Source organism: Mesorhizobium sp. B2-3-13 (assembly GCF_006442195.1).
Classification (GTDB): Bacteria; Pseudomonadota; Alphaproteobacteria; order Rhizobiales; family Rhizobiaceae; genus Mesorhizobium; species Mesorhizobium salmacidum.
The window spans coordinates 1-55,332 of sequence record NZ_VFVQ01000006.1; the positions used below are offsets into that span (position 1 = coordinate 1).

Consider the following 55,332-nt stretch of genomic DNA (forward strand, 5'->3'; position numbering starts at 1 on the left):
AGAGAACCTTGCAGACCATCGACAATCCGTTCGGCACGAGATTGTCACCCATGTCTTAGGTACGAACTGTTACCCATCTCACCGGGCCGTACAGAATGGATTTTGGTAGCGGGAGAGGGACTTGAACCCCCGACCCCAGGATTATGATTCCCGTGCTCTAACCAACTGAGCTACCCCGCCAGGGCGGCGACAAGCCCGAAATCCGCCTTAAATCGAAAGGCATTTCGAGGCGTTCGCCAAGGTCGCGCGGATATAAGGTTGGGAGGGCGAGCCTGTCAAGCTTCGATGCATTCGATATCGGCGCATATTCTCCATGGAGAAAAGCTTTGCCGCGCGAACACCTGCTTGTAGCCGCCGGGGTTGAGTTCGACGGGGCACGTCGCTATGTCTCGGCCACGAGTTTTTAGAGTTTGAAACAGATGAAGCCGCGCATTGCAGTCCTCGGTTGCGGATACTGGGGCTCCAACCACATCCGCACCCTCAAGGCGCTCGGCGCGTTGCACGCGGTTTCCGACACCAATCGTGCCCGCGCCGAAGGTTTCGCCAGCGAACAGGACTGCCTGGCGATCGCGCCGGACCAGCTGTTCGTCCGCGATGACATCGACGCCATCATCATGGCCTTGCCGCCGCAGTTCCATGCCGATCTTGCCGTGCGCGCCGTCGAGAACGGCAAGGACGTGCTGGTGGAAAAGCCGATCGCGCTGACGGTGCCGGATGCCGAGCGCGCGGTGCGGGCGGCCAAGGACAATGGCCGCGTCTACATGGTTGGCCATGTCCTGCGCTTCCATCCTGCCTTCGAGACGCTCAAAGGCCTGATCGACAAGGGCGAGCTCGGCGAGGTCCGCTACATCCATTCGCACCGGCTGGGGCTCGGCAAGTTCCATACCGAGAACGATGCGCTATGGGACCTCGCGCCGCACGATCTGTCGATGATCCTGGCCATCACCGGCACCGAGCCGATCGAGGTGCGCGGCGAGGGGGCGGCACTCCTCGACAATCTCAGCGATTTCGCGCATCTGCATATGCGCTTTCCCAACGGCCTGCGCAGCCATCTTTTCACGTCGCGGCTCAACCCCTATCGCGAGCGGCGGCTGACCGTGGTCGGCACCAAGGCGATGGCGGTGTTCGACGACGTCGAGCCATGGGAGCGCAAGCTCGCTGTCTACCGCCACGCGGTGTGGCAGGACAGCGGCCAGTGGGCGTTCACCACCAACGAGCCGTCCTATGTCGCGGTTGCCCAGGGCATGCCGCTGACGCGCGAACTGGAGCATTTCATCCAGTGCATCGGGACGCGCGCCGAACCACGCACCAGCGGCGAGGAGGCGATCAGGGTGCTGCGCATCCTGACGGCCGGCACCGTCACTCACACCAAATCCACATCCTGAGGGAGGGCCGCGTCGTACCTCTGGTGCGACGGGCAGGGAGAGCTACTCGGCGGGAATTTGCGCCGGCTTTTCGGCGAGCCGGCTCAGCATCGCTTCGGCTTCGGCGCCGCGCTCTGAGCGCACGATGAAGCCGCCGCCGAAGACGCGGGCCTCATTGCCGTCGTCGGAATAGAGCACGCAGGCCTGTCCGGGCGCGATGCCCGATTCGCCATCGGCCAGCTCGACCGAGGTCACGCCTGCCTCGTGGCGCAGCATGGCCGGCCGTGGCGGCCTGGTCGAGCGCACCTTGGCGAACAGCTCGATGCCGCCGGCAGGCACATCGGCGAGCGCGGCGTCTCCCAACCAGTTCATGTTGCGCAGATAGATCTTGTGCGTCTCCAGCGCTTCGCGCGGGCCGACCACGACACGGGCGCGCTCAGCGTCCAGATGGACGACATAGAGCGGCTCGCCGGACGCGATGCCGATGCCACGGCGCTGGCCGATCGTGTAGCGCAGAATGCCCTCGTGGCGGCCGAGCACGCGGCCGTCGATATGGACAATGTCGCCCGGGTTGGCGGCAGCCGGCTTCAGCTTGGCTATGATGTCGGAATATTTGCCCTGCGGCACGAAGCAGATGTCCTGGCTGTCCTGTTTGGCGGCGACCGTCAGCCCCATCTCCTCGGCGATGGCGCGAACCTGCGGCTTCGACAGGCCGCCGAGCGGAAAGCGCAGATAATCGATCTGCGCCTGCGTGGTGGCGAACAGGAAATAGCTCTGGTCGCGGTCGGCGTCGACCGGCCGGTAGAGGGCGCGGTGGGCGCCATTGGCCCCGGAGCGGATGTAATGGCCGGTGGCCAGCGCGTCGGCGCCGAGATCCTTGGCCGTGGCCAGAAGATCGGCGAATTTGACCGTCTGGTTGCAGGAAACGCAAGGAATGGGTGTTTCGCCGGCGACATAGCTCTCGGCGAAGGGATCGATGACCGCCTTGCGGAACCGCTCCTCATAGTCGAGCACATAATGCGGAATACCCAGCGTCTCGGAGACGCGGCGGGCATCGTCGATGTCCTGGCCGGCGCAGCATGATCCGGCCCGATGCGTTGCCGCGCCATGATCATAGAGCTGCAAGGTGACGCCGACGACATCATAGCCCTCGCGCTTCAACAGGCCGGCGACCACGGATGAATCGACGCCGCCCGACATGGCGACGACAATGCGGGTCTCTTCGGGACGTCTGGGAAGGTCGAGACTGTTCATGGTGCTTTCATTCTGCGGCAGCTCAAATGCCAATGTCGAGAATATAGGTCAAGCTTTCATGCGGCGCCAGCTTGCAGGACGACCGCGGCGTATGGCGAACGCTGTGAGTGGGTACATTCCTTCCGGCTAAAACAGGGTTTCCAGCCGGATATTTCAAATGCCCGCTAAAAGACTAACGCGGCGTTCACGATCCTTACCTAGTCATTAGGGTCTGCTTAGGCAATTTTTAAAGCTGTGGCGGTAACGTGGCGGGGATTGGGTCTTGAGTTTTTTGTAGAGAGTACGATGACCGATCTGGTTAGACCTAGAGTCAAATACGTTATCGGGCCTGACGGCAGCCCTCTTACGATTGCCGATCTGCCGCCGACGAACACGCGTCGCTGGGTTATCCGGCGCAAGGCGGAAGTGGTTGCAGCGGTGCGCGGCGGACTTTTGAGCCTTGAAGAGGCATGCCAGCGCTACAAGCTGACCACGGAGGAATTCCTGTCCTGGCAAGCGTCGATCGACGAATACGGCCTTGCCGGGCTGCGCACCACGCGCATCCAGCAATACCGGCACTAGGCCGGTCTCAGCACGATAGAAGGGCGCGGCATGCCGCGCCCTTTTGCTTTCGGCGTCGCCGCTCAGACCGTCAGCGCTACCTTGCCGATCGGCTTGGTGGCGAGAAAGGCGTGGGCGGCTCCCGCCCGGCCGAGCGGAAAAGTCCTGGCCACGTGGACCGCAAGCTTTTGCGCGTCGATCAATCCGGCGAGCTCAAGCAGGCCCTCGCGGTCGGGCACGACCGACATGCGCTCGACCCTGATATCGCGCGAACTGGCGTCGGGGCGGGTGGCGTCACTGACGTCGAGCAATGACACCAGCACGCCGCCGGGCTTCAGCACCTTCAGCGAGCGATCGGCATGGTCGCCGCCCACCGGCTCCAGCACCAGGTCGATATCCCTGATCTGGCTGGTGAAATCACCCTTGGTGTAGTCGATCACCTCATCGGCGCCGAGCTTGTGTACGAAGTCGAGCTTGCCCGGGCTGGCCGTGGCGACGACGTAAGCACCACGCGCCTTGGCGATCTGCACGGCCAGATGGCCAACGCCGCCAGCTCCGGCGTGCACCAGCACGCGCTGGCCTGATTTCAGTCCGCCATGGCGGACAAGACCTTGCCAGGCGGTGAGACCGGCCAGCGGCAATGCGCCGGCCTGGATGTGGTCCGCCCGCGTCGGCTTCAGCGCGATCTCATCGGCCGGCACGGCCGCCAGTTCGGCGTAGGCCGCGGCCTGCTTGGGGAAGCGCGGCATGCCGAACACTTCGTCGCCGACCTTGAAGCTGGTGACGCCGGCGCCCAGTGCCTCGACCGTCCCCGAAATATCCCAGCCAAGGATGAAGGGTGGCTCGCCGAGCAGCGGATAGCTGCCCGCGCGCACCGCGCCATCGACCGGATTGATGCCGGCCGCCTTGACGCGGACCAGCACCTCGCCGGCCTTCGGTGTGGGATCGGGCAATTCGGCGGTGACAAGAACGTCGGGCCCGCCAACGGAATTCTGGGTTACGGCACGCATGAAATCTCTCCTGCTTGATTAGCGCCACTATCATTTGGAGAGTAAGGGCCTATTGTCCAGTATGTACCTTTTTGATATATAGGCACCTCATGGATACTGATTGCGACTCCCCCCTCGGCTACGACGCGTTCCGGCGGACATGTCCGTCGCATACCGTTTTGGAGATGCTGGCCAGCAAATGGGTCTACCTGGTGGTCTGCGCGCTGCGCAACGGCCGGCAGCGCAATGGCGTGCTTGCCCGCAAGCTCGAAGGCATCACGCCCAAGATGCTGACCCAGACCTTGCGTGTGCTGGAGCGTGATGGCCTGGTGCGGCGAGAGGTCTATCCGGTCATTCCGCCGCGCGTCGAATATGAACTGACCGAGCTCGGCCTCAACCTGGCGGGACTGCTTACCCAGATCAGATCATGGGCGGAGCAGCATGCGCCCGATATCAAGGATGCCCGCGCAAGGGCGATCGCCGGAAACGAGGTGGACTGGGCTGCCTAGGTCTTGCGTGCCACCTGCGCTTTCGTGGCGGCCGCCGGCGCCGGAATTCAGGCTGTCGCCCGACAGGATGTGCGCTTGTGCGCGCGCCAAACAGCGCCGATGTCGGCTGGTTCAGCCGATCATGGCGCTGCGGCCACCGGTTTCGGCTTCGCGAATCTTGGTATCGCGCGATTCCAGCATCTCAGCCTTGGAAAGCTCCGCTTCAGCTTCGCCGAGTAATGATTCGGCGGCGCTTCGCTGCTGGGCGAGGTCGCCTTGCGAGTTCCTGAGATTGTCGCGGCGCAGGCGCGCGGCCTTGGCGAAGGTCGGATAGGCGAAATGATTGATATCTGTGATGCCGGCTTTCTTTTCCTCGGCGGTGATCTGAAGCTCCAGTTCGACGGCCATGCGCTCGAACTCGGCGATCATCATGTCGAGTTGCAGCATCTGGCGACGCTTCTCATTCACTTGAAACTGTTTCAGCCGAACGAGGTTTTCACGTGACTTCATGATTCGGTACTCCCGGAAACGCACACCCGCACATATCGTCCAAACCACTTGAAAAGGCCCAAGCGCTGCCCGTATCCACCGGCTTTCCCCGCACTATAGGAAACAAAACCCTAAAGTTTTTTGCCGACGGTAACCATTCGTTTACGGGCATTGTTAATCATACGTGTCAGGGCTTAAGGCCGGGTAAAAATTCCGGCCGCCGAAGCGAAGCCGCGTCGATGAGTCCCTGGAGTCACTTAGTCCAGGTTATTAATGTGTCGCATTAGGAATTTTGGTCTGTGATTCGTTATTAGATTCAAGAGGGTGTAGAAAGGGGTTAAAAAATCTGATACCGTATTGGACGGGAAATTAGGTTTTGTTAACCATTCGATGGCAGCCTCTATACCAGGCAACCACTGCTCCGGGGCAGGACGGGTCGTGAAATGGTCCGGCGGCAGAAAAGGGGAATGAAATGCGTGTTCTGCTGATAGAAGATGACAGTGCAACCGCACAAAGCATCGAGTTGATGCTGAAATCGGAAAGTTTCAACGTCTATACGACAGACCTCGGCGAAGAGGGTGTCGATCTGGGCAAGCTCTACGACTACGACATCATCCTTCTCGACCTCAACCTGCCAGACATGTCTGGCTACGAGGTCTTGAGAACGCTTCGCCTTTCCAAGGTAAAGACGCCCATCCTGATCCTCTCCGGCATGGCCGGCATCGAGGACAAGGTACGGGGCCTCGGTTTCGGCGCTGACGACTACATGACCAAGCCGTTCCACAAGGACGAGCTGGTGGCGCGCATTCACGCCATCGTGCGCCGCTCCAAGGGGCACGCCCAGTCGGTCATCACCACGGGCGATCTGGTCGTCAACCTCGACGCCAAGACCGTCGAGGTCGGTGGCCAGCGCGTGCACCTCACCGGCAAGGAATACCAGATGCTGGAGCTGCTCTCGCTGCGCAAGGGCACTACCCTCACCAAGGAAATGTTCCTCAACCACCTCTATGGCGGCATGGACGAGCCGGAACTGAAGATCATCGACGTCTTCATCTGCAAGCTGCGCAAGAAGCTCGACGCCGCGTCCGGTGGCCAGAACTACATCGAGACCGTCTGGGGCCGCGGCTATGTGCTGCGCGAACCGGAAGACATCCGCGTCAGCGCCTGAGCGCGACCGGCAGAGCGTTTCTTAAAAAACCTGGCCATGTGAACTGACCCCCGAAAGTTGGACGCAACCTTCGGGGGTTTTTGCATTGTGGACTGATAATTATTTGTTTTTGCACCGCGAGGCGGCGGACCGCCACGCGGTTTGCCTGGCGTAGCTTCCGATCAGGCCGCGATCTTCAAAGCACGAAAGCGTTCGAGCAGTTGCGGGCGATTAAAGGGCTTCAACAGATAGCCCTGGGCGCCGGCGCGCTTGGCCCGCATGATCGACGCGATATCGAGCTCGACCAGTGAGATCAGGATCTGCGGCTTGATCGGGCTTTCCATCGCGCGCAGGCGCCGGATGAGGTCGATCGCCTGCACGTCCGGCAGGGCGCCATCGATGACTATGATGTCGGGCATGTCGGCGGCGCACATCTCCAGTGCGTCAAGCCCGCTGGCTGCCTCGATGACCATCATGTCGGAACCGCCCAGGATGCGTTTTGCAACCTTCCTGATGACGCTTGAATCGTCGACGAACATGCAGCGTTTCATTTCCGGGTCCTCTTTGCCCTTGGACAATCCGGTCGTGCGGGGCATCTGCGGCGTAGCCTAGACCGATCTGGTAAAGAAGCTGAAAAGCCGTTAGGTAAAATTTTTGCAAAGATGCGTTAGCTAATTTTTCCTTGCGGATGCTTCGACGTTGCCGGCGTGTCAAAGATCATCGCGCCCGATTGCCGTATCAATAAAATATTTCACATTGAAAAACTTTGTTCGGTCGCGCTGCCGCGCCGATTTCAGACCACCGAAAGGACTATTTCTTCAGCCGTTGCATGGATCGAAATCGTCATGTTGGCCTCGCGGGCCAGCAGCAGCGTGTAATAGGGCTGCACCGAATGAGCGTCGATCGGCTCCTCCGGCTTGTGACCGGAATGCAGTTCGAGGAATTTCGGCGGCACACGCAGCATCGGCCCGCTTGCCGAAAGCGAAAAACGCGGCTCGGTTTCGAGATTTTCGAGCGTCACCACCAGCTTGCCGCCGCGCGGAATGGCGGCATTGGCGACCAGGAGCAGGTTGAGCAGCAGCTTGACCTTGTTCTTGGGCAGCAGCGCGCGGATTCCGTTCCAGACCAATTCGGGCTTTTCGTTCTTGAGGAAGGCAATGGCGACGGCCTCGGCATCTCCGGTATCGATCATCATGCCCGCCGAACCGGCGGCGCCGAAGGCGATCCGGGCGAACTGCAAGCGAGCCGAGGCGTTCTTTGCACTCTGGCGGATGAGCCGCATGGCGTCTTCGTCGGCGCCGCCCTCGTCGAGCAGTTCAAGCCCGTTATTGATCGCGCCGACCGGCGAGATGATGTCGTGGCAGACGCGGCTGCACAAAAGCGCCGCCAGATCGGGAGCGGAAAGGGTGAACAGTTCGGCCATCGGCGAAATCCCTGCAAAATCTTCCAGTTCGTGGCCGAGCGATCGATCTTCGCGCCTGCCCACACGAATCACGCTTCAACCCAAGGCTTTCTGAATACACAGCGCCCGCGCATGCAGCAACAAATCCAAATTGTCGTCATGGCATATGGCGCATTCACGCAGGCTGCGTGTCCCCTTGAGCGGCCAAACAGCCTTCGAACCGCCATCTTCATGTGGGAGTTTAATGGTTGAAAAAGGATTACGGCATAGTTTGCCCCTAACAGTCATCCTTAACGGCCGCCTAAAGAGCCGTACGGATGCGAGGCGTCGGCGAAAGTGCTTCATGACGGAGATTGGAAGCATGTTTTCCCGATTGTATGACCGGAGTTTTCTCCGTGCCCTCTCAATGGCGTTCACGCTCATGGGCGTTCTCGTCTTCACGACATCGCCCTTGCGGGCCCAGGAGTACACCGCTCAGGAGATTGTCGATTCCGGCCACAAGTTCTTCGGCGCGACGTCGGGCGGGTTGGCCACGGTCGTGGAGAAGATTTTCGCCTCCTACGGTTTGCCTAACGGCTATCTGCTCGGCGAGGAGGGATCCGGTGCGCTGATCGGCGGCCTGACCTATGGCGAAGGCACGCTCTACACCAAGAATGCCGGCGATCACAAAGTGTTCTGGCAAGGCCCGTCGCTGGGCTGGGATTTCGGCGGCGAGGGGTCACGCGTGATGATGCTAGTCTACAATCTCGACGATGTCGGCAATCTCTACAATCGCTATGGCGGCGTCGCCGGTTCGGCCTATGTGGTGGCGGGTGTCGGCTTCAACGTGCTGAAGAACAACAATGTGCTGCTGGTGCCGATCCGTACCGGCGTCGGCGCCCGGCTCGGCGTCAATCTCGGCTACTTGAAACTGACCGAGCGGGCGACCTGGAACCCGTTCTGATCTGTCCGATGATGAAGACGTGGACCGTTCGACCGGATTCCCGAGCCACGACCCGAATGAGCCGCGGCAAGCCCTTGCCGCGGTGCCGGATTTCCGCCATGCCAAGATGGCACAGTCCAGCCTTCCAAGTTGTCGTCGATAACGGGTAGTCCTTTGGTTCAGTCGGTCCTGTTCTTTGCCCTTGGCTTTCTCTGTGCCGGCTTTCTGGCGCTGATGGTGGCTCCGGCCGTCTGGCGGCGTGCCGTCGCCCTGACCCGCAGGCGCATCGAAGCCTCCATCCCGCTGACGCGAGCTGAAATCCAAGCCGACAAGGACCGGATCCGGGCCGAGTACGCCATGTCGACGCGCCGACTTGAAATCAACGTCAAGACGTTGCGCGAGAAAGTGGCCGAACAACTCGTCGAGATCAACCGCGGCCACGAGGCGCTGAAGGGGCTGGCGGTCGAGCGCACGGACAAGAACCATGCGCTCGCCGAACTCGGCGCCAAGAGCGAAGCGTTGCGGCAGCGCGAAGAAGAACTGCATCAGCTTTCGGAGCGGCTCAAGGAAACCGAACGAAAACTGGAAAGGCGGGCGCTCGATATCGAGAAGCTGGAGCACATGTATGACGATGCCAGTTTTGCCTCCAGCAGCCGCCAGATCGAGCTCGTGGCCCGCGAATCCGAATTGCAGAAGCTCGCCAGCGACATCTCGCTGCTGCGCGGCCAGCGCAAGGAAGCGGACCGGCGCAGCCAGGAGATCGCGGCCGAAAGCAAGGCCGCACGCGACGGCCTGAAGGCCGAGAGGAGAAGGGCCGCCGAACTCGACAAGAAGGTCGAGCGGCTGCTCGCAACGCTCGCCGACCGTGAGGACAAGCTTGATCGGCGCGAAAAGGAGTTGGCGCGGTTGCGGGAAAAAGCGAAAGCCGAGGACGGCGCATCGGCCTTGCGGCTGGTCGGCAAGCCCGATGAAGCGGGTCGGCACGACGAGGCCGGCAAGCGCGACGACGTGGACCGGGCGATTGCCAGGCTCGACGGCGACCGCGAGCGGCTGGAGGCCAGGCTTATGGCGCTGGCGCGTGAGAACAAGCGCCTGAAGGCGGACCTCGGCGCCGCGGCATCGTTGGGCTTGACGAATGGCAATGGCGCCGCGCTGCGTGAGCAGATGAACGAACTGGCTGCGGAGGTCGTCCATCTGACTGCCAAGCTCGAGGGCCCTGATTCGCAGATCGCCAAGGCGCTGGCGGCACCGCAGGAAAACCGCTCCGCCGGCCATGACCGCAGCCTCGCCGACCGCGTGCGCGCCTTGCAGAAAGCAGAAGCCGACTGACGCGGTGCGGGCTAGCCGCCTTCATCGCACTCAAATCATCGTCAGTGCGAGAAATGATGCAGGGCAATGGCCGAGGCGGCAGCGACGTTCAAGCTGTCGAAGCCTTTCGACATGGTGATCCGTACCGTTTGCAAGCGGGAAAGCAGGCTTTCGGGCAGGCCTTCACCCTCGGTGCCGAGGTAGAGCGCCAGCCGCTCGCCGCGCGGTGCCTCCCGAATGTCGATCCGGCCGCGCGGTGACAGTGCGAACTGGTCATAGCCCCGCCGATCGAGACCCGCCGTGAATTCCGCCGTGTCGGTGAAGGACGCGAAAGGGATCTTGAGCGCGGCGCCGACCGAAACCCGGATCGCCTTGCGGTACAGCGGGTCGCAGCATGTCGTGTCCATCAGCACCGCGTCGGCGCCGAAAGCGGCGGCATTGCGGAAGATCGAACCCATATTGTCATGGTTGGCGATGCCGACAAGCACGACGACCAGAGCTTGGGCGGGCAAGGCATCCAGCAATGAGGCGGCCGGGTGCGGTGCTTCCTTGCGGCCGATGGCCAGGATGCCGCGATGCATATGGAATCCGGCAATCGCGTCCATCACCGCACCGGCGACGACGTAGACCGGCAGGTCCGCTTGTGCCTTGCGCAGCATGTCCTCCAGGCCGCCAAGCCTGTTTTCCAGGATCAGGATGGATTCGGCGCTGAAGCGGCGCGACGACAAAAGCAGGTCGAGCACCACCTTGCCTTCGGCGACGAAACGGCCTTGCCGGCCCGCCAGATCGCGCTCGCGGATATCGAGATAGGCAGCGACACGCGGGTCGCGTGGATCGTCAATGCGTATTGGGTCCATGTCCCGCTCAACAATCATGTCCCGCTCAACAATAAAGAGCGTGGCTCGTGTGCCGGGAAAGACACACGAGCCACGCTCCGGAGATCGTCAGCGAGGTAAGCGGCCGCGGCAGCGTGCGGTCAAGTCCCGGCGCGGCGCAACCTCTGCGCCATCTGGGACAGATCTTCCTTGCCGCTGCCGAAAATGCCATCCAGCATGGTGAGCAGTTCGCGCACCGCATCGGATTTGCAGGAATAGTAGATCATCTGACGATCGCGCCGGGTGTCCACGATGTCGAGCGCCCGCAACTTGGCCAGGTGCTGCGAGAGAGCGGATTGGCTGAGCATCACCTTTTCGGCGATGGCGCCGACCGACATTTCACCGTCGATCAGATAGCTCATGATCAACAGCCGTTTTTCGTTGCCCATCAGCATCAGAAATTCGGCAGCCGATTCGGCGTTGGCGATTAGCTTTGTCGAGACCATTGATGCCCCATGCTGTTTGCTCATCGAGGCGCCATGGGGGCAATGGTGCCTGAATCCATAAATTCACTTGTGAAGGTGCCGACGAGTCAGCACCACATCCAAGCCTAGAACATTTCTTTCAAATCTCAAGCGTTGCTTTTGATCAAATGCAATTTAGTCGCGTCTTATACCTCCGATGCGGCCCTGCCGGCCCTGGCCATGGCAACCAGAACGGGACGCAGTTCCGACACCGTTATCAAAGGTTGTGGAAAAAATACCCGGCAAGTATTGTCCCCCGACACCAGATCGATGCCTTCGGCGTCCAAACCGGCAATGGTCCAGCCGCCGCCGGGTGCCTTGGCGAAATGACGGGCATAGACGGCGATAGCGTCGAGATGGTCCGCATTCATGTGCTCGACGGCCGATTGTTCGCTTCCGGCGAGTTCCTCGATGATGGGCCCAATGGTGAGAAGGTCGAGCCGTTCGAGCTGATAGGCCTTGCCGAAGCCGCCGTTGAGGCTGGCGTGTTGCGGCTCAAGGCGAAAGATCGAAAAGTCGCCGAGCCCGACATAGAGGCTCGCCTTGGGATTGCGGTTGAGATAGCGGCGCTCGGCACGGGCATGCGCCTGCGAGCCGCGCTCCAGCCGCGATGCCTGGCAGGCCAGCGTCAGCCGCGGATGCGCCAGCGGATCGCCTTTGCCGGGCTCGCCGAGCAGCAGGGAACAGCGCGGATCGGCAAGCAGCGCTGACGTGTGCGCCGCGAGCATCGACACCAGGACAAGCGGTGCGCCGTCGATGTCGGTGGCGATGCCGACCCGGCTCGCCAGTGGCGATCCGGTCCTTGGTTCCAGCACCGCCAGGGCGCCGAAGCGGGCGCTGCGCAGAAGCGTTTTCGCCAACCGGATCGCCTCGGCGTCGGTCTCGCGGATCACATCCTTCTTCCGGTCGCCCAAGGTTCTCGTCCTGCTAAGTTGATTTTCCTATTCCACTTATCGGCCGACGTGCCGAACTTGGCAAGGTGAGGCACCCGCCGCATTTCGCGCCGTTGGGCGCACGCTCTATTTCGGCGCCATGCGGATGGCGCCGTCGAGACGGATGGTCTCGCCGTTCAGCATCTGGTTTTCGACAATGTGCAGCGCAAGCGCGGCATATTCGGATGGTTCGCCAAGGCGGGACGGGAAGGGCACGGCGGCGCCCAGCGAATCCTGCACGTCCTGCGGCATGCCGGCCATCATCGGCGTCTTGAAGATGCCGGGCGCGATGGTGCAGACCCGGATGCCGGAACGGGCGAGATCACGCGCCACCGGCAGCGTCATGCCGACCACGCCGCCCTTGGAGGCGGAATAGGCCGCCTGGCCGATCTGCCCGTCATAGGCGGCGACCGAGGCGGTGTTGACGATGACGCCGCGCTCGCCGCCCTGCAGCGGCTCGAGTTTCGCGGCGCGGTCGGCAACCAGGCGGATCATATTGAAGGTGCCGATCAGATTGACCTCGATAACCTTGCGGTACTGGTCAAGCGGATGGGGTCCATCCTTGCCGATCGTCTTCACCCCGATGGCGATGCCGGCGCAATTGACCAGAATGCGCGGCTCGCCCAGCCTGGCGGCGACATCGGCGAGGGCGGCGGCGCCATTGTCGGCACTTGCAACATCGCACTGGACGGCGATGCCGCCGATCTCGGCAGCAACCTTGGCCGCGCGCTCGATGCCGACATCGAGGATGGCGACGCGGGCCCCTTTGGCGGCAAGCGCGCGAGCGGTCGCCTCGCCGAGGCCGGAGCCGCCTCCGGTCACGATCGCGATCTGGCCGTTGGGGGTCATGGCGTCATCCTTCCTGTGAGTATGGGCTTTTCTATGAAAACAGGGACGGATCAGGCCCGGATCGACCGACAAGGTCAAGATGGAGCAGTTCGCCGTCTTGCAGAAACGGCGAACTGCGGAACCCGTTCACCTTCCTGAAGCTGCCCTAGGCGTGCTCGGCGACCCTGGCCTGGCTGGCGTGACCGACCTCGCCCATGAGCCTGGCAACCGCGCCCGGCGTGATCTCGTGCGACAAAAGGCGGTCGAGGTCGACAGGCCTCGGCATCGAGATCTGGCCGCGTGGAATGCGCTTGAAGCCGAGCGGCCCGTAATAGGGCTCGTCGCCGACCAGCATCACGGCGGGCGCACCGGCCTTGGCGGCCGCTTCCAGCGCGATTTTCACCAGCCGGCGGCCGATGCCGAGATTCTTGAAGGCGGGCCGCACCGCGAGCGGCCCGAGCATCAGCGCCCGGCCGGCACCGGCCGCAATGCGCGTCATACGCACCGAGGCGACGACGAGGTCGCCGTCGACCGCGACAAAGGACAGCGCGCGCTCGTGGCCGCCGGCCTCGCGGATCTTGTAGGCGGCCAGCACGAAACGGCCGGGGCCGAAGGCCTCGTCGTTGATGGCTTCGATTTCAGGATCGTGCGCCGGAGTTTCCGGCAGGTACTTCACGTCGGCAAGGCTCATGGTCGTTGCGTTCCGGTAGAGGAGGAAAGGTTGCTGCAAACGGCAGCGTTCGCCAGTCAGCGCTTCATCAAGCGCGGGCGCCCTTTCGTCGTCGGTCAAACCGGATCAAGGCAAAGTCGAACATGCGGAGTGTCCGCTAGCATCAATTTTCGCCCGCCGCAATCGACGGCTTCGCTGGTCCTACCGATTGACGATCTGTTCAGCCCTGGATGATTTCCGCCTTGCCGCATCGCGCCTTACATGACGGGAAACGCGAAAGGACAATTCATGGGATTGCTCGTCGATGGCAAATGGCAGGACCGTTGGTACGACACGAAAAACAGTGGCGGCAAGTTCGTGCGGGCGCAGTCGCAGTGGCGCGACTGGATCACGCGCGACGGCACACCGGTCGAAGGCTGCAGCCGCGGCTTCAGGGCGGAGCCCGGCCGCTATCACCTCTATGTCTCGCTCGCCTGTCCCTGGGCGCACCGGACGCTGATCTTTCGCGCGCTGAAGAAGCTGAACGCCATTATTTCGGTATCGGTGGTGCACCATTTCATGGGTGCTGATGGTTGGACGTTCCTGGCCGAGGACGGCGCGACAGGGGACACGCTCTACGGCCTCGACTTCCTGCACCAGATCTACACCAGGGCCGATCCGGCCTATTCGGGCCGGGTGACGGTGCCGGTGCTATGGGACAAAAAGGAACAGACTATCGTCTCCAACGAATCCTCCGAGATCATTCGGATGCTCAATTCGGCCTTCGACGAATGGGGTGATGCCAGCCTCGATTTCTACCCGGAAGCCTTGCGTGGCGAGATCGACGCAATCAACGCGCTGGTTTATCCCGCCATCAACAATGGCGTCTATCGCGCCGGTTTCGCCACCACGCAAACGGCCTATGAGGAGGCGTTCGGCGAGCTGTTTTCGACGCTCGATGCGCTGGAAGATCGCCTTTCCAGGCAACGTTATCTGGTTGGTGACCGCATTACTGAGGCCGACTGGCGGCTGTTCACCACTCTGGTGCGCTTCGACCCGGTCTATGTCGGCCATTTCAAGTGCAACCTGCGCCGCATCGCCGACTATCCGAACCTGTCGAACTATCTGCGCGACCTCTATCAGGTGCCTCGTGTCGCCGAGACGGTGAACCTGCACCACATCAAGGCGCATTATTACGGCAGCCACGCGATCATCAATCCGACCCGGATCATACCGGTCGGGCCGGCGCTCGACTATGGTGCGCGGCATGATCGGGGGCGGTTCAGGAAGGCTGCAGCCTGACCTACCAGTAAGCCGATGCCGGCTCGCCCCTAAAAACCTCAGCGATCCGCCGCAGCGTTGCCGGCGTCGTGCCTTCCGGCAAGCGATCGAGCGGGAAGAAGCCGGCCTCTGCGATTTCATGGTCGGGCAGTTTCGGTGCGGTGTGGCTGAAATGCTCGACGAGGTAGAAGCCGACATGGTCGCGCCGGCTGGCACGGCGGTTGAAATGCATCGATTTGAGAATCGGCGCGTCCGTGATCTGGATGTTGCCTTCCTCGTAAAGTTCGCGCGCCAGCGCCTCGGCCAGAGTCTCGCCGACCTCGACGCCGCCGCCGGGAAGCTGCCAACCGGGCACATAGGTATGGCGGATGAGGAAGACGGACTTGGTGGCGGCATCGTGGATCAGGCCGCGCACACCGAGCGTCATCGGCCGCCGCAGCACGAAAGAGAGATGGAACAGCCGGGCCCTCGAACCCGCCCAGCCGGTCTGGCGGAACGGAGCCTCCTCGTCGCTCGCCATCAGTAGCGAAACCGTGGGTGGAAAGCCGCGTGCACGTCGCCTATGAAGGAGGAATGTTCAGGCTCGCGCATATTTCCGATGTCCATCTGGGGCCGCTCCCCGATGTATCCTATCGCGATCTCGCGTCCAAGCGCGTGCTCGGCTACGTCAACTGGCAGCGCAATCGCCGCCGCCACATGCACGATGCCGTCATCGACGCCATCGTCACTGACATCAAGGCGCAAAACCCGGACCATCTCGCCGTCACCGGCGACCTCGTCAACCTGGCGCTCGACGGCGAGATCGAGATGGCCAAACACTGGCTCGAGACGCTGGGGCCGCCGCATGATGTTTCGGTCGTGCCGGGAAACCATGATGCCTATGTGCCCGGTGCCTTCGACAAGATCTGCCGGTCATGGGCGGCGTGGATGAGCGGCGACGGTGTCAACACGCCGGTCGACCGCAATGCCTTCCCCTATCTGCGCGTGCGCGGCAACGTCGCGCTGATCGGCGTCTCGACGGCGCGCGCCACGGCGCCTTTCATGGCCAATGGTTTCTTCATGGAGGAGCAGGCGGCTCGGCTCGGCAAGATCCTCGAGAGCACGGCAAAGCAGGGGCTGTTCCGCGCCATCATGATCCATCACCCCCCGGTGCGGGGCGCGGTCTCCCAGCACAAGCGGCTGTTCGGCATAGCCCGCTTTCACAAGATCATCCGCCGTCACGGCGCGGAGCTTGTGCTGCACGGCCATTCACATCTGCCGTCGCTGTTCCAGATTGGACTCCGCGGTGCGAAGGTCCCGTTCGTCGGCGTCGCCGCCGCCGGCCAGGCGCCAGGCGGCAAACATCCCGCCGCGCAGTACAATCTGTTCGAGATCGACGGCGAAAAGGGAAACTGGCGTATCCACCTGACGCGGCGCGGCTTGACCGGGCCGTCCCTACCGCCTGCCGATCTGCAGACCCTGGAGCTCGGTGTCGAGGCCGACGCGGCTATGGCCGCCAGTTGAGAACCATGGCCGCGAGGCGGTCCCAGAACAGCGCAGCCGACACCGCGAGACCAACCAGTCCGCCGGCGGCGATCAGCCCAAGGCCGGACAGGAAGGCCGACCAGCCCCTGCCTTGCGTCGACGCTCGCAGCGGCGGCTCGGCTTCCGCGACCTTGGCGCGTCTCATGCCGGCGACCGCCGGCTCGACGCCACCCTCCATCATCCTCTGGCGTTCGACGATGCGCTCGGCGACATAACGCGTCACGGAATCGGCGACAGGTTTCATCTCGGTCGATTCGGCAAGCACGACCCGGCCAACGCGTGTGTCCTTGAGGAAGCGGTAGGTGCGGCGGTCGCGCCCCATCGCGACATGGCTGACGGCGTCGATCCACAGGCGCGGCTGTAGCCCGGAGGAGACGACAAAGTCGAAATTGTCCATGTCGGCCGGAACGTCGGCAAAGACGGGTGCGAGGTCCGCGGCCAGGAGGTCGAGGCGCATGCGGTGCGCCTCGCGCATGTCGACGACGACATCGTCGCGGTCAGCGAAGGCGTTCTTCACGTCACGGATGGCGTCGGACAGTTTGCTTGATGGATCGATCTTCTCGCCTGCGTCCTTCATCGGCGTCGGCCTCGCGGGTTTGGTTAACATGCAGTTAACACAGCCGCCGGCAAAATGCACTGGCGAGATCAAGGCGGGGGAGGCGTCCGGGCGCGGTCGCGCGGGACGTGTCAACCGGTCGCGGCGAGTTTCGGGCGCAAGGGCCTGGCGTGGCGGTTCATGTTGCGCTGGATGATCGTGGCGACCAGATCGGGCGCCTCCTCGATCAGCATATGGCCAGCTCCCAGCACGTGGTGCACGTGAAATTGCGCGGGCAGATTATCCGTGTGGGTAAAGGGCAGCACAGAGTCGTCGCTGCCCCATACCACCATCACCGGCATGGCCAGCGTTTCCAACCGGTCGCGCGGGATGACGCCCTGCCGGTCGTCGCTGGTCATGGCGGCAGCAATCTCGATGAGTTTCTCCACTTGGCCGGGTCGCTCGCGCATGTCCCCAAGGGCGTCCACGGTGTGATCGATGGGCCGCGTCAGTGGTCCCGACATCGCGACGAGGCACGCCCGGATGTCGGGTGGGCGCCTTGCGGCGGCAAAGCGGCGCAACAGCGGACCGTTGATCTCCGCGCCGAAGCCGCCAGGCGCCAGAAGCGTCAGCGACGCCACCTTCTGGGGCTCGGCCAGCGCCATCAACGCCGCCACCGCGCCGCCCATCGAGTGGCCCACCAGATGAACGCGCTTCAGAGGTCGCGCGGTGAGATCGGCCAGGACGGCCCTTGCCGCCACCTTGGCCGGGCCGGCGCCGGGGAAATCGAGCGACTGCCCGTGCCCCGGCAAGTCATAAGCGAGTGTGCGAGCGGCAGGCGACAGCGACGGGACCACTTCGTGCCAAATATCGTGGCAGCCGCCGAAACCATGCAGTAGAACGATGGTCTTCGAACCGGCACCTTGTTCGGTGGCATGAAGCGATGAAATCATGAAGCTGGGGACTTGTTGCAGGGCTATGAGAAACGCGAGACCACGGTCAATTGTGGCTGGATTGCGCCTCGTCCTGCGCGATGGCCAGTAAAATTTTCGCGATTTGTACGGTTGACGACAGAACTCGCCAGCTGACCGATATTCGGTGATCGGTGCGTACGAAATCGACAATGGTCAGCGGGACAAGCCGTGGATATCGCTTGGCGTTAGCCAGCGCTGCCGAGTCCGGCGGCGCGTAACGCGCCGACCAAGCGCTCGGTCAGATCGGCCGGATATTTTCGGTCAACGAAGGTGGCGCGCGGATTGGCGGCGAATTTCGGAAATTTGGCGTTCAGCTCGTCGAGCAGCTTGCGCGCCAGATTGTCCTGACCGGCGATCTTGGCGCCGATCAGCCGGGCGGCAAGATAGTGCGATTTCGTTGCGGTTGTTCTCAAAGAGGAACTGGCGATCGCCGCCTTGTTCGTGTCGCCCAGCATGAGTTCGCCGGCGAAAAGTCCAAAATCCCACCATGTCGGATGACCGCTGGAGGCGTCCACGGCATGGGCCAGGATCGGCGTCCCCTCGGCATACCGGCCGGCGAAAATCAGTCCGTAGCCGTAGGCGGCAGCCATGGCTATATCATAGTGGTTAAGATCGTAGGCCTTGCGCATCCAGCGCAGCGCCTCGTCGGCATTGCCAAGTCGCGAATAGATGTAGCCATAGGCGCGATGCGCGTTGGGGCTGGTCGGTCCCATCTGCACGGCGCGGTGGGCAAATGTAAGCGCCTTGTCGATCGTCGCATCCGGCGGGTAGGCGTAGTGGTCGTTCACGGCCTCGAGCTGCAACGAAGCGAGCTCGGAATAAACCAGCGACGATTTGGCGCCGTTTTCGGCGAGGTTTTCGAGGCAGCGATAGGCGGCCTCGTGGGTCCTGGCGTTCTGGTCGAGATAGTATTTGCCGTTGAACAACAGGCACTGCGTCAGGCCGGCTTGTATGCCGCTCTGTTCGAGATAGCTGTAGATCGTGCCGGAATCGGGAAGAGCGGACGTCAAGATGCCGGCTATACGGCTCTCGACCGCGGTCGGTGCGCTGTCGGCGGCGGTCAGGTTGCGCGACAAAAGCACCCGTCCGGTCGCCACGCTCTGCAGTTCGATCGTGATGTCACCCGTATCCGGTCCAGGCAGAATGTCGAAGATGAAGCTCGTGGCATTGGTGACCGGATCGGTCGTGTCGACCGTGTCGCGACCGATGAAGTCGATCGTATCGAAGCCGCTCAGGCCGGCGCGCAGCGTTGCGGCGACACGGCTGGCATCCGTGCCGCTGGCCTTGACGGCGATGTAGACGAGCGGCAAGTCCTCGCTGGACGACGCGACGCTGCCGGTCAGGCCCGCGGTCTCGAGCGTGGCCGCAAGGTCGCCGCCTGCCAGCAGCGCACCGCTGCCCTGACGCAGGATCAAAACGCCAAGCATGGCGATGACAACGGCGATCGCCATCCAGAAAAATCTAAGGTGACGTGCCACCGACGGCTCCGGCGCGACCATCGGTGCCGGCAAGGCAGCGGCCGGAATGGCACTTTCGGCAGTGTCGCGTTGCGCCGATGGAGCCGCCGCCGCCGCTCCGTTCTGGATGGCGGACTGGGACGTCTCCGGCAAGCGGATTGCATTGAGCTCATAGGCCGGGACATAGCCGCCGCGCGGAATGGCTATGCGGACAGGCTCGGCAACACCTTCATTGGCAAAATACTGCTGCAGCAAGTCGCGCAGCCGGCCGGCCTGAACCCGCACCACCGCGTCGGTGGAAGGATCGAAATCGCCATCCTTGCCAAAGACATCCATGGCGATGGAAAAGCCCTTGAGCCTATCGGCTTCGCCTGCCTGTTCGCGCTCGACAAGATAGCGCAGCAGCTTGCGTGCCCGTTCGGATCTTCCGAACGTTTCGCTGGCAAGCAGTCGCTCCAATGTTTCGCGCACTGCGGGGGCGGCAGGCGTGGCATGCTGCAAGTGTCGATCCTCTCGAAGTCGGCACAGGTTAAGGCACGGATCATATAATGCCCGCACCGCCATACAAGTATACACGCATTATGCGATCGCGTACCTCACCGGATATTTTTCCGGTGGTTAACGTCCGGGCCGGTGTCGGTCACGGGATGGTCGTGGGAGGCCAGTCGAGGCCAAAGCCTTGTGCGGGCTTGAAAAAATGGCGGCGCGAGGGGAGCTGCTCCTGCCTCCCGCGCCGCCGACCGCCGATGCTATCGCGCCTTGCGGCCGACGATACGGTTGGCCGCCGACGTCACCGCTTCCAGCGAAGCGGCGACGATGTTGGTGTTGATGCCGGCGCCGAACAGCTTGCCGCCGGGATATTCCATCTCGACATAGGAGATTGCCGACGCATTCGAGCCGCGCTGCATCGAATGCTCGGAATAATCGAGCACCGACATCTCGACGCCGACATGGCGCGACAGCGCATCGACGAAGCCGTCGATCGGGCCGGTCCCGGTGCCCGATATCGTCATTTGCTTGCCATTGTCGAGGATGACCGCCTCGACCACGCGCCGGCCCTTCACCTCGGTATCCGGATAGGTGTGGTGGTCGAGGAATTTCAGCCGGGCGCCCGGCTGGTCGACATAGGTTTCGAGGAAGCGGTCATGAATACGCTTTGCCGGCACTTCCTTGCCTTCGGCGTCGGTGATCGCCTGGATCGCCTGGCTGAACTCGATCTGCAGGTTGCGCGGCAAATTAAGGCCGTAATCGGCCTGCAGCACATAGGCGATGCCGCCCTTGCCCGACTGCGAGTTGATGCGGATGATGGCCTCATAGCTGCGGCCGACATCGGCGGGATCGATCGGCAGGTACGGCACTTCCCAATGCGGCGTGTTGGCCTTCTTCAAGGCCTTCATGCCCTTGTTGATGGCGTCCTGGTGCGAGCCGGAAAAGGCGGTGTAGACGAGCTCGCCGACATAGGGATGGCGCTCGGGAATCTTCAGCTGGTTCGAATATTCGTAGACGTCCTTCATCCGGTTGATGTCGGAGCAGTCGATGCCGGGATCGACGCCTTGCGTGTACATGTTGAGCGCCAGCGTGACGATGTCGACATTGCCGGTGCGCTCGCCATTGCCGAACAGCGTGCCTTCGACGCGATCGGCGCCGGCCATCAGGCCGAGTTCGGTCGTGGCGATGCCGGTGCCGCGGTCATTGTGCGGATGTAGCGAGATGATCAGGTTTTCGCGGTTGTCGAGATTGCGACACATCCACTCGATGCGGTCGGCATAGATGTTGGGCGTCGACATCTCGACCGTCGACGGCAGGTTGATGATCAGCTTGTTGTCAGGCGTCGGCCTGACGATCTCGGTGACGGCGTTGCAAATCTCCAGCGCGACCTCGAGTTCGGTGCCGGTGAAGCTCTCCGGCGAATATTCGAAGCGATAGCCGCCGCCGGCCTTGGCCGCCATCTCGGTGATCATCTTGGCGGCGTCGGTGGCGATGCGCTTGATGCCGCCGACATCTTTCTCGAAGACGACACGGCGCTGCAACTCGCTGGTCGAGTTGTAGAAATGCACGATCGGGTTGGTGGCGCCCTTCAGCGCCTCGAAGGTGCGGCTGATCAGTTCGGGCCGGCACTGTACCAGCACCTGCAACGACACATCGGCCGGCACATTGCCTTCCTCGATGCACCAGCGGGCGAAATCGAAATCGGTCTGCGAAGCCGACGGGAAGCCGATCTCGATCTCCTTGAAGCCCATGTCGAGCAGCAGGCCGAACATGCGCGCCTTGCGCTCGTGGCCCATCGGATCGATCAGCGCCTGGTTGCCGTCGCGCAGGTCGACCGAGCACCAGATAGGCGCCTTGTCGATGACCTTCGAGGGCCAGGTCCGGTCGGTGAGGCCGACGGTAGGGTAGGGCTGATATTTTCGGGCTGCGTCCGGCATGCCCCGGCCACCTTGCTTGCCGGTAGCGGCCTCGCTGGCGCGGATGTCTTCTCGTGCGTTCATCGTCGTTTCTCCCGGCGGCTGGCGGGTCCACCTTTCAGGCGGATGTGGTGCCAAGCGGCGCCTTTACCAGAATTTCGTTCGCTTGATATGATTTGCCAAGGAGCATGCGCTTGCGCGGCGGTTCGACCGCCGGGCGCTCCTTCAGCGAACCCGGCGATCGCCGATAAGGCCGAGAAGAAGCAGGGTCGAGGCAAGCGCGCGCACGGTCTCGCCGGCAAAGCCGGTCCGACGGGAAGCGGTGGTGGCGCGCGTGTTCATGGCCGCTCTCATACAGGAGCGACCTGTTGGAGGCAAGCGGGGCCGAATTTTATCCCTATCGTGGGTGCTCTTCCCCGCGCGCTGCAAATGCGCCAGACTTGACCGGTGGCGGGGTGCCGCCGGCAGGGGGGTTGTCCATGAATTTCGTGTTCTTCTCGCCGCATTTTCCCGCTAATGGCGCCGATTTCTGCGACCGGCTGAAGAAGGCCGGCGCGACGGTGCTCGGCATTGGCGACGCACCCTTTGACGCTCTGGACAGCAAGCTGAAGGCAGCGCTTTCGGAATATTACCGCGTAGCCGACATGGAGGACTATGAGCCGGTGTTCCGGGCGATAGGGCATTTCATCCACAAATGGGGTCGCATCGACCGGTTCGAATCGCTCAACGAGCACTGGCTGGAACTGGAAGCCAACATCCGCACAGACTTCAACATCTACGGCACCAAGCTCGATTTCGTGAAGAATCTGAAGCGCAAGAGCCGTATGCGCGCCTTTTTCCGCAAGAGCGGCGTCGAGACGATCGCACAGCGCAAATGTTCCGACCGGGCCGGCGCCATGACCTTCATCCGCCGCGTCGGCTATCCCGTGGTGGTCAAACCGGACTCAGGCTCCGGCGCTTCGAACACGTTCAAGATCTCCAATGCGAAAGAGCTCGACCAGTTCTTCCGGGACAAGCCGGAGGATGTGACCTTCGTCATGGAGCAGTTCATCGAGGGGCTGGTGGTGACCTATGACGGGCTGGTCAACCGCGACGGCGAGGTGGTGCTGGCGGCCAGCCACCGCTACGACCAGAGCGTCATGGATGTGGTCAACAAGGACCGCCACATGAGTTACACCTGCTTTCCCCGGATCAGGCCTGTCGTCGAGGAGGCCGGCCGCAAGATCCTGAAAGCATTCGGCGTGCGCGAACGCTTTTTCCACATCGAGCTGTTCGAGACCAGGGATGACCGTATCATCGCGCTGGAGGTCAACATGCGCCCGCCCGGCGCATGGATGACCGACGCTATCAACTATACGTTCGACATCGATGTCTACGCGGCGTGGGCGGACATGGTGGTCAAGGACGCCGCCGGCGGCCCTTATGAGGGCAAGTATTTCACCGCCTATGCCAGCCGCAAGCGCCACCTCGACTATTTGCACAGCCATGCGGACGTGCTAGCCGCGCACCGCGACAAGATCGTCCATCATCAGCCAATAGAAGAGGTTTTCAGCCGCGCCATGGGGAATTACGCCTACCAGATGCGCTCGAAGGATCAGGCGGAGCTGCGCGAGGCGGTGGCCTATATCCACGCGGAAAAGGCTTGAGGCCCATGGACATATCCTATCACAAGGCTTTCGCCCCCAATCTCGGCCGCGACATGGAGTACAAGCGCTACGGCCATGCCGGCCGGCCTGTCGTGGTGTTCCCGACCTCGCAGGGCCGGTTCTACCAGTTCGAGGATTCCGGTGGGGTGGGGGCGCTCGCCGAATTCATCGACACCGGCCGCATCCAGCTGTTCACCGTCGACGGCATCGATTCGGAATCCTTCTTCGCCAGGCATGTCGATGCCGCGCACCGTATCGCCCGCCACGAGGCCTATTTCCGCTACCTACGCGAGGAGGCGCTGCCGGTATTTCAGGAAACCGCCGCGCAGGCCAATGGCGGACGGCGGCTGAAGCCGCTGTTCTCAGGTTGTTCGATGGGCGGCTACCATTCCTCGAACTTCGTCTTCCGTTTTCCCGAACTCGCCAGCGGCGTCATCTCGCTGTCGGGGGTCTATTCGGCGCGTGATTTCTTCGGCAAGGCGCTCGACGGGGACATCTTCTACAACTCGCCGCTCGATTATCTGCCAGGGATCGTCGACCCGAAACTGCTGGCGCGGCTGAAGGCGCTCAGGCTGATCTTCTGCTGCGGGCAGGGCGCCTGGGAGGAGCGCATGCTGGTCGATACGCGCCAGCTGGAACAGATCCTGCGCGACAAATCCATTCCCGCCTGGGTCGATTATTGGGGTGGCGACGTCAGCCACGACTGGCCGTGGTGGCACAAGCAGCTGGCCTATTTCTTCGGCCGCTGGCTTGATGACGATCTGATGCACAGACTGGACTAGGTGCATTGATATCCAGCTGTCCTGCAAATGGCTGATGCCTACCCTTCCTGGCAGGCCGGCAGCGGCACGACCTCGTGTTCCGCCGCCGATCCGCGACGCAGGCCGAGAAAGACGACGAGGGCGGTGACAATGGTGATTGCCGCCAGCACGATCAGCAGCCTGTCGAACGCCGTTTCATAGGCCTCGACCAGAACGGTGGCGCCGGCCATCGGCAAATGTTGCGCGGTCTCGCCGACATTGCCGGTCACCAGCAATTGCGCCGCGGAGCCCGCATCGCTGGAAGACACAGCGCCTCGAGCGGCGAGTTGCGCGGCGGTGAAGCCTGACAGCGTCGCCATGACGATGGCCAGTGCCACACCCTCGCAAGCGACACGGGTGGTGTTGAAGATGCCGACCGCCATGCCGGCCCGCTCGGTCGGCACGACGCTGACGGCGAGCCCGTCCATCAATCCCCAGGGCAAGGCGATGCCAACGCCGATCAGGATCAGCGGCGCGACCAGCGCGACGCCGATCGATGGCGTCAGGCTCAGCCAGACCAAACCGGCCGCCGCGACGAGCAGGCCGACGCCGCAGATCGTGGCTGGAGCGATCCAGCGCGCCAGTTGGCCTGCGAGCAAGGGCAGGACCAGCAACGGTCCGGAGAGGCAGATCATCAATTGGCCGGCCTTGATTTCACTCATCCCCTCGATGCCGATGAAGCGGATCGGCAAAAGCACGAGCAGGACGACGAAGCCGTAGGCGGGCGCCGCCGCCAGGAACTGCACGCCGACGAAGCGCGGATAGCGAAACAGGGTGAGATCGAGCATCGGCCGGCGCACGTGCCGCTCGACGACGACGAACAGCCCAAAGCAAAGGACGGCCACGCCGAGAAGCGTTACCACAAGAGGATCGGCCCAGCCGCTCTGCGGCGCCTGCAACACGCCATAGGTCAGAGAGGCCAGCGCGACGGTGAACGTGCCGGCGCCCGCCCAGTCGAGGCCGGTCGCATCCGGGTCACGCGATTCCCTGATGGTGCGCAGGCCAAGGATTGCCGAGGCAACCGCGAGTGCCACGACCAGAACAAAGATCGACCGCCAGCCGAATGCGGAGATGAGCAGGCCCGAGGCAATCGGGCCGAAGGCCAGCCCGATGCCGAAACTGGTGCCGAGAAAGGAGAAGGCGCGCAGCCGCGATGGTCCCTCGAATTCCTGGGCAAGTGCCGAGGCGCCGCCGGCGAAGGCCAGGGCACTGCCGAGCCCTTGCGCGGCCCGGAAGATATCGAACCAGGCGATGTCGGGCGCCAGCATCGCGCCGAGCGAAGCGAGGATGTAGAGGGCGAGGCCGACGAGGAAGATCCGCTTGCGGCCATGATTATCGGCCAGAGCGCCCGCCGCCATCAGGCTGGCGGCGAAGGTCAGCATGAAGGCGTTGGTCACCCAATTGAGTGCGATCGGGCTGCCGCCGAGATCGGCCGCGATGCGGGAGAGCGCGACGGCCGGGCCGGTGAAGGTCAGGGGCATCGTCATGGCAGCAAGGCATACGGACAAGAGCACGAGCCATCTCTCGGCCGGGCCGGCGGTGATCTTCAAGGTCATGGATTTTCCTATCTGAGTAGTCTGCGCCGGCATGCCGCTCAATCGCGGCGCCCGGTCATGCGGACAAGATAGGTCTGCGACGGCTCCGGAGAAATGGTATCAAATATCTCGACATAACGGACTGAAACGCTCGAATGGAGCAGTATGATGGATCGCCTAAGCGGCCTTCTGGCCTTCGCCCGCACCGCCGAGTTCGGCAGCTTCGTCGCCGCCGGGCGGGCGCTCGGCATCTCCGCTTCCGCGGTCGGCAAAAGTGTGGCGCGGCTCGAACAGGAGCTCGGTGTGCGGCTGCTGCAGCGCTCCACGCGGCGGATCGGCCTGACGGAGGAGGGCAAGCTGTTCAACGAGCGCGTGCGACGCATTCTCGACGACATCGACGATGCCGAGGCGATGCTGTCGCGGACACGGGAGACGCCGCGTGGGCGGCTGCGCGTCTCGGCCCCGATCGTCACCTACCATCTTTTGCTGCCGGTGCTGTCGGAGTTCATGGCGCGCTATCCCGAGATCGAGCTCGATATCGATTTCAACGACCGGATCGTCGACGTCATCGAAGAAGGCATCGACGTCGCGATCCGCAGCGGCGAGCTGCCCGATTCACGATTGGTGTCGAAACCCATTGCGCCCTTCCGCATGCTGCTGTGCGCGGCACCCTCCTACCTCGATCGCCATGGCATACCCGGCGTGCCGGCGGATCTCATCGGGCATTTCGGCATAAACTTCCGTTATCTCAACAGCGGCAGGCTGCTGGACTGGCCATTCATTACCGGCAGCGCCCAGCCGCTGATCCGTTCGATGCTGACCTGCAACAACATGGAAGCGTTGAAAGGCGCCACGATTGCCGGACTCGGCATCGCCTGCATGCCCGATTTTCTGATGCGGGAGGCGCTGCGCGAGGACAGGCTGCGCACCGTGCTGGACGATCATGTCGACGGTCGTGGCCAGTTCCGGATGTTATGGCCCTCCAATCGCCACCTGTCGCCAAAGGTGCGCGTCTTCGTCGATTTCCTGCCCGAGCGCCTTGCAGCGCGCGCGCCTTAGCCAGTTTTGCTCTCTGGCAGGCCGAAGCCTCCGACGGGATGGGTTTCCACCTGGAACTCGAAGCCGGCGATGAAGGGCCGTGCCTTGGCGATCGCCGCCTGCACCTCGGGAAGCTGCAGGGATGCCTTGTGGCTTGCCTGATCGGTCCACACTTCGGTCACCCAGATCGCGTCGGCGTCGGCAGGGTCGGTGGCGACGATATAGCTCAGGCAGCCGGGCAGGGCGCCGGTGCTCTCGCGCAGCACAGTCATGACCGCGTCGCGTTGGCCGCGCGCCGCCCGCATCTTGCCGATCAGTCCATACATATCCTCGTCTTCCCCCTGGGTTGGCGCGAAAGGAGTGTGTCCAGTATGCCGGTCGCCGGTCAAGGCATCAACTGGCCGCCATTGACCTCGATCACCTGGCCGGTGATGTAGCCGCTCAACAGGTCCGATGAGAGGAACAGATAGGCTCCGACGCAATCTTGCGCCGTGCCGGCGCGGCCCTGCGGAATGGTTGCGACCATGCCCTTCACCTGCTCATCGGTCGAATAGCGTTCGTGGAAGGGGGTGAGGATCGTGCCCGGCGCCACGGCGTTGACGCGAATGCCGAAGCCGATCAGTTCCTTGGCCATACCGCGCGTGACGTTGGAGACGAAGGCCTTGGCCGAGCCATAAAGACCCGCGCCGCCACCTGCACCGTTTCGCGCCGCGATCGATGAGGTGTTGACGATGAAGCCGCCCTGTTTCTTCAGCCATGGCATCGCCTTGCGCGAGGCGGTCAGCACCGAGCGGGCGTTGAGGTCCATCACCGCGTCGTAATGCGCCTCGGTCTGCTCGGCATAGGGGATGCGGCCAAGCATGCCGCCGGCATTGTTGACCAGCCCGTCGAGGCGGCCGAAATGTCGCGCGCTGTCCTCGACGACGCGTTCGACATCGGCGGGGAGAGAAAAGTCGCCCTGGACAAGGAAGACCTCGCCGCCGCCGTCACGAATGTTCCGGCCGAGTTTCTCGGCGGCATCGCGGCTGGAATTATAGTGCAGCGCCACCTTGCATTTCTGCTCGGCATAGGCGAGCGCGAGCGCCGCGCCGATGCCGGTCGAGGCACCGGTGACCAGCACCGCCTTGCCGGCGAGATCGGGGATGACAAGACCAAGGGCTGTCTCTGGCACTGCTGTTCCTCCGGGGATTTTCCGACATCTTGGTGGGTCTTGCCAACCCTTGCATTCAAGTCAGTGCCGCTTCAAGGCCTGAGATAGACATAGCCCTGGCTTTGCAATTCAGCGAGCTTGACGACGCCGCCCTTGTCGGCGGTATGGAATCCGTGGAGCAGGTCGGCGAGCGTGATGTCCATGCCGTGCATGGTGTTGCCGCAAGCATGCGGGTCGAGCCCTTGCTGGACAAGACCGGTAAAGCGCCCCGAAATCGCCGCCGATATGCCCTTCGACTTGAAGGCGGCAAGCGCCGGACCATGCACGACCAGCGCGATCTCGACAACGCCGCCGGTGCCCTCATAGTGGTTCTTGACGTTGCCGAGCACGAAATTGACCTTGTCGAGATCGCTGAGATGATAGGCGACCTTCAACCTGACAGGCTCGGTGGTCGCTGCCTGTACCGCGCGCAGGCCGAGAAGCGTTCCGGCTCCGGCGAGAACCGCCTGGAACATGTCACGTCGGCGCATGGCATCCCCTCAGATTTCACCGCGATTTGCGTGGCTCAAGCAGCAATACTAGCATAAATTGACGTCACGTCCTGTCGATGCGGAGGAGGGGGTCACATGGCGTTCAGGGAATGGAAAACGCTCGCCGGCGCCGGGTTCGGCGCCGCACTGCTTGGCGGACTTACGGGTTCTGCTTTTGCTGGCGATGCGCTCAAGCTCGCCGAACTCAGCCCCAACGGGGCGGACGCCTGTTTCGGCCGGGTCTATGACGCGGCGCACCTCGAGGCGCATCCGACGCAGAAGGTGGCGCGGATCTTCTTCTATTATGGCCATGATCCGGTCAGCCGTCCCAATGAGGAACCGAGCGCGAATTCCGATACGTCCTACAATGGTTTCCTCATCACCACGGTGCGCGGCGCCAAGGCGCCGGAATGGGCCGGCGGCTGGTGCAATCACGAGTCCGAGGACGGCAAATCGGGCCTGATCCGCTGCGGCATGGAATGCGACCGCACGCTGGCGTCGCTGAAGGTCGACGACAAGGGCAGGCTGATCCTGTCGAACCTGTCGTCCGATATCTATCTCGACGCCGGTTCGGAAGAAGAACTCGGCACGGCTGAATACGACAGGCAGGCGCTGGGCAAGGAAGACGACAATTTCCGCCTCGACCCGATGCCTCCCGGAACCTGCAAGGCAGAGTTCGCGCGGATCGATCCGATCGATCCGGCGCTCGGGCCGCCGCTGCGCGAGCGGTTCAAACCCGACCAGGCCTTCTGCTACGGGCGCGACTATGACGCGGCGCATATGAGTTCGCATCCCGACCAACTGACCCAGTCGATCCGGGTGTTCCGCGGGCCGGTGGAACTGGCCTCCTTCGCCTCCGGGGACGATGTCGCGAACTGGCCCGACGGCGCTGACATTGTCGTCTCCGTCACCACGCGGCAGAAGGTGGCCAAGGTCACGCAGACCTATTCGTGCCAGGGCGAAGCCGACCAGTGGCGTTGTGCCGCGAGTTCGAAGACGAGCAATTTTTCCTGCGACATCGCGCAAAAGGAAATCTTCCTCAAGCGCGGCGCCAACGGCACCATCATGCTGGCCAATCCCAATAGCAGCCTGGCGGTTGTCGACCTCTGCTCGAAGGCGGCCGTCGGGAAGACCGCGTCCGACGACAAGGTCTATCGGCTGGAGTCAATGCCGCAATCGGCCTGCGCGCCTTGAGACCTGGCGCTTCGTCATCCCAGGGTCTCCGCGACGGAGCTTCGCTCCTGCTTCGCCCCAGGATGACGAAGGAGGAAGGGCTTCGGCCAATCTTCCAGCCGTTCTAACCGCATCAAGCAAACGGCACTGCGGTCGTGCCCTTGGGCAGCTTGGCCTCGTCGTCGGGCTCGACATGGATGGTCACCCGCACCGAGGGAATGTCGGCCTTCAGCGCGTCCTCGATGCGGTCGCAGATGATATGGCTGGCGCCAACCGACATGTCTGCATCGACGACAAGATGGAACTCGATGAAGGTAGCGCGGCCGGCGATGCGGGTCTTGAGATCATGCACCTCCAGAGCGCCCTTGCAATTGGCCGAGATGATGTCGCGGATGCGCATGTGCTCCGCCGTATCGACGGCGCGATCCATCAGGCCATTCATCGACGAGCCGATGACATGCCAGCCCTGCCACAGGATGTTGAGCGCGACGATGACGGCCAATGCCGGGTCGAGAATCTGCCAGCCGGTCAGGATCGCTCCGACCAGGCCGCCGAAGACGCCAACCGAGGTCACCACATCGGTCATGATGTGGTTGCCATCGGCGACCAGCGCCGGTGACTTTTCGGCTCGGCCCGCGCGGATCAGCGTCCAGGCCCAGAAAGCATTGATGGCGGTGGCGACGCCGTTGACGGCAAGGCCTTCCCAAGGCTGTTCGAGTGGGGCCGGGGTCTGCCAGGAGCGCCAGACCTCGCTCAGGATCAAAAGCGCGGCGACCACGATCAGCACGCCTTCGAGCACGGCCGAGAAATACTCGGCCTTGTGATGGCCGAAAGGGTGATCCTGGTCGGCCGGCTTGTAGCTGACCTGGATCGCCCAGAAGGCGGCCATCGAGGCAATGACATTGACGATCGATTCCAGCGCGTCCGAATAGAGCGCGACGGATCCGGTCACGTACCAGGCGGCGGCCTTGAGCGCGAGCACGACAAAGGCGACCACGATCGACCAGAAGGCGAGGTTGGCGACCTTGCGCTTCGCGGCGGTTTTCGCCGCGATCGCCATGGTGTTCTCGGCTTCGGCCATTACCGTCAGGCTGCCTTTTCCTTGGCCTTGCGCGGCAGGTGGGCGACGATGTTCTCGATGATGCGCATGCCGGCATTGTGGCCGAGCGTCATGATCGATTCCGGGTGGAACTGCACCGCGGCAATCGGCTCCTTGCGGTGCTCGAAGGCCATGATGACGCCGTCCTCGGTCTCGGCCGTGACCACGAAATCGTCAGGCAGGCGCACCGGATCGGCGAAGATCGAGTGGTAGCGGCCGACGGTGACTTCCTTGGGCAGGCCGGAGAAAATGATGCCCGGCTTCGAGACGCGGATACGCGACGGCTTGCCGTGCATGGGAATGTGCAATTGCCTGAGTTCGCCGCCATAGGCTTCGGCCAATGCCTGCAGGCCAAGGCAGACGCCGAAGATCGGCAGGTCGCGGGCGCGCGCTCGTCTGATGGTCGCCGCGCAGTCGAAATCCTTGGGCGTGCCGGGTCCGGGCGACAGCACGACGAGGTCGGGCTTCAGCCGCTCGAAGACTTCCTCCGGCACCGGCGTGCGCACGGTCGAGACATTGGCGCCGGTCTGGCGGAAGTAGTTGGCCAGCGTGTGGACGAAGCTGTCCTCATGGTCGACCAGCAGGATGTTGACGCCGTCGCCGACGCGCGCCGTGGTGCGCTCGGTGCTGGTCGAATTGCCCATCTTGGCGTCGCGGATGGCGGAGAGCATGGCGGATGCCTTCAGTTCGGTTTCAGCTTCTTCTTCCTCGGGAACGCTGTCGAAGAGTAATGTAGCGCCGGCGCGCACCTCGGCGATGCCGTCCTTGATGCGGATGGTGCGCAAGGTGAGCCCGGTGTTCATGTCGCCGTTGAAGTTGACCATGCCGATGGCGCCGCCATACCAGGCGCGCGGGCTCTTCTCGTTCTGCTCGATGAAGCGCATCGCCCATAGTTTCGGCGCGCCGGTGACCGTGACCGCCCAGGCATGCGACAGAAACGCGTCGAAAGCGTCCATGCCTTCGCGCAGCCGGCCCTCTATGTGATCGACCGTATGGATCAGGCGCGAATACATCTCGATCTGGCGGCGGCCGATGACGCGCACCGAACCTGGATCGCAGACCCGCGACTTGTCGTTGCGGTCCACGTCCGAGCACATTGTGAGCTCGGATTCATCTTTCTTGGAGTTGAGCAGCTTGATGATCTGCTCAGAGTCCGAAATGGCATCGTCGCCGCGCTTGATGGTGCCGGAGATCGGGCAGGTCTCGACGCGGCGGCCATTGACGCGCACGAACATTTCGGGCGACGCGCCGATCAGGTATTCGTTCTCGCCCAGATTGATGAAGAAGGAATAGGGCGAGGGGTTGATCGACTTCAGCTTGCGTGAAATCTCGGATGGCTGCGTCTCGCAGCGTTCGTAGAACATCTGGCCGGGGACGACCTCGAACAGGTCGCCGCGCTTGAAGCTGTCCATCGCCCGGCGCACCAGATTGGCGTATTCGCCCGGCTCATGGTCGCCGCGCGGCGGGATGCGGTCGGCGGTCTTGAACGGCTCGGCGATTTGATCGCGCGGCAGGCCTTCGGTCGAAAAACCCTCGCCCGCATAGTCGTAGCGGTCGGTCCAGGCCTTGGCCGAATAATGGTCGACGACCAGGATCTCATCGGGCAGGAACAGCACGAGATCGCGCTGGCTTTCCTTGCGAACGAGCGTGTGCTCGACCGGGTCGAACTGGAAGGCAAGGTCGTAGCCGAAGGCGCCGTAGAGGCCGAGATTGGCGTCTTCGGCAGTCCTGAACAGAGCGGTGATGGCGCGCAGCACGGTGAAGACGGAGGGAACGCGGCTGCGTTCCTCCTCGGTGAAGACACGGCCGGGCTTGGCGACGTCGAGGCGGATCAGCTTTTTGGTGGTCTCGGCGATCGCGATTTCGGCGAGACCGCCCAGTGTCCTGCCGATGACCGGCAGCAGCGCCTCGCCGCGGCCGTTCAGCGCCTCGATGCGCATGGCGCGACCGCGTGCGGAGATGACCAGCGGCGGATCGATGATGGCCGTATCCCAGCGCGTATAGCGGCCGGGATATTCGTAGTTCGAGGAAAATACCGCGCCCCGGCGCGAATTCAGCCCGTCGACATAAGCGTCGATCGCACCTTCATAGGACCGGCCATGGCGCTCGCGGGTGATGGTGATGCCACCCGCCGTCACGAAGCTTTCAGCGCCGGTTTCCAGAACCTTCAACGTCATTGCCGTCTCCATCAGCTACTTGGGCAACGGACCCGGGAATGGCTTTGAAAAACAAATGGCCGCCCGGACATTCCGTTGCGGCCACCTCTATTTTCACGCGCACGCGTTCGAACAGGCCGCTGTCAGCAGGCCCACCACCAAATGGTCTTGATCGAACGCATGTTCATGGCGATTCCCTTAGCGGCGATTGGGCGGCCGCGCAACTGGATTCGACGGAGGCTAATCCTCCAGCGTACCCGACCGGGCATCGGCGCTCTTCCTGTCGCCGACCAGTTTCAACAGGTCTTCGCCGGCGCGGATGATGCGGCGCGAGCGGCGGGTCAGGATGATGCCGTCCTGCGGCGCGAACACTTCGGTGCGGCCGTCGGCTTCGCCCGGCGCGTGGACGATGGTGGCGAGGCGCGCGCCCCTGGTGACGCGGTCGCCAGGCTTCACGTCGTAGAGGACGGCGCCGCCCCGGGGTGCCGGCATCATGTCGATGTTTTCCAGCGGTGCCGCGACACCCTTGAACGGGCCGGGCGCGGGCAGGGCGCTGTCGGATATCACGCCGCGCGCCGCCAGCAGCCGGTAGAGGCCTGCCGCGTCGGCCGAGGCAAGCACGCCGTCGACATCGAGGATGCCGCGATATTCGACGGTGGTGGCGACGCGCCTGTCGAACTTCGCCACATCGGCGGCAGCGTTCTGGTAGGGCATGATCGAAGCGCCCTCGAAGGTGCCGTCGGTGTCCTCGCTCCACAGCACCACCGCATCGACGCTCATGGCGGCGGCGCAATCGGCCATTTCAGGCCACAGGCTGGTGTGGACGTAGAGATAGGCAAGGCCCTCATCGTCGCAATGCAGGTCGAGCACGATGTCGTGGCCCAGCGAAAGCTGCACCAGCCGCGACTTCAGCCGCTGGTCGGCGCCGCCAAAAGAGGCGTCCGGCAAAAGCCTGGTGTCGGGCGCGGCAAGCAGCGGAAAGCCGCGGTTGAAATTGGTGCGGGTGCCCAGATGAAAGCGGCCCTGGTGCTCGCCGAAATGATATTGCGCGCGGCCGATCGGGTTGGCCCAGGGCACGATGGTGATGTTGCCCTTGATGCGACCTTCGGCCTCGGCTTTGTTCAGCATCGGCATCAATGCATCGATGGCGACGACGCCAGGCAATTCGCCGGCATGGAGCGCCGCCTGCAGATAGCCCGAAGGTGCTGCCTTGTCGGCACCGGCGAAGCGGAACACCGGGAATTCGTAGGAAACGCCTTCGCTGTCCCCGGCGATGCGTTCGATCGATTTCTGCATGATATCCTCCATCAAGCGCGAGAAGACATGCCCATGTGAAGGTGCCGATGTCGATTGGTCCAGCCCGCCGCGCCATGGGCGCAAGCGAGTCTTTTGCCTTGCTGCATGTCGTTGTCCCAAAACCGCTCGCACTTTTGGGCGACAGGCAGTTACTCCGCGGCAGGCTGAAGGGCGGCGACCGGCGCGCGCCGGTCAAGCGTCTGCGACAGCACCGCGACGGCGACCGCCAGCAGGGCGAGCACCGCGCCGACCAGTGGCAGATTGGCGTAGGAAATGCCCGCGGACAGCGCCACGCCGCCGATCCACGCGCCGCCGGCATTGCCGACGTTGAAGGCGCCCTGGTTCAACGTGGCGGCAAGGTTTGGGCCTTCCGACGCTGCCTCGACGACGCGGATCTGCAGCGGCGGCACGACGACGAAGATGAGCAGGCCCCACAGGAAGACGATGCCGACGGCAACACTGGCGATCGCGCCGAACTGCATGAAGCCGACGAACAGCAGGGCCATCAACAGCAAGGTGGCGATCACCGTCGGCATCAGTTTCCAGTCGGCCAGCCTGCCGCCAATGATGTTGCCGATGGTCATGCCGGCGCCGAACAGCAGAAGCACCCAGGTGACCGCCGCGGTCGACAGGCCCGACACGTCGGTGAGGTAGGGTTTGATGTAGGTGAAGACGGCGAACAGGCTGGCAGAGGTCAGCGCCGCGATCAGCATCGCCAGCCAGACCTGCAGCTTGCCGAGCACTCGGACTTCGGCGCGTAGGCCGCCGCCGCTCGGTTCCGTGACGTCGGACGGCACCAGCCAGGCGATGGCCGCGACCGAGATCAGGCCGATGCCGACCACGGCCAGGAAGGTGGCCCGCCAGCCAAAGGCTTCGCCAAGCGCCGTTCCAGCGGGAACGCCGAGGATATTGGCCAGCGTCAGCCCGGCGAACATCAGCGCGATGGCGCTGGCGCGCTTGTTGCGCGGCACCAGGCTGGCGGCGACGACCGAGCCGATGCCGAAGAAGGCGCCGTGGCCGAAAGCGGTGAAGACGCGCGCGGCCATCAGCAGCCAGTAATTGGGCGCGATGGCGCAGAAGAGATTGCCGACGACGAACAGCGCCGCAAGCCCCACCAGCACCGGTTTGCGCGGCAAATGCGCGGTGGCCATGGCCACGACAGGCGCGCCGAAGACGACGCCCAGCGCATAGCCGGTGACCAGCAGGCCGGCGGCGGGGATCGTCACGCCCAGATCGGCGGCTACTTCCGGCAGCAGGCCCATGATGACGAATTCGGTGGTGCCGATGCAGAAGGACGCAATGGCAAGCGCAAGGATTGGCAAAGGCATGGGGGTCCAGACTGAATCGGTTCAATTTGAAGACTGCGCGACGATCCCGACTGGACGCAACAGACATTGCCGCAATGCAGCAATGCAGAAAGCGTGGAGCTGATTGAAAACGGGCGCCGAGGCGCTCGTAGAGCGGCTCGGCAGTTTGCCAACGCTGAACCGCTCCAGTCTCAGGCCAGCGGCTTGAGTTCCTGGGCTATCGTCGGCAGCAGTTCCGAAACCGTCGGGTGGATGTGCATCGCGCGCGCCAGCGTATCGACCGGCGCCTTGGCGTACATCAGGTCGAGCACGCAATGCACCGCCTCGTCGCCGCCGGGGCCAAGCACCGAGCAGCCGAGGATTTCCCTGGTGTCGGCATCGACGAGGATCTTCATGAAACCTTGCGTCTCGCCCTTTTCGACGGCGCGGCCGACGCGGGTCATCGGCCGCTGGCCGACCAGCGCGCGACGTCCCGATTTCCTCACAGCGGTCTCGGTCATGCCGCAGCGGCCGAGCGGCGGGTCGATGTAGAGTGCGTAGGCCTCGATGCGATCACTGACCTTGCGCGGATCATTGTCGAGCAGATTGGCGGCGACGATTTCATAATCGTTGTAGGAGGTGTGGGTGAAGGCGCCCTTGCCGTTGCAGTCGCCCATCGCCCAGATGCCTGGCACGCTGGTGCGCAGCTGGTCGTCGACGACAACCGCGCCGCGTCTGTCGACCTCGACGCCCGCCTTGTCGAGGCCGAGATCGTCGGTATTGAGCGTTCGGCCCAGCGCCAGCAGCACATGCGATCCGATCGCGGGCGGCTTGCCGGCGGAGAAGGTCACGGCAATATCCCCACCATGTTTCACGAAGCCGATGTTGTCGGCGCCGACATGGACCGCGATGCCTTCGTTTTCGAGGATCGACAGGATGGCGGCCGAGACGTCCTCGTCCTCGCGGCCGGTCAGGCGCGGGCTCTTTTCGATGACGGTAACTTCCGAGCCGAAGCGGCGGAACATCTGCGCGAATTCGAGCGAGACGTAGCTGCCGCCGACGACGATAAGGTGGCGCGGCAAAACGTCGAGATTCATCATCGACGAGTTGGTCAGATAGTCGATGTCGTGGATGCCAGGCAGGTCCGGCACCGAGCCGCGGCCGCCCGTGTTGAGGAAGATCTTTTCGGCGGTCAAAAGGTCGTCGCCGACACGCACCGTGTTGGCGGATTCGAAGCGTGCGTGGCCGCGATAGAGCGTGCAGCGCTCCATTCCGGCGATCCAGGTCTCCAGATTGCCACGGGCGTCGTTGGTGACCTTATCCTTGCGCGCCTTGATCCTGTGATAATCGACCCCGACGGGACCCGGAAGCGTCACGCCATAGTCGGCGGCGCGCCGCGCCAGATGCGCGGCATAGGCGCTGGCGACCATGGTTTTGGTCGGCATGCAGCCGGTGTTGACGCAGGTGCCGCCGACCAGCTTGCGCTCGATCAGCGCCACGCTCATGCCCGCGGCCGTCAGGCGACCGGCCAGGGGTGGCCCCGCCTGGCCAGCGCCGATGATGATGGTGTCGAAGGTTTTTGCCGTCATGCCACCGCCGCCACGATCAGCAGGCCGCCGACAATCGCCACCGCGTCCTCGATAAAGGCCGCGGGCTGGTCCTTGCCGAAAGCGGCCGCCAGCCGGCCTCGCGCTTCGGCACCGCCCAGCGTGCCTATGACCGCGCCGATGGCGCCGGTGATCAGGCAGACGATGGTGGCGCCGCCGGCCGCGCCGAGCACCGCGCCGGAAAAGGCGCCGAGCAGAATGCGGGCGCCGAACTGCTGCGGCACTTTGCGGCTTGGCGTCGACGGGAGTTGGTCGGTGACCAGTTCGACGATGGCCAGGACGGTGAAGATGCCGACAGCCGCCCAATGGCTCATGAAGCTCGCCCAGCTGCCGGCAACCGGGAGCCAGCCGAGATAGGCGCCCCAGGCGATGGCGGCAGGTGCCGTCATGGCGCGCAGGCCGGCAACGACGCCGATCAGAAGTGCAAGAATGTAGAGCATGCCGATCCCCTCGATGCCGGGCCGGAAGAGCCCTGAAACGGCAAGCTACCATAGGTCGGATATTTGGCTAGGCCGCACACTCATGAGCGCAGCCACAGCGGATCGAGGCGAGTCAGTTGCTTGATGGAGCGTTGACCGCAAATTGCGCGGCGAAGGCCCTGATATAAGCGGGCCGAGCTTCCCCGCGCGTCACATAGGCAGCCAGGTTTTGGTATTCGTCCAGAATGCCTGATATTCTCAGTCGCAGCAGCACGGACACCATCAGCAGGTCGCCGGCGCTGAACGCATCATCGAGCCAGTCATCGACGCCCAAGTGAGCCGAGAGGCTGTCCAGCCGGGACCGAACACGGTCCTTAACCAGCGGCAAGCGCGCCTCGCTCCAGGGCTTGTCAGCTTCGAATATCCTTGCCGTGGTCAATTCGAGGATCGGCGGCTCGACGGTGTTCAGTGCGGCAAACATCCACGTTATCGCGCGGGCGCGGGCATTGCGATCCTTTGGCAACAGGCCCGCATGCTGCTCGGCAAGATGAAAGACGATCGAGCCGGTCTCGAACAGCGAGAGAGAACCCTCTTCATAGGTGGGGATCTGCCCGAAAGGATGGATAGCCAGATGGTCAGGCGCCTTCATCCTTGCAAAGGAAACAAAACGAACCTCGTAAGGCTGTCTCACCTCTTCCAGCGCCCAGCGAACACGGGTATCGCGCGCCAGCCCCTTGCCGCCATCGGGCGATCGTTCAAATGCCGTGATGGTGATTGTCATCGCAGTCGTTTCCTTGCTCGGGCGAATTTCTCCGGCTTCCTATCGAGGACGAACGAGTTACCCGGAAATCGACAGTGGTTTTGAACTATTTCATTGCCGGGCGCGGATCGCGAATGTCCGCTTGCGATCGAAGGTCGTGACGGCACGTTGACCAGTTCCGTAAAGCCGCTATCCCGGTTTATAACTTCACGTCCTGGTCCTTGCTTCGGCGCTGTTCGCAATGATGTCAAACGGAGGCACTGCCATGGTTCAGAGCGAACGTGCGAAAATGGCGGCCGGCGAGTGGTATACGTGCCTGGATGACGACCTTGGCGTTTTGCGCGGCTTGGCCGCGGATGCCGTGTTCGAGCACAATACGCTCCCGCCCCGTCAACGCGGGAGCCTCGGGCCAGCCCTGCGGACACTGCTGGGCGGCGTGGGCGAGAGGGTCCGGATCGAGGCGCCGTTTCACTGTGCCTACGGATTCAACATTTTCCTCGGCGACCGCGCTTTCCTCAATGCCGGCTGCACTATTCTCGACACCGCGCCGGTGCGCATCGGCAAGGGGACGCTGCTTGGCCCCAATGTGCAGATTTATTGTGCCGAGCACCACAAGGAGCCGGCAGGGCGGCAGGCGGGACTGGAGATCGCCAGGCCGGTCACGATCGGCGACAATGCCTGGATCGGCGGCAGCGCGGTCATCCTTGGCGGTGTCAGCATTGGCGAGGGCGCCATTGTCGGCGCCGGGGCGGTGGTGACACGCGACGTGGCGGCGAACACGACGGTGGTCGGCAATCCGGCGCGGGTGGTCAGTCGGGGCTGAGTGCGCTCACGTGCCCAATCAATGCAGCCGGGAGATGCGCCATGCGCTCGCCGACATCGGCCCGCCTGGAAAATTCACGCCGGTATTGCGCCGGCGAGGTCCGGAGCCGTGCGGAAAAGTGCTGGCGCAGCGATGTGGCGCTGCCGAAGCCGGCCTCGAAAGCCACGATGTCGATCGATTTGTCCGTGGTTTCCAGCAGCCGTTGCGCCAGTTCGATCCGCTGGCTGGTCAGCCAATCGCCAAAACTGGTGCCGATCGATTTCTGAAAACGGCGGGTGAAAGTGCGCCGTGTCAGGCCTGCGGCGTCGGCGACGCTGTCGAGGCTGTGCGTTTCGCCCGATGTCGCGCGAACCGCGTCGAGCGCCTCGGTGAAACGGTCGGCATTGGCGCTTTTTGCCACCGGGCGCTCGATGAACTGCGCCTGTCCGCCCTGCCGGTGCGGCGAAAGCACGACGTGCCGGGCGAGCCGCAGTGCCGCCTCGGCGCCATAGCGGGCACGCACGATGTGAAGGCAGCAGTCCAGCCCGGCGGCGACGCCGGCGGAGGTGACGATGTCGCCATCGTCGACGTAGAGCACGTCGGCATCGACTGAAATGTCGGGATGAAGGGCCTGCAACTGCTCAGTATAGGCCCAATGCGTGGTCGCCTTCCGTCCCGAGAGCAGGCCGGCGGCGGCGAGGGCAAAGGTGCCGAGACACAGGCCGACGATCAGCGCGCCGCGCCGGTGGGCGCGGCGGAGCGCTTCCTCGATCGGTTTTACCAGAGGTGCTTCGAGATCCTTCCAGCTCGGGATGATGACGATATCGGCCTCTTCGAGCGCGGCAAGCCCGTGCGGGACCAGGATGCTCAGGCCGGCATCGGTCCGGATCAGCCCTTCCTCGACCCCGCAGACACGGAAGTCGAAGCGTGGCAGGCCGAGGTTGGTGCGGTCCGCGCCGAACACCAGGCAAGGCACGGAGAGATGGAACGGGCTGATGCCGTCGAAGGCGAGGACGGCGATGATGGGAGTGGTCATGGGAGCGTTTCCAGTAAGAGCTTGGATTGTCCCAATTCTTTCGGATGATGTCAATCGGGACACTGTTGGCACGTAAGCCAGCAGGCTATTTTCGGCCCATCGCATTCAAGCCTGAAAGGAAACATCATGTCTGACCCAGCCAACGCCGCGCCGCGCCGCGCGCTCGTCGTCATCGACGTCCAGAACGACTATGACGGCGGCAATCTGGCCATCCAGCATCCGCCGTTCCGCGACAGCGTCGTCAACGTGGCGCGCGCGATGGACGCCGCGGCGGCCGCAGGCATCAAGGTGGTGGTCGTCAAGCAGATGGCGCCCGAGACGTCTCCGATCTTCGCCAAGGGCAGCCATGGCGGCGAACTGCATCCGGAGATCGCCAAGCGTGGCCGCGACCATTATGTCGAGAAGAATTTGCCGAGCGCCTTCACCGGGACCGACCTCGAGGACTGGCTGCGCGCCAATGCCGTCGATACGATCGCGGTCATCGGTTACATGACGCATAATTGCGACCTGTCGACCATCATCCACGCCGTGCATATGGGCTTCATGGTCGAGTTCCTGTCCGACGCGACCGGCTCGGTGCCTTACGCCAACAGCGCCGGCTATGCCTCTGCAGAGGAGATCCATCGCGTGGTGAGCATCATCCTGCAGTCGCGCTTCGCCGCGGTGCTCAAGACCGCCGAATGGATCGACTGCCTCAAGACCGGCGCGCTGCCGGAACGCGACACGATCCACGCATCCAACCAGCGGGCGCTGGCGCGCAGCGCCGCGTAGGACGATCGGCAAACAAAAAGGGCGCCGCAGCGATGCGGCGCCCTTCTTAGTTATCGGGACAATATCAGAACAGGCCTTCGATCTGGCCGGCCTCGTTGAGGAAGATCTTTTCCGAGGATGGCGCCTTTGGCAGGCCGGGCATGGTCATGACCTCGCCGCAGATGATGACGACGAAGCCCGCGCCCGCCGAAAGCCTGACCTCACGCACCGGCACAGTGTGGCCGGTCGGCGCGCCGCGCAGGTTCGGATCGGTCGAAAAGGAATACTGGGTCTTGGCCATGCAGACCGGCAAATTGCCATAGCCTGCCTCTTCCCAGGCCTTGAGCTGATCTCGCACCGACTTGTCGGCGATGGCTTCCGAGCCGCGATAGATGCGCTGGACGATTGTGTTGATCTTCTCGAACAGCGGCATGGCGTCGGGATAGAGCGGCGCGAACTGCGAGGCGCCGGATTCGGCCAGCGCCACCACCTTGTTAGCGAGATCCTCGATGCCGGCGGAGCCCCTGGCCCAGTGCTTGCACAGGATCGCCTCTTCGCCCATCGAGGCGACATAGTCCTTCATCGCCTGGATCTCGGCATCGGTGTCGGAGTAGAAGTGATTGATGGCAACCACCGCCGGCACGCCGAACTGCCTGATGTTCTCGATGTGGCGGCCAAGATTGGCGCAGCCCTTTTTCACCGCCTCGACGTTTTCCTTGCCGAGGTCTTCCTTCTTGACGCCGCCATTCATCTTCATGGCGCGCACGGTGGCGACGATGACGGCCGCCGCCGGTTTCAGGCCCGCCTTGCGGCACTTGATGTCGAAGAATTTCTCGGCACCCAGGTCGGCGCCGAAGCCGGCTTCGGTGACGACATAGTCGGCGAGCTTCAGCGCCGTCGTGGTGGCGACGACCGAGTTGCAGCCATGCGCGATGTTGGCGAACGGGCCGCCATGCACGAAGGCCGGATTGTTCTCCAGCGTCTGCACGAGGTTGGGCTGCATGGCGTCCTTGAGCAGGACAGCCATGGCGCCGTCGGCCTTGAGGTCGCGGGCATAGACCGGCGACTTGTCGCGGCGGTAGGCGACGATGATGTCGCCAAGGCGCTTTTCCAGGTCCTTCAGGTCGGTGGCAAGGCACAAGATAGCCATCACTTCCGAGGCGACGGTGATGTCGAAGCCGGCTTCACGCGGGAAACCGTTGGCGACACCGCCGAGCGAGCAGATGATCTCTCGCAGCGCCCGGTCGTTCATGTCCATGACGCGGCGCCACACGACGCGGCGGGTGTCGATGCCGAGTTCATTGCCCCAATAGATGTGGTTGTCGATCAGAGCCGACAGAAGATTGTGCGCCGTGGTGATGGCGTGGAAGTCGCCGGTGAAGTGGAGGTTCATGTCTTCCATCGGCACGACCTGCGCGTAGCCGCCGCCGGCGGCACCGCCCTTGACGCCGAAATTCGGGCCAAGCGAAGCCTCGCGGATGCAGACGATCGCCTTCTTGCCAATGCGGTTCAGGCCGTCGCCGAGGCCGACGGTGGTGGTGGTCTTGCCTTCGCCGGCCGGCGTCGGGTTGATGGCGGTGACGAGGATCAGCTTGCCGTCCTTGTTGCCCTTCACCGACTTGATGAATTCTGCTGAGATCTTGGCCTTGTCGTGGCCGTAGGGCAGCAGATGTTCGGTCGGGATGCCGATCTTCTTGCCGATCTCCTGGATCTGCTTTTTCCTGGCGCCACGCGCGATCTCGATGTCGGACTTCACTTCGGCCATGACGGCGTTCCTCTGGATTGGACGGTGGAGGGGACGGGTTGATCTTACTCGCAAGAAGGCTGGAGCCGGACGCGCGGGGCATCTAACCCTGTCGCTGCGGCGGCGTCAACTTTCATGCAACTATGTTTCCTAAAGAGAAAACTCCTCTGCGGGGGGCCGGCCTATTCCCGGTTCTTTATGGCTCCGCTTGCCGCGCCGTATAGAAGCCAGAGCAGGGGCGCTTCCGCCGTCTCAAAACAGCCGCACAATGCACGGAATGCGACAGACGCGACGGCGCAAATTCGCCATCGCTGGTGTTGCGGTGGGACAGCGCTACTGCGTCAGCACGTTGCTGATTTCGACCATGTTGGAGCGCACCCGAAGCACGTAGAAGCCCATCGTCGTCAGATGGGTCGGCAGCAGCCAGCCATCCTCGCGACCGTTGGCGATGATGAAGGGCTGGATACGCAGGGCCGACACGAACTGCGCGTCCATCGTATCCCAAAGGCTCTGCAGGTGCTTTTCCTTGATGACGTTCTCGAAGTCGGCCTGGGCGCCTTTCATCAGGCCGTAATAGGCATAAAGCTGGCCATAGGCGAACCAGTAGCGGTCGTCGGCGCGGGTGTCGAACCAGCCATTGTTGTGGTTCTCGGCGCGCTCCTTGAGGATTGCGGACGTTGAGCCGATGTCACTGGCGATGCGGTCGATATACTGCTTCAAATTGTCGGCGCGGGCATCGAAAGTGGCCTGGCAGGTGGCAAGCCGGGCATTGAACGAACGCAGCTTGCGCACCGCGTCGCGATAGTAGCTCGGCGTCGGCGTCTTCGGTCCAAACGGGCTCACGCCGAAGTACCAGGTATACTCGTCGAACTGCAGATTGCCGCGCGCGTCCTGCAGGTCGGCATCGATCTGCGAGGTCGTACGTACGCGGCCGAGATTGTCGGCAAGCTCGGTCGCCGTACGTCGCACCGCCTGGTTGATGCCGCGCTGGAAAGAGGCCTTGTTGTCCATCCAGGGAGTGTTGTCCCAGTCGATGCCGAACAGGCCGAGCTTGTAGAGGATCATCGACGAGATCCAGGCGTTCTGGTTGACGTTGAAGTCGGTCAGGTCGGCCGCCACCTGGGCTATGCCGGAGTTGCCGCAGGTCTTGGCCGTGTCGGTGCCGGCGCCGGCAGCCACCTGCTCACCGGCGGAAACGTTGCGCTTCTCGAAAGTATAGGTGTCCGGGTAGTTCGGGTTGAAGTTGTTCCACCACTGGGTGGCGTAGAAGAAGTTTGCGTAAAGGCCGATCAGCACCAGCACGGCGAGGCCGACTATCGCCTTGAGGATCCAGCCCCGCTGCGTGTACCAGCGGCCGGCCCACATGAAGGGCCACAGGATCACGCCGATCAGAAGACCGATGCCGCGGCCGATCCACTGGAAAATCCGGGTGAAGAAATTCACGATCGGATCGAGCATGGCTGTATCACCCCCTCAACATGTCATCCAAAAAGTTGCAGACTTTTTGGATAACATCATGCATCAAAACAACAAGTTAGAACGGAATGACGGTTCATTTCGTTCTAGTCGGCCAGGCCGTAGAGGCGTGTGCGAAACGCCACCTTGTCCTTCAAATATGTGGTTTTCAGAACGTCCACAACATGCGATCGCCAGGCGTCGCTGAAGCCGTCATAGTCCTTGTAGAAGCCGTCCTTGTTGAAGATGTAGCGCGAGACGAAGTCCGATGGCACGAAATCCGAGATCAGCCGGTTGGTCAGCCAGGCGTCGGGATGGTCGGGCTTGGCGCGTACCACCAGGAAGCGCTGCTGCGGGGAGACATCCTCGACCTTGAGATGGCCGAGCTGGGCGATCTCGCGTTTGGCGGCGTTGAGGAAGGGGAAATTGCCGTCCGAGGTGATCAGGTCGGCATGGCTCTGGATCCATATCTGCAGCCAGACCTTGTCGACATCGGTCAAATTGCGGTCCGGCTCGGCGTCGCGGATCAGCGCGCGCACCACCATTTCGGCGCGGTGCTCGAGATAGCCCGAGGCCTCGATCCAGGAAGCGCGCGGCAATTCGATGCGGCCGGTGGCAGCCAGGAATTTGAACACCTTGTCGGCGTCCTTGATCGAGAGATAGCTCACCTGCCAGGGCCGCGAGCGGCGAAAACCGGGGGCGGCCGGATCGCTGATCACCGTCGTCATGTCGGGATCGACAAAGACATAGAGCCCGCCGAAATGGCTGGTCCAGTAGGCGTTGTGGCGGAAGATCACCTGGTCCGGCACCAGCGCGTTCTCGCGGATGTCGCCGCAGACCTTGGCGAGCTCGACCATGCGGGTCAGCATGGCATCGTCGCGCCAGGCGTCGGGCTCCTGCTTCAGCCGGTCGACGAGCTTGCCGAGTTCGGCGGCCTTGCCCAGCACGTCTTCCGCCGACAGCACCTTGAATTCGACCTGGCTGATCGACAGCAGGTCCTCGATGTCGTTGACCTTGGGAACGGAATCCTCGATCTCGCCGTAGATGACGTCCTTGATGGTCAGCGCGTCGATGGCGCGCTGGTTCCTGGACATGAACTCGAACATCAGCTGCGAGGTGTTGGAGAAGGCGGTGTGCACCACCGGCAGGTCGATCTGCGACGGCGTCAGGATGATGAAGCGGCGGTTGACCTCGTTGGGATCGAGATAGTCGTAGTCGCCACACTCCTCGGCCACTTCGGGCGAAAAGCCGGTGCGGTCGATCTGGAAGCTCTTTAGCCTGGTGGGCTTGAGGCCGAAAGCAGCCAGCGCCTTGTTGTAACGCTGGATGAGATGCGCCTCGTCGACGGTGAGCAAACGGCCGTAGATGAGCTCGTTGTCGCGAAGCAGGTCGGGTTTGCGGGCATGGGTCAATCTTCCTTCTCCCCGTTCACGGGGAGAAGGTGCCCGAAGGGCGGATGAGGGGCGGCGCAAACGCTCATCATCTCGTCTCCAACATTGAAGGCAGAAACTTCGCGTCGATGCCAATCATCTTCTTGTTCAGCCGACCATCCACGGCCGCAACGATCGTTTCCAATACGCTCTTTCGGCCGCTCAAAACATCAGCGTGCCAAATCCTCAATACCGACCAACCATTAGCGTTCATCGTTTCGTCCCTGTAGCGATCCCGGGATCGACCTGCATGCTGGCTGCCATCGACCTCCAAGACCAGATTAGCCTCACGACAGGCAAAGTCGGCGAAATAGGGACCGATCGGCAGTTGGCGAATGAATTTGTGGCCATTCAATCGTCGCCCACGCAGTTCATGCCAGAGCTTTTCCTCGGCATCGTTCTCGATCTTCCGAAGCTCGCGGGCTCTTGCCACCTTGGGCTCGTTTCCACCCACGCATGGCGCTGCCCCTCATCCGCCCTTCGGGCACCTTCTCCCCGTGAACGGGTAGAAGGAAGAAGAGCTCGCCTCACGCATTCCACAGACCCTTCTTCTTCATGTCTTCCATCTCACGCGCAGCGCGTTCGCGCAGCCTTGCGTCACGCAGCAGCTTCTCGACCGCGGCGTCATCGGATTTGTCGGAATAGCGGAATTCGGAATCGGCGTAGCGGTTGATCTCCTGCATGACCATGTCCATCGAGAACGGCCCGCGCAGTTCCTCGATCATCGCCTTCTTGTCGTCGTAGCTCTTGTGCATGAAGGCTTCCGGCTTTTCGAACCAGTCGTCGGGAAGCTCGATGTCCATGGCGCGCATCTTGATGGCGTCGGTGACGTTCTTGATGGCGCGGCCGGTGAAGCGCGGTTCGGCGTCCTTGATCAGGTGCAGGTAGGTGCCGATGTCGGCCATGGTCTTGGGCGCGCCGTTTTCCTTCATGTAGCGCTCATAGACCCGCATCAGCCCGTCCTCCTGCGGTTTTTCATGCTCCTCATAAGCTTCGGTCACGGCGCGCTGGATTTCCTGCGCGGCGTAGAGCTCGTGCTTGCCCAGGGGGATCTCGTGGTTCTTGCCGGCGAGCAGCACGAAAATGTCGATATAGTCGTCGCGGGTCTGAGGCCCGTCGACCAGCCAGCGGGCGCCGGCGCGCTGGCGCAGTGCGTCGTCGACATTCTCCGGATAGTTGGAAAACATGCCGAACGAGCAATTGCCGCGCACCACGGTGGCGGCACCGGCGAAGGCATCCATCAGCACGCCGGTGATCTCCTGCTGGCCGGCCGAGGCGCGGTCGTCGGAGCGTCTAGCGGCCACCTGGTCGATGTCGTCGATGGTGCCGAAGCCGATGACGCGCGGGTTCAAGACATTGTTGATGAACTGGCGGCAGTTCTGGCCTGATTTGCCCTGGTAGGACGAGATCTGGTCGACGCCGAAATTCTCGTAGGCGAAGGGGTAGCCGGCGACCTGGCAATAGCCGTTGACGAGACCGGCGATCATCTGGATCAGCGTCGTCTTGCCGGTGCCGGGCGCGCCATCGCCGATGAAGGTGAACAGGAAGCCGCCAAGCTCGACGAACGGGTTCAGCTCGCGCCCGAAGTCGTAAGCCATCAGCATCTTGGCCAGTTTGACCGACTGGTATTTGGCGATGTGGTTGCCGACGACCTCTTCCGGCGTCTTGAAAGTCATCACCAGCGGCTTGGAGCGCTTGCCCGGCGCGACATCGAAGCCGTCGAGGGTGAAGTCGTCGGCGTCGATGCGGATATGGGCGTTCTCGAACGGACCGATGCCGTCGAAGCGGCCTTTGCGCGCCAGAAGCCCGTCGATGGCGACGCGGGCGAAGGCGCGGGCACGGGTCATCAGGTCGGCATCGTCTGTCGAGCCCGATATAGCCTTGTCGAGACCGGCCAGGATCGATTTCACCGCGTCCTGCGGTGTGTCGAACAGGAAGTCCGGTTCGGGGATGTCGTTCGGCGCCTCGCCGTCACTGTCGATGAGCTGGAACAGGTAGGAGGCAAGGCTGAAGGCCGAGATATAGGCCGAGGCCGACAGCAGTTTCTTGAAGGTGGACGCCTCCTCGCCTTCGAGCGGGGCGCGGGTGTTCCTGGCCTGCAGGCTTTCAAGATCGGAGCCTTCGGCGAACACGTCCGAGACCGCCAGCGCGATCGCCGTGCCGCGCCGGGCGCGAAAGAGCAGCGTGTGCTGCGGGATGGTGAGCAATTGGTCGTCGGGATGGACGGCCCCGACGGTCTTCGACAGCTCGACCTCGCGCGTGCGGCGCACCGAACCGACCGAGACGGTGGAAACGAAGCGCCGGTTGGTGCCGGCGAGCGCTGTGCCGGATTCGCGCGAGGGATCCTCCAGCACGACGATGCGGGTGATGAAGCTTTGCGCGGTGGCGCGGTGCTTTTCGATAGCCGCTTCCGGGATGGTGGTCAGGCCGGTGTCCATGAAGGGTGCTCCGTGGTGTGACGGTCAGACATCCGATATCACCTGCCCATTCGACAGGATGTGAACCTTGTAGCCGGCAAATATCTTTTGTGCTTCGCCCGCGGCGTAAAGCGCCTGGTAGGCCTCGTGCGGGATCAGCGCGTGGTTTTCGTAGCTCGACACGCCCTGGCGAGCGGCCTCGAGGTCATCGGTGTTGATGAAGAATTCCTGCGTCGTCTTCTCGCTTGAGAACAGGCCCTTGCGGCCCGGCTTCTCGCCCTTGGAATAGACTTCCTGGATGGTCCAGGTCAAAAGCCATGCGTTTTCGGGCTTGCGCACCTTGGCCAGCACTTCCGTCACCGTCGAATTGTTGTCGGTGATGCCTGCTGAGTAGAAGGGACCGAGCACCACCCGCCTCAGCTGCTTGGGGTGCAGTGGCTCGAAGTCCTTGTCGAGGTTGACGGCGATGGTCGCCGGCGACAGCGTATAGGCCGAATTCTTCTCGGTGAAATCGTCGAAACGATGGGCAAGCTCGGGGTTGAGCAGGCCATCGACCGGCAGCGGAATGTCGACCTTGTCGTTGAGCTTGCCGCTCCGGTCGACAAGCTGGCTGACCATGCTGTCCGACGAATCCTCCACCGTCACCATGTAGACCAAAGGCAGGTTGGCGCTGCCGTCGAAGGTGGCCCAGTGGACGAGATAATAGGGCCGCGCCGTCTTCGGATTGACCGACACCTTGGCCGTCTGCGCCAGCGTGAACGGACCGAAGGTCTGCTCGCTCTTGACGTCCTCGAGATAGAGCCGCTCGGCCATCGATTTCTGCAGTGCGTCGGGGAACTGCTTGTGGCGCAGGATGAAGTCGGCCATCTCTTCGCGCAGCTCGCCGGCCTGGGGAATGTTGGCGAGCCGGCCGTCGGCCTGGCGGCGGTCGTTTTCCAGTTCGAGCAGGTTCTGGAACACCGGGTAGCCGCTTTCGGCGCGCGAAATGCGGAACGTGTCCATGAAGCCCAGCCGGTTGCGCCAGCAGGAAAAGGACTTGTCGAGCCGGGCGATGTATTCGGCAACGATCCTGGCGACAATGCCATGCCGGTAAAGCGGCGAGCGGTCGTCGCGCATGAACACTTCAAGGCCGCCGAGCGCGGCCGTGATTGCCGAGAAATACCGCGCCGCCGCGTCGTTTTCGGGTGTCATGCTGTCAGCCCTGCGATTGTCGCACCGGTGCGCGCGGCAATTATGACTGCACGTAGTTGGCCGAATTGTGCTTCTTCAGCACCTCGTCGAAGCGGCGGGCGAAGGCATCGTCGGCCAGCTTCTTGCGGCGCTGGATGTCGGCGCTGGCCACCATGTTCTTCTCGTGCATCTCCAAGAGGTCGCCGATGTGCTTCTGCGAGGCTGCGCCGATGCCGGCCATGGTTTCCTCGGCCGTGTTGTCGACCTGGCTGCCCAGCGTGTTGATCTTGTGGGCGACGTCCTGCTGCGCGGCGGTCTTCAGTGAATCCTCCAGCGCCTTGTAGAGCACGATGCGCTGCTCGGTATCGATGGTCAGTTTGTTGATCAGCGTCGACTGCGCGGCGATCTGGTTGTTGAGCGAATCGACGAAGGTCTGGAACATCGAGGTGTAGCGCTCCAGCGTCTGGCTTTCGGCCAGCAGCTCCTGCTCCTTGGCCTGCTTTTCATTGTATTCGGTGGCGAGCTTGGAACGTTCGCCCTCGAGCTGCGTGCGGTCTTTCTGGCTGGTCGAGGCGGCGATCTTGTTTTCGATGTCGAGCAGCATCGGATTGAGCTCCTCGATGCGCTTCTGCACGGCTTCGAGGTTCGTCATCGTGGTCTTGCGGCGCTCGATAACCTGCGACAGGCTGGCTTCGGAGGTCTTGTAGCGCTGGTCGAGAACTTCCTTCTGCGCCTTCAATATGCCGACGATGGTGTCGGACTTGGCCAGCAGTTCCTGCAGATTGCCGGCGAGCGACATGTTGCGCACGCGGTCGGTGCGCATGCGCTGCTTGCGCTGCGCCGAAAAGACGCCGACGAAGTTTTCCCAGCCGGTATAGTTCTTCATGCTCTCGAACTCGGCGCCGAAGACATTGGTGGCGTCCTCGAGGCCGATGATCAGGTCGGCGATGTTGCCTTCCATCACCTTCTGCTGCTTCAGCACATCCTCGATGCGGGCGTTCTCGATGTCGAAATTGGCGTCGCCGATCTTCTTGTCGGCGGTTGCGAGTGTGTCGAGCACGGTGCCGGATTGCTCGATCTTGGTGCGCATATCCTGGACGACCTGCTTGGTCTTGGCAATTTCGGCATCGAAATTCTGCAATGTCGCCATAGGGGCCTCCCGCTTCGGCTTCCGCTCGCTGGTTGCGAACAGCGGCGAATATATGTGGGGTATCAGGGGATTGAAAGACGTGAAAACAGTGCGCTGCGCGAAACAAATATTCGGCCGAACCCTTGAAAGGCAATGGAGCCGTGGTCATGGCGTGATCAACTGGTCGGCCAAGCCTGGTTCAGCTGATTTTGAACTTTCATGTCGACAAAGCAATCAATCCACGCCGAAGCGGAGGGCTCCGAAACTTGACAACAACTGACCCTTGCAGCCCCACAGGCCGGCGCAAGCCGGTCCGTCCCACTCCCGACGGCGTCTGTTCAGGGCTTGGGATCAGCCTTCAGATAGGCAATGACGTTGGCGATGTCGTCTTCATTGCTCAGGCCGCTGAAGGCCATCCTGTTGCCGGGCACCTTCAGCTTGGGCGATTTGAGGTATTCGGCAAGATTTGCCTCGTCCCAGACGAGACCGGCAGCACCCGCGCTCTTCATTGCCTCCGAATAATGGCCGAGGAAGCTTTCGGCGGTTCCCGCCGTGCGACCGACGACGCCCATAAGATGTGGGCCGACCTTGTCGCGGTCGGTGGCCGCCTCATGGCAGGCCACGCACCGGTTGAAAACATGTTTGCCCAGCACAGGATCGCCCCCGGCCTGGGCGGCAACGGAAGTGGCCAGGAGAAGAAGGCTGGCGGACAAGACGGCTCGAAGCATGGCTGACCCCGGGGAGTTCTGGCTGAGACGGGAAATAGGGCGCTGACCTTAACAAAGGCGCCATGGAATGGCGCGGCTGCAAGAGATGGCAGCCGGCTGCCCGATGCCGGCGTCCGGCGGGCCTTCGTTTCAGCCGCTGACAAAGCCGATGAAGTCGTCGGGTGCCGCGCGGCCCATTTCCTCTTCCCAATGGCGGCGGCAGAGCGAGACATAGACATCCTTGCCGATCGCCACCTGTTCGCCCTGCCGGGCCACCTTGCCGTCGGGACCGAGGCGCACGACCATCGTGGCCTTGCGGCCGCAACGGCAGATGGTGCGCACCTCGCGCAGATCGTCGGCGATGGCCAGCAGTGCGCGCGAGCCGGGAAACAGCTTGCCCTGGAAATCGGTGCGCAGGCCGTAGCACATGACGGGGATGTTGAGCCGGTCGGCGATGCGGGCAAGCTGCCAGACCTGTTCTTCCTCCAGGAACTGCGCCTCATCGACGAAGATGCAATGCACCGCCGTGTGCTGGTGATGCTCGGCGACGCGGGCGAACAGGTCGTCGCCATCGCGAAACATCTCGGCTTCCGTCTCCAGCCCGATGCGCGACGAAATCAGGCCGGTGTCGCCCATGCGGTAGTGACCGGCGACGAACAGCATCGTCGTCATGCCGCGTTCGCGGTAATTGTACGATGCCTGCAACAGCATGGTCGTCTTGCCGGCATTCATCGTCGCGTAGTGGAAGTAAAGCTTGGCCATGCCGCCCTTTTAAGCCGACTTGCCGCCACGCGGGGAGAGGCCGCGGCCGCATTCCCCTGAAAAAGCAGCCACTGCCGAGGCAGATTGCGCTTGGGCCTGGCACGGAAAGCGTCAGCGGTGTCGCTGATTGGCCAGCCAGCGCCGTTGATCGTGATTGTCTTAGTGCTTGAAACCACTTCAGAATGGTGTTTGGCTGACAAAACAAGGCGGGCACAAAGACCGTAACTTCGCTTCGCCAAAGAATCGAAATGGGAGAATACAGATGTCGCGTATGAATTCCTTCGTCGCCGGCCTAGGCTTGGCGGCTTTCCTGTCCACGGGTGCTGCCTTCGCCGGCGATCCGGCAAGCTGCAAGGCGGTTCGCCTCTCCGACGTCGGCTGGACCGACATCCAGGCTACCACCGGGCTGGCCTCCGTGCTGCTTACCGCGCTCGGCTACGAGCCGCAGGTGATCCAGCTCTCCGTTCCGGTGACCTATGCGTCGCTGAAGAACAAGGACCTCGATGTCTTCCTCGGCAACTGGATGCCGTCGATGACCAACGACATCAAGGATTACACGGCCGACGGTTCGGTCGAGACCGTCAGCCAGAACCTGGCCGGAGCCGGTTACGGCATCGTCGTGCCGACCTATGTCGCGGATGCCGGCGTCAAGTCGCTGACCGATCTCGGCAAGTTCAAGGACAAGTTCAACGGCAAGATCTACGGCATCGAGGCCGGCAATGACGGCAATCGCATCATCCTCGACATGATCAAGAACCCGAAGGACAATCTCGACGGGTTCGAACTGGTCGAATCCTCGGAGGCCGGCATGCTGACGCAGGCCGAGCAGTCGATGAAGAACAATGAGTGGATCGCCTTCCTCGGCTGGACGCCGCATCCTGTGATGGGCGCCATGAAGATCACCTATCTCGATGGCATGGGCGACAGCGGTTTTGGCGCGGCCACCGTCTCGACCAATGTGCGCAAGGGCTACATGACCGAGTGCCCGAATGTCGGAAAGTTCATCGCCAACCTGAAATTCAATCTGGATATGGAAGGCCAGATGATGGACGCGATCCTGAAGGGCAGCGATGCAAACACGGTGGCAACCGACTGGCTGAAGAAAAATCCGGATGCGGTCAAGCCCTGGATCGCCGGCGTGACCACCTTCGACGGCGGCGACGCGGCGGCGGCGGTCAAGACCGCGCTCGGGAGCTGAGCCGACTTTGATTTCGGCGTGACCGAAACAGAGGGCAGCCATTGTGGAAAGGCTGCCCTTTTTCGTATCCTGTGACAAGATGACGTTGCGACAATACGGGGCCGAAGGCAGAGCTCTGGCAAACGAGGGGTGAGATGGATCCGATTTCCAAATTCATGGTCGATCACAAGATCCCGATCGGCGCCTGGGGAAAGGCGTTCTTCGGCTTCCTCACCGACAATTTCGACACCGTGTTCAGGGCCTTCTCGAACGGCCTCAATTTTCTGCTCGACGGGCTGGTCGACATCCTGCTGATGGTACCGCCGGTGCTGCTCGCTTTGGTGATCGCCGTCATTGCCTGGCTGCTGCAGCGCTCGCGGCCGCTCGCCATCGCGGTTTTCCTCGGCCTGATCTTCATCATCAACCAGAACCTCTGGAAGCAGACGGTGCAGACGCTGGTGCTGGTGGTCGCGGCCGCTGCGGCGGCGATGGCCATCGGCGTGCCGCTCGGCATCTGGGCGGCGCACAAGCCGAAGGTCTATCGCATCATGCTGCCGGTGCTCGATCTGATGCAGACGCTGCCGACCTTCGTCTACCTGATCCCGGTGCTGACGCTGTTCGGCCTCGGCAACGCGCCCGGCCTTATCGTCACCATCATCTTCGTCATCCCGACCGCGGTCAGGCTCACCCATCTCGGCGTCGTCTCGGTGCCGAAATCGATCATCGAGGCCGGCGAGGCCTTCGGCGCCACCAAGAGCCAGCTGTTGTGGAAGGTGGAGCTGCCCTCGGCGCTGCCCACCATCATGGCGGGCCTGACACAGTCGATCATGCTGTCACTGTCGATGGTGGTGTTCGCCGCCCTGATCGGCGCCGGCGGTCTCGGCACGGAAATCAACCGGGCGCTCGGTTCGCGCCGCATCGACCTTGGCCTTGAGGCCGGTCTCGCCATCGTCGTGCTCGCCATCGTGCTCGACCGGATGACCCGCATTGGCGTTGGAGGCAAGAAATGACCGTCGCCGTCGATTTCAGGAATGTCGATATCGTCTTCGGCGCCGACCAGGCCGGTTCGCTGGCGATGATCGACAAGGGTGCTACCCGGGCCGAGATACTCGAGAAGACCGGCAATGTGCTCGGCTGCGCCGGAGCCAGCCTGACCGTGCATGAAGGCGAGATTTCCGTCCTCATGGGCCTGTCCGGTTCGGGCAAGTCGACGCTGCTTCGGGCGGTCAACCGGCTCAACGTGGTGTCGCGCGGCCAGGTGTTGGTCAAGGACGGCGACCGCACGGTCGATGTCGTCACTTGCGATGAGCCGACCTTGCGGCGGCTGCGGCAGAAGCAGGTGGCGATGGTTTTCCAGCAGTTCGGCCTGTTGCCGTGGCGCACGGTGGAGGAGAATGTCGGCCTCGGCCTCGAACTCGCTGGCGTGCCGGATGCCGAGCGCAAGGAGCGGGTGCACAGGCAGCTCAAGCTGGTCAACCTCGACCAATGGTCGAACAAATACGCGCATGAGCTCTCGGGCGGCATGCAGCAGCGCGTCGGCCTGGCGCGCGCCTTCGCCACCGAGGCGCCTATCCTGTTGATGGACGAGCCGTTCTCGGCCCTCGATCCGCTGATCCGCACCAAGCTGCAGGATGAACTTCTGCAGCTGCAGGCGGAGCTGAAGAAGACCATCATCTTCGTCAGCCACGACCTCGAGGAGGCACTGAAGATCGGCAGCCACATCACCATCATGGAGGGCGGCCGTATCGTCCAGACGGGCGCGCCGGAAGACATCGTGCTGCGCCCCGCCAACGATTATGTCCGCGACTTCATCGCCAATGTGAACCCGCTCTCGGTGCTCACCGCCTGGAACGTCATGCGCGACCGTCGCGACCTCGAGCATGGCGACAATGGCTGGGTGTGGCTCGACCGGCGCAAGACGACGCGTTTCAAGATCGACGAGCACGGGCTGGTGGCGGCGGCCGAGCGCGACGGCAAGCCGGCAGTATGGGTGTCCTGCGCCGATGTCGAGGGCCAGCCCGAGGAGCTGGCGCAGGTGTTCTGGGCCAATCCCGGCACGTCGCTGAAGACCGTGATGCTGGCCATGCACCGGTCGCAGACGGCACCGGTAGCGCTGTTCGACGATCAGTCCCGCTTCGTCGGTGCCATCGGCATTCGCGACGTGCTGAGCGCGGTGCTGCGGCGGTAGGCCGGCAACGTCAACCGAAAGGCTTTCGGGTCGCGTCGGGAGGCGCCTTGAAACGGATATTGAACTGGCTGTCGACGGCGCGCGCGGCGCAAGCGGCGCTCGGCTTGCTGATCGTGATCGCGATCCGGTCGATACTGGAGTTCTTCCGTGTCGGAAGCGCAAGCGGCGGGCCGATTGACGGCGCACAGCTCTTCTATGTCGAAGGGGCACTTGCCGCGTCGATCGCGGCGCTGGCCGTTCTCG

54 protein-coding genes and 1 tRNA gene (1 of these 55 only partly in view) are annotated in these 55,332 nt (G+C 63.0%); 18 read left to right on the plus strand and 37 right to left on the minus strand.

Going from position 1 to position 55,332, the window contains the following annotated elements; genetic code table 11:
- Positions 1–103: 103 nt before the first annotated feature.
- Positions 104–180, minus strand: a tRNA-Met gene (locus FJ941_RS08705).
- A gap of 239 nt (positions 181–419) precedes the next feature.
- Between FJ941_RS08705 and FJ941_RS08710 the strand changes: the two genes are divergently transcribed.
- Positions 420–1,385 carry a Gfo/Idh/MocA family oxidoreductase gene (locus FJ941_RS08710; protein ID WP_140504788.1) on the plus strand — a complete coding sequence of 322 codons (966 nt, stop codon included), beginning with the start codon at positions 420–422 and terminating at the stop codon, positions 1,383–1,385.
- Positions 1,386–1,427: 42 nt separating this feature from the next.
- Here the strand turns inward: FJ941_RS08710 and mnmA are convergent, their stop codons facing one another.
- On the minus strand, positions 1,428–2,618 hold the full coding sequence (gene mnmA / locus FJ941_RS08715; protein ID WP_140504790.1) for a tRNA 2-thiouridine(34) synthase MnmA: 1,191 nt from the start codon (positions 2,616–2,618) through the stop codon (positions 1,428–1,430).
- A 285-nt stretch (positions 2,619–2,903) separates the two neighbouring features.
- Between mnmA and FJ941_RS08720 the strand changes: the two genes are divergently transcribed.
- Positions 2,904–3,179, plus strand: a complete 276-nt coding sequence (locus FJ941_RS08720) for a DUF1153 domain-containing protein (protein WP_006203587.1) — start codon at positions 2,904–2,906, stop codon at positions 3,177–3,179.
- Between the two features lie 62 nt (positions 3,180–3,241).
- Here the strand turns inward: FJ941_RS08720 and FJ941_RS08725 are convergent, their stop codons facing one another.
- Positions 3,242–4,168, minus strand: a complete 927-nt coding sequence (locus FJ941_RS08725) for an NADP-dependent oxidoreductase (RefSeq protein ID WP_140504792.1) — start codon at positions 4,166–4,168, stop codon at positions 3,242–3,244.
- Positions 4,169–4,257: 89 nt separating this feature from the next.
- On the opposite strand from FJ941_RS08725, the gene FJ941_RS08730 reads away from it, so the two are divergent.
- Positions 4,258–4,656 (plus strand): helix-turn-helix domain-containing protein, encoded by a 399-nt coding sequence (locus FJ941_RS08730; protein WP_140504794.1) that lies wholly within the window; start codon positions 4,258–4,260, stop codon positions 4,654–4,656.
- A 111-nt stretch (positions 4,657–4,767) separates the two neighbouring features.
- On the opposite strand, the gene FJ941_RS08735 is transcribed toward FJ941_RS08730, so the two are convergent.
- A complete protein-coding gene (locus FJ941_RS08735; protein WP_027146385.1) occupies positions 4,768–5,145 on the minus strand; it encodes a flagellar export protein FliJ in 378 nt (125 codons plus the stop codon).
- A gap of 451 nt (positions 5,146–5,596) precedes the next feature.
- Here FJ941_RS08735 and ctrA point away from each other — a divergent pair, with 451 nt between their 5' ends.
- On the plus strand, positions 5,597–6,292 hold the full coding sequence (gene ctrA / locus FJ941_RS08740) for a cell cycle two-component system response regulator CtrA (RefSeq protein ID WP_006203583.1): 696 nt from the start codon (positions 5,597–5,599) through the stop codon (positions 6,290–6,292).
- A gap of 161 nt (positions 6,293–6,453) precedes the next feature.
- On the opposite strand, the gene FJ941_RS08745 is transcribed toward ctrA, so the two are convergent.
- On the minus strand, positions 6,454–6,822 hold the full coding sequence (locus FJ941_RS08745; RefSeq protein ID WP_140504796.1) for a response regulator: 369 nt from the start codon (positions 6,820–6,822) through the stop codon (positions 6,454–6,456).
- A 242-nt stretch (positions 6,823–7,064) separates the two neighbouring features.
- Positions 7,065–7,694 (minus strand): histidine phosphotransferase family protein, encoded by a 630-nt coding sequence (locus FJ941_RS08750; protein WP_027146387.1) that lies wholly within the window; start codon positions 7,692–7,694, stop codon positions 7,065–7,067.
- Positions 7,695–8,079: 385 nt separating this feature from the next.
- On the opposite strand from FJ941_RS08750, the gene FJ941_RS08755 reads away from it, so the two are divergent.
- Together FJ941_RS08755 and FJ941_RS08760 are read left to right on the plus strand one after the other, a co-directional pair.
- Positions 8,080–8,616 carry an EipA family protein gene (locus tag FJ941_RS08755; RefSeq protein WP_245262388.1) on the plus strand — a complete coding sequence of 179 codons (537 nt, stop codon included), beginning with the start codon at positions 8,080–8,082 and terminating at the stop codon, positions 8,614–8,616.
- Positions 8,617–8,769: 153 nt separating this feature from the next.
- Positions 8,770–9,924: a hypothetical protein gene (locus FJ941_RS08760; protein WP_140504798.1), complete on the plus strand. Its 1,155-nt coding sequence runs from the start codon at positions 8,770–8,772 to the stop codon at positions 9,922–9,924.
- 41 nt (positions 9,925–9,965) lie between these two features.
- On the opposite strand, the gene FJ941_RS08765 is transcribed toward FJ941_RS08760, so the two are convergent.
- The 5 genes from FJ941_RS08765 to FJ941_RS08785 form a co-directional block, all read right to left on the minus strand.
- Complete coding sequence (locus FJ941_RS08765) at positions 9,966–10,760, minus strand: RNA methyltransferase (protein WP_140504800.1); 795 nt, start codon at positions 10,758–10,760, stop codon at positions 9,966–9,968.
- A gap of 119 nt (positions 10,761–10,879) precedes the next feature.
- Positions 10,880–11,224, minus strand: coding sequence for a metalloregulator ArsR/SmtB family transcription factor (locus FJ941_RS08770; RefSeq protein ID WP_027146391.1), 345 nt, complete (start codon positions 11,222–11,224; stop codon positions 10,880–10,882).
- A gap of 164 nt (positions 11,225–11,388) precedes the next feature.
- On the minus strand, positions 11,389–12,156 hold the full coding sequence (locus FJ941_RS08775; RefSeq protein ID WP_140504802.1) for a HugZ family protein: 768 nt from the start codon (positions 12,154–12,156) through the stop codon (positions 11,389–11,391).
- Positions 12,157–12,261: 105 nt separating this feature from the next.
- Positions 12,262–13,023, minus strand: a complete 762-nt coding sequence (locus FJ941_RS08780; RefSeq protein WP_140504804.1) for a 3-hydroxyacyl-CoA dehydrogenase — start codon at positions 13,021–13,023, stop codon at positions 12,262–12,264.
- A 145-nt stretch (positions 13,024–13,168) separates the two neighbouring features.
- Positions 13,169–13,693, minus strand: coding sequence for an N-acetyltransferase (locus FJ941_RS08785; protein ID WP_140504806.1), 525 nt, complete (start codon positions 13,691–13,693; stop codon positions 13,169–13,171).
- 267 nt (positions 13,694–13,960) lie between these two features.
- On the opposite strand from FJ941_RS08785, the gene FJ941_RS08790 reads away from it, so the two are divergent.
- On the plus strand, positions 13,961–14,953 hold the full coding sequence (locus FJ941_RS08790) for a glutathione S-transferase family protein (protein ID WP_140504808.1): 993 nt from the start codon (positions 13,961–13,963) through the stop codon (positions 14,951–14,953).
- Position 14,954: 1 nt separating this feature from the next.
- On the opposite strand, the gene FJ941_RS08795 is transcribed toward FJ941_RS08790, so the two are convergent.
- On the minus strand, positions 14,955–15,452 hold the full coding sequence (locus FJ941_RS08795; protein ID WP_140504810.1) for an NUDIX domain-containing protein: 498 nt from the start codon (positions 15,450–15,452) through the stop codon (positions 14,955–14,957).
- Between the two features lie 53 nt (positions 15,453–15,505).
- Here FJ941_RS08795 and FJ941_RS08800 point away from each other — a divergent pair, with 53 nt between their 5' ends.
- Positions 15,506–16,435, plus strand: a complete 930-nt coding sequence (locus FJ941_RS08800) for a metallophosphoesterase (protein ID WP_140504812.1) — start codon at positions 15,506–15,508, stop codon at positions 16,433–16,435.
- Here the strand turns inward: FJ941_RS08800 and FJ941_RS08805 are convergent.
- The 4 genes from FJ941_RS08805 to leuA all read right to left on the minus strand — a co-directional run bounded on the left by FJ941_RS08805 (position 16,419) and on the right by leuA (position 21,911).
- Complete coding sequence (locus FJ941_RS08805; protein ID WP_140504814.1) at positions 16,419–17,033, minus strand: hypothetical protein; 615 nt, start codon at positions 17,031–17,033, stop codon at positions 16,419–16,421. The two genes, FJ941_RS08800 and FJ941_RS08805, sit on opposite strands and share 17 nt — an antisense overlap.
- A 110-nt stretch (positions 17,034–17,143) precedes the next feature.
- The gene (locus tag FJ941_RS08810) at positions 17,144–17,944 is read right to left on the minus strand and encodes an alpha/beta fold hydrolase (RefSeq protein WP_140504816.1); all 801 of its coding nucleotides are present in this window, start codon (positions 17,942–17,944) and stop codon (positions 17,144–17,146) included.
- 206 nt (positions 17,945–18,150) lie between these two features.
- Complete coding sequence (locus FJ941_RS08815; protein WP_140504818.1) at positions 18,151–19,923, minus strand: tetratricopeptide repeat protein; 1,773 nt, start codon at positions 19,921–19,923, stop codon at positions 18,151–18,153.
- 248 nt (positions 19,924–20,171) lie between these two features.
- On the minus strand, positions 20,172–21,911 hold the full coding sequence (gene leuA / locus FJ941_RS08820) for a 2-isopropylmalate synthase (protein ID WP_140504820.1): 1,740 nt from the start codon (positions 21,909–21,911) through the stop codon (positions 20,172–20,174).
- Between the two features lie 395 nt (positions 21,912–22,306).
- On the opposite strand from leuA, the gene FJ941_RS08830 reads away from it, so the two are divergent.
- Positions 22,307–23,473: an ATP-grasp domain-containing protein gene (locus tag FJ941_RS08830; protein WP_140504824.1), complete on the plus strand. Its 1,167-nt coding sequence runs from the start codon at positions 22,307–22,309 to the stop codon at positions 23,471–23,473.
- 5 nt (positions 23,474–23,478) lie between these two features.
- Positions 23,479–24,255 carry an alpha/beta hydrolase-fold protein gene (locus FJ941_RS08835; protein WP_140504826.1) on the plus strand — a complete coding sequence of 259 codons (777 nt, stop codon included), beginning with the start codon at positions 23,479–23,481 and terminating at the stop codon, positions 24,253–24,255.
- Between the two features lie 38 nt (positions 24,256–24,293).
- On the opposite strand, the gene FJ941_RS08840 is transcribed toward FJ941_RS08835, so the two are convergent.
- Positions 24,294–25,829 carry an MFS transporter gene (locus FJ941_RS08840; RefSeq protein ID WP_140504828.1) on the minus strand — a complete coding sequence of 512 codons (1,536 nt, stop codon included), beginning with the start codon at positions 25,827–25,829 and terminating at the stop codon, positions 24,294–24,296.
- Positions 25,830–25,976: 147 nt separating this feature from the next.
- Here FJ941_RS08840 and FJ941_RS08845 point away from each other — a divergent pair, with 147 nt between their 5' ends.
- Complete coding sequence (locus FJ941_RS08845; RefSeq protein WP_140504830.1) at positions 25,977–26,867, plus strand: LysR family transcriptional regulator; 891 nt, start codon at positions 25,977–25,979, stop codon at positions 26,865–26,867.
- Here the strand turns inward: FJ941_RS08845 and FJ941_RS08850 are convergent.
- From FJ941_RS08850 to FJ941_RS08860, 3 genes are all read right to left on the minus strand, one after another.
- A complete protein-coding gene (locus FJ941_RS08850; RefSeq protein ID WP_140504832.1) occupies positions 26,864–27,172 on the minus strand; it encodes a putative quinol monooxygenase in 309 nt (102 codons plus the stop codon). The genes FJ941_RS08845 and FJ941_RS08850 overlap by 4 nt on opposite strands.
- Before the next feature lie 59 nt (positions 27,173–27,231).
- On the minus strand, positions 27,232–28,017 hold the full coding sequence (locus FJ941_RS08855; RefSeq protein ID WP_140504834.1) for an SDR family oxidoreductase: 786 nt from the start codon (positions 28,015–28,017) through the stop codon (positions 27,232–27,234).
- Positions 28,018–28,088: 71 nt separating this feature from the next.
- Positions 28,089–28,526 (minus strand): DsrE family protein, encoded by a 438-nt coding sequence (locus FJ941_RS08860; RefSeq protein ID WP_140504836.1) that lies wholly within the window; start codon positions 28,524–28,526, stop codon positions 28,089–28,091.
- A gap of 96 nt (positions 28,527–28,622) precedes the next feature.
- Between FJ941_RS08860 and FJ941_RS08865 the strand changes: the two genes are divergently transcribed.
- The gene (locus FJ941_RS08865; protein ID WP_140504838.1) at positions 28,623–29,720 is read left to right on the plus strand and encodes a hypothetical protein; all 1,098 of its coding nucleotides are present in this window, start codon (positions 28,623–28,625) and stop codon (positions 29,718–29,720) included.
- A gap of 112 nt (positions 29,721–29,832) precedes the next feature.
- On the opposite strand, the gene FJ941_RS08870 is transcribed toward FJ941_RS08865, so the two are convergent.
- The 7 genes from FJ941_RS08870 to FJ941_RS08900 all read right to left on the minus strand — a co-directional run bounded on the left by FJ941_RS08870 (position 29,833) and on the right by FJ941_RS08900 (position 38,343).
- A complete protein-coding gene (locus tag FJ941_RS08870; RefSeq protein WP_140504840.1) occupies positions 29,833–30,780 on the minus strand; it encodes a cation diffusion facilitator family transporter in 948 nt (315 codons plus the stop codon).
- Positions 30,781–30,785: 5 nt separating this feature from the next.
- A complete protein-coding gene (locus tag FJ941_RS08875) occupies positions 30,786–32,975 on the minus strand; it encodes an anthranilate synthase (RefSeq protein ID WP_140504842.1) in 2,190 nt (729 codons plus the stop codon).
- Positions 32,976–33,194: 219 nt separating this feature from the next.
- On the minus strand, positions 33,195–34,250 hold the full coding sequence (locus FJ941_RS08880; RefSeq protein WP_140504844.1) for a succinylglutamate desuccinylase/aspartoacylase family protein: 1,056 nt from the start codon (positions 34,248–34,250) through the stop codon (positions 33,195–33,197).
- A 149-nt stretch (positions 34,251–34,399) separates the two neighbouring features.
- Complete coding sequence (locus FJ941_RS08885) at positions 34,400–35,578, minus strand: MFS transporter (protein WP_140504846.1); 1,179 nt, start codon at positions 35,576–35,578, stop codon at positions 34,400–34,402.
- Between the two features lie 170 nt (positions 35,579–35,748).
- Positions 35,749–37,125 (minus strand): FAD-containing oxidoreductase, encoded by a 1,377-nt coding sequence (locus FJ941_RS08890; protein ID WP_140504848.1) that lies wholly within the window; start codon positions 37,123–37,125, stop codon positions 35,749–35,751.
- On the minus strand, positions 37,122–37,583 hold the full coding sequence (locus tag FJ941_RS08895; RefSeq protein WP_140504850.1) for a DUF4126 domain-containing protein: 462 nt from the start codon (positions 37,581–37,583) through the stop codon (positions 37,122–37,124). The genes FJ941_RS08890 and FJ941_RS08895 overlap by 4 nt, the downstream gene beginning before the upstream one ends.
- Positions 37,584–37,695: 112 nt before the next feature.
- The gene (locus FJ941_RS08900; RefSeq protein ID WP_140504852.1) at positions 37,696–38,343 is read right to left on the minus strand and encodes a glutathione S-transferase family protein; all 648 of its coding nucleotides are present in this window, start codon (positions 38,341–38,343) and stop codon (positions 37,696–37,698) included.
- A gap of 244 nt (positions 38,344–38,587) precedes the next feature.
- On the opposite strand from FJ941_RS08900, the gene FJ941_RS08905 reads away from it, so the two are divergent.
- On the plus strand, positions 38,588–39,145 hold the full coding sequence (locus FJ941_RS08905) for a sugar O-acetyltransferase (RefSeq protein ID WP_140504854.1): 558 nt from the start codon (positions 38,588–38,590) through the stop codon (positions 39,143–39,145).
- Here the strand turns inward: FJ941_RS08905 and FJ941_RS08910 are convergent.
- On the minus strand, positions 39,132–40,160 hold the full coding sequence (locus FJ941_RS08910; RefSeq protein ID WP_140504856.1) for a helix-turn-helix domain-containing protein: 1,029 nt from the start codon (positions 40,158–40,160) through the stop codon (positions 39,132–39,134). The genes FJ941_RS08905 and FJ941_RS08910 overlap by 14 nt on opposite strands.
- 126 nt (positions 40,161–40,286) lie before the next feature.
- Here FJ941_RS08910 and FJ941_RS08915 point away from each other — a divergent pair, with 126 nt between their 5' ends.
- Positions 40,287–40,931 carry a cysteine hydrolase family protein gene (locus FJ941_RS08915; RefSeq protein WP_140504858.1) on the plus strand — a complete coding sequence of 215 codons (645 nt, stop codon included), beginning with the start codon at positions 40,287–40,289 and terminating at the stop codon, positions 40,929–40,931.
- 64 nt (positions 40,932–40,995) lie between these two features.
- On the opposite strand, the gene FJ941_RS08920 is transcribed toward FJ941_RS08915, so the two are convergent.
- The 9 genes from FJ941_RS08920 to FJ941_RS08960 all read right to left on the minus strand — a co-directional run bounded on the left by FJ941_RS08920 (position 40,996) and on the right by FJ941_RS08960 (position 51,724).
- Positions 40,996–42,675, minus strand: a complete 1,680-nt coding sequence (locus FJ941_RS08920; protein ID WP_140504860.1) for a formate--tetrahydrofolate ligase — start codon at positions 42,673–42,675, stop codon at positions 40,996–40,998.
- 312 nt (positions 42,676–42,987) lie between these two features.
- Positions 42,988–44,112, minus strand: coding sequence for a DUF2333 family protein (locus tag FJ941_RS08925; RefSeq protein ID WP_027143407.1), 1,125 nt, complete (start codon positions 44,110–44,112; stop codon positions 42,988–42,990).
- A 104-nt stretch (positions 44,113–44,216) separates the two neighbouring features.
- Positions 44,217–45,521 carry a DUF6638 family protein gene (locus FJ941_RS08930; protein WP_140504862.1) on the minus strand — a complete coding sequence of 435 codons (1,305 nt, stop codon included), beginning with the start codon at positions 45,519–45,521 and terminating at the stop codon, positions 44,217–44,219.
- A gap of 67 nt (positions 45,522–45,588) precedes the next feature.
- Positions 45,589–45,993, minus strand: coding sequence for a DUF559 domain-containing protein (locus tag FJ941_RS08935; RefSeq protein ID WP_140504864.1), 405 nt, complete (start codon positions 45,991–45,993; stop codon positions 45,589–45,591).
- Between the two features lie 73 nt (positions 45,994–46,066).
- Complete coding sequence (locus FJ941_RS08940) at positions 46,067–47,977, minus strand: ATP-binding protein (RefSeq protein ID WP_140504866.1); 1,911 nt, start codon at positions 47,975–47,977, stop codon at positions 46,067–46,069.
- A 24-nt stretch (positions 47,978–48,001) separates the two neighbouring features.
- Complete coding sequence (locus tag FJ941_RS08945; protein ID WP_140504868.1) at positions 48,002–49,147, minus strand: hypothetical protein; 1,146 nt, start codon at positions 49,145–49,147, stop codon at positions 48,002–48,004.
- 40 nt (positions 49,148–49,187) lie between these two features.
- Positions 49,188–50,276, minus strand: a complete 1,089-nt coding sequence (locus FJ941_RS08950; RefSeq protein ID WP_027143401.1) for a hypothetical protein — start codon at positions 50,274–50,276, stop codon at positions 49,188–49,190.
- A gap of 317 nt (positions 50,277–50,593) precedes the next feature.
- Complete coding sequence (locus FJ941_RS08955; RefSeq protein WP_140504870.1) at positions 50,594–50,983, minus strand: cytochrome c family protein; 390 nt, start codon at positions 50,981–50,983, stop codon at positions 50,594–50,596.
- A gap of 129 nt (positions 50,984–51,112) precedes the next feature.
- Entirely contained in the window at positions 51,113–51,724 is a 612-nt protein-coding gene (locus FJ941_RS08960) for a thymidine kinase (RefSeq protein ID WP_140504872.1), read from the minus strand.
- A gap of 262 nt (positions 51,725–51,986) precedes the next feature.
- On the opposite strand from FJ941_RS08960, the gene FJ941_RS08965 reads away from it, so the two are divergent.
- The 4 genes from FJ941_RS08965 to FJ941_RS08980 form a co-directional block, all read left to right on the plus strand.
- Positions 51,987–52,922 (plus strand): choline ABC transporter substrate-binding protein, encoded by a 936-nt coding sequence (locus FJ941_RS08965; RefSeq protein WP_140504874.1) that lies wholly within the window; start codon positions 51,987–51,989, stop codon positions 52,920–52,922.
- A gap of 134 nt (positions 52,923–53,056) precedes the next feature.
- Positions 53,057–53,911: a choline ABC transporter permease subunit gene (gene choW, locus FJ941_RS08970; protein WP_027143397.1), complete on the plus strand. Its 855-nt coding sequence runs from the start codon at positions 53,057–53,059 to the stop codon at positions 53,909–53,911.
- Positions 53,908–55,089, plus strand: coding sequence for a choline ABC transporter ATP-binding protein (gene choV, locus FJ941_RS08975; protein ID WP_027143396.1), 1,182 nt, complete (start codon positions 53,908–53,910; stop codon positions 55,087–55,089). The genes choW and choV overlap by 4 nt, the downstream gene beginning before the upstream one ends.
- A 59-nt stretch (positions 55,090–55,148) precedes the next feature.
- A protein-coding gene (locus FJ941_RS08980; protein ID WP_140504876.1) for a hypothetical protein crosses the window boundary here: on the plus strand, positions 55,149–55,332 show its 5' portion. Its footprint extends 95 nt past the window's final position; only the first 184 of its 279 coding nucleotides appear in the window; the start codon lies at positions 55,149–55,151; the stop codon falls past the right edge of the window.

Excerpts from the sequence above, each read along its gene's own strand:
- FJ941_RS08710 (WP_140504788.1), top strand. The coding sequence starts at position 420 with ATGAAGCCGCGCATTGCAGTCCTCGGTTGCGGATACTGGGGCTCCAAC.
- choW (WP_027143397.1), top strand. The coding sequence starts at position 53,057 with ATGGATCCGATTTCCAAATTCATGGTCGATCACAAGATCCCGATCGGC.
- leuA (WP_140504820.1), bottom strand. The coding sequence starts at position 21,911 with ATGAACGCACGAGAAGACATCCGCGCCAGCGAGGCCGCTACCGGCAAG.
- FJ941_RS08940 (WP_140504866.1), bottom strand. The coding sequence starts at position 47,977 with ATGGACACCGGCCTGACCACCATCCCGGAAGCGGCTATCGAAAAGCAC.
- FJ941_RS08880 (WP_140504844.1), bottom strand. The coding sequence starts at position 34,250 with ATGCAGAAATCGATCGAACGCATCGCCGGGGACAGCGAAGGCGTTTCC.
- FJ941_RS08885 (WP_140504846.1), bottom strand. The coding sequence starts at position 35,578 with ATGCCTTTGCCAATCCTTGCGCTTGCCATTGCGTCCTTCTGCATCGGC.
- FJ941_RS08910 (WP_140504856.1), bottom strand. The coding sequence starts at position 40,160 with ATGACCACTCCCATCATCGCCGTCCTCGCCTTCGACGGCATCAGCCCG.
- FJ941_RS08735 (WP_027146385.1), bottom strand. The coding sequence starts at position 5,145 with ATGAAGTCACGTGAAAACCTCGTTCGGCTGAAACAGTTTCAAGTGAAT.
- FJ941_RS08720 (WP_006203587.1), top strand. The coding sequence starts at position 2,904 with ATGACCGATCTGGTTAGACCTAGAGTCAAATACGTTATCGGGCCTGAC.
- FJ941_RS08870 (WP_140504840.1), bottom strand. The coding sequence starts at position 30,780 with ATGGCCGAAGCCGAGAACACCATGGCGATCGCGGCGAAAACCGCCGCG.
- FJ941_RS08915 (WP_140504858.1), top strand. The coding sequence starts at position 40,287 with ATGTCTGACCCAGCCAACGCCGCGCCGCGCCGCGCGCTCGTCGTCATC.
- FJ941_RS08755 (WP_245262388.1), top strand. The coding sequence starts at position 8,080 with ATGGCGTTCACGCTCATGGGCGTTCTCGTCTTCACGACATCGCCCTTG.
- FJ941_RS08835 (WP_140504826.1), top strand. The coding sequence starts at position 23,479 with ATGGACATATCCTATCACAAGGCTTTCGCCCCCAATCTCGGCCGCGAC.
- FJ941_RS08960 (WP_140504872.1), bottom strand. The coding sequence starts at position 51,724 with ATGGCCAAGCTTTACTTCCACTACGCGACGATGAATGCCGGCAAGACG.
- FJ941_RS08955 (WP_140504870.1), bottom strand. The coding sequence starts at position 50,983 with ATGCTTCGAGCCGTCTTGTCCGCCAGCCTTCTTCTCCTGGCCACTTCC.
- FJ941_RS08785 (WP_140504806.1), bottom strand. The coding sequence starts at position 13,693 with ATGAGCCTTGCCGACGTGAAGTACCTGCCGGAAACTCCGGCGCACGAT.
- FJ941_RS08730 (WP_140504794.1), top strand. The coding sequence starts at position 4,258 with ATGGATACTGATTGCGACTCCCCCCTCGGCTACGACGCGTTCCGGCGG.
- ctrA (WP_006203583.1), top strand. The coding sequence starts at position 5,597 with ATGCGTGTTCTGCTGATAGAAGATGACAGTGCAACCGCACAAAGCATC.
- FJ941_RS08950 (WP_027143401.1), bottom strand. The coding sequence starts at position 50,276 with ATGGCGACATTGCAGAATTTCGATGCCGAAATTGCCAAGACCAAGCAG.
- FJ941_RS08790 (WP_140504808.1), top strand. The coding sequence starts at position 13,961 with ATGGGATTGCTCGTCGATGGCAAATGGCAGGACCGTTGGTACGACACG.
- FJ941_RS08860 (WP_140504836.1), bottom strand. The coding sequence starts at position 28,526 with ATGCGCCGACGTGACATGTTCCAGGCGGTTCTCGCCGGAGCCGGAACG.
- FJ941_RS08830 (WP_140504824.1), top strand. The coding sequence starts at position 22,307 with ATGAATTTCGTGTTCTTCTCGCCGCATTTTCCCGCTAATGGCGCCGAT.
- mnmA (WP_140504790.1), bottom strand. The coding sequence starts at position 2,618 with ATGAACAGTCTCGACCTTCCCAGACGTCCCGAAGAGACCCGCATTGTC.
- FJ941_RS08765 (WP_140504800.1), bottom strand. The coding sequence starts at position 10,760 with ATGGACCCAATACGCATTGACGATCCACGCGACCCGCGTGTCGCTGCC.
- FJ941_RS08865 (WP_140504838.1), top strand. The coding sequence starts at position 28,623 with ATGGCGTTCAGGGAATGGAAAACGCTCGCCGGCGCCGGGTTCGGCGCC.
- FJ941_RS08900 (WP_140504852.1), bottom strand. The coding sequence starts at position 38,343 with ATGACAATCACCATCACGGCATTTGAACGATCGCCCGATGGCGGCAAG.
- FJ941_RS08725 (WP_140504792.1), bottom strand. The coding sequence starts at position 4,168 with ATGCGTGCCGTAACCCAGAATTCCGTTGGCGGGCCCGACGTTCTTGTC.
- FJ941_RS08770 (WP_027146391.1), bottom strand. The coding sequence starts at position 11,224 with ATGGTCTCGACAAAGCTAATCGCCAACGCCGAATCGGCTGCCGAATTT.
- FJ941_RS08745 (WP_140504796.1), bottom strand. The coding sequence starts at position 6,822 with ATGAAACGCTGCATGTTCGTCGACGATTCAAGCGTCATCAGGAAGGTT.
- FJ941_RS08805 (WP_140504814.1), bottom strand. The coding sequence starts at position 17,033 with ATGAAGGACGCAGGCGAGAAGATCGATCCATCAAGCAAACTGTCCGAC.
- FJ941_RS08800 (WP_140504812.1), top strand. The coding sequence starts at position 15,506 with ATGTTCAGGCTCGCGCATATTTCCGATGTCCATCTGGGGCCGCTCCCC.
- FJ941_RS08965 (WP_140504874.1), top strand. The coding sequence starts at position 51,987 with ATGTCGCGTATGAATTCCTTCGTCGCCGGCCTAGGCTTGGCGGCTTTC.
- choV (WP_027143396.1), top strand. The coding sequence starts at position 53,908 with ATGACCGTCGCCGTCGATTTCAGGAATGTCGATATCGTCTTCGGCGCC.
- FJ941_RS08890 (WP_140504848.1), bottom strand. The coding sequence starts at position 37,125 with ATGACGGCAAAAACCTTCGACACCATCATCATCGGCGCTGGCCAGGCG.
- FJ941_RS08795 (WP_140504810.1), bottom strand. The coding sequence starts at position 15,452 with ATGGCGAGCGACGAGGAGGCTCCGTTCCGCCAGACCGGCTGGGCGGGT.
- FJ941_RS08850 (WP_140504832.1), bottom strand. The coding sequence starts at position 27,172 with ATGTATGGACTGATCGGCAAGATGCGGGCGGCGCGCGGCCAACGCGAC.
- FJ941_RS08810 (WP_140504816.1), bottom strand. The coding sequence starts at position 17,944 with ATGATTTCATCGCTTCATGCCACCGAACAAGGTGCCGGTTCGAAGACC.
- FJ941_RS08925 (WP_027143407.1), bottom strand. The coding sequence starts at position 44,112 with ATGCTCGATCCGATCGTGAATTTCTTCACCCGGATTTTCCAGTGGATC.
- FJ941_RS08780 (WP_140504804.1), bottom strand. The coding sequence starts at position 13,023 with ATGACCCCCAACGGCCAGATCGCGATCGTGACCGGAGGCGGCTCCGGC.
- FJ941_RS08750 (WP_027146387.1), bottom strand. The coding sequence starts at position 7,694 with ATGGCCGAACTGTTCACCCTTTCCGCTCCCGATCTGGCGGCGCTTTTG.
- FJ941_RS08905 (WP_140504854.1), top strand. The coding sequence starts at position 38,588 with ATGGTTCAGAGCGAACGTGCGAAAATGGCGGCCGGCGAGTGGTATACG.
- FJ941_RS08945 (WP_140504868.1), bottom strand. The coding sequence starts at position 49,147 with ATGACACCCGAAAACGACGCGGCGGCGCGGTATTTCTCGGCAATCACG.
- FJ941_RS08845 (WP_140504830.1), top strand. The coding sequence starts at position 25,977 with ATGGATCGCCTAAGCGGCCTTCTGGCCTTCGCCCGCACCGCCGAGTTC.
- FJ941_RS08840 (WP_140504828.1), bottom strand. The coding sequence starts at position 25,829 with ATGACCTTGAAGATCACCGCCGGCCCGGCCGAGAGATGGCTCGTGCTC.
- FJ941_RS08920 (WP_140504860.1), bottom strand. The coding sequence starts at position 42,675 with ATGGCCGAAGTGAAGTCCGACATCGAGATCGCGCGTGGCGCCAGGAAA.
- FJ941_RS08875 (WP_140504842.1), bottom strand. The coding sequence starts at position 32,975 with ATGACGTTGAAGGTTCTGGAAACCGGCGCTGAAAGCTTCGTGACGGCG.
- FJ941_RS08895 (WP_140504850.1), bottom strand. The coding sequence starts at position 37,583 with ATGCTCTACATTCTTGCACTTCTGATCGGCGTCGTTGCCGGCCTGCGC.